The organism is Verrucosispora sp. WMMC514, assembly GCF_027497295.1.
Classification (GTDB): domain Bacteria; phylum Actinomycetota; class Actinomycetes; order Mycobacteriales; family Micromonosporaceae; genus Micromonospora; species Micromonospora palythoicola.
The window spans coordinates 6746869-6804539 of sequence record NZ_CP114906.1 but is presented as its reverse complement, the minus strand read 5'-3'; the positions used below and the strand labels follow the sequence as shown (position 1 = coordinate 6804539).

Here is a 57671-nt window from a genome sequence, read left to right as displayed (position 1 = left end):
AGCGTAGCGAATCTTGAGTCCGGCACGTTCGGCGGCGTCGAGCATGCGCCCCAGTACGCGGCGTTGGTTGGCGTCGACGCGTTCCAGTAGCTGTTCCCAGAAGGTCTTGAGCATTTCCGCGTCGATGTCCTCGACGTCGCCGAGGAAGCCGCGGGCGATGTTGCCGGCTCGCTTGCGTAGGCCAGGGATGGCGATGCCGATCGCGCCGATGCCCCAGCCGGCGCCGTCACGGCGGGCCCGTACGACCAGCTCCCGCCACACCGTGTCGCGGATCTGCGGTGCGGTGTCGCGGTTCAGCAGGAAGGCCTTCAGCTCGTCGAGGGCCATGAGTCGCTGCGGGCAGCCGGGGATGTCGCGTCCGTCGAAGGCGATCGGTACGGGCCGGCGGATGAGGAGATCGAAGGCGCGTTGGTGGGCGTCGAGCGGCGACAGGCGGCTGGAGGTGGACGGCATGAACCTCTCCCGGGGGCTCCGAAGCGCCGTACCGACTGGCACGGCCCGGCTCATCCACTCACACCCACCCAACAGCAATCGGAGTACGCCGATAGACCGTGAGCGGTGGGTGCGGCCGGGTACGGGCATGTTGGGTGCAGGTCGGGGCCTTGATCGCCCGACGGTCCGGCGCAGGTCACGACGTGCCGAAGTTCAATCGCGTGGACAGCGTCGGCTGTTGGCGCAGCTCAAGGCCCTGTTGGCTGCTGTTGGCCAAATTTCTGGCCAACAGCAGCAGCGGCAGGGTTTCTTGCTGCCTCGCCGGGTGCAGACGGCCGACCCGATAGAGCGAGCGCCCGGCGCTCGGTGTCTGCCAGCTAGCGGTGTCGCCGGCAGAGCCGACCCTCCAGATCGCTGAATGTCTAACGCGGGGCGGGGCATCGCCTGTTGGGCGGCTTGTCTCGCGTCGTTGGGTGGTGCCAGGCCGCTGTTGGGCTGAACCAGCCCGGACTCTGGGCAAGATGTTGGGTTGAGCGGCTGACCAACTGGCGGCCGGTTGGCCAACGGTCCTGTCGGCCCGCGTCGCTGTTCGGTGCTGTTGGTCGGGAGAGCCGGGCGGGCCACCGCGAATCCGTGCCCGGTCGCCCTATTGGGAGTCGTGAGCACGGGCCAGCCGGTGGAAGCCACCCGCCGATGACCGAACCCTTCGCAACACCCGCACACTCCGGCGAGCCGCCTCAGCCGCAACGCGGCGAACAAGCGAGTCGCGACGCGCCCCCGCCCGATGGGGTCGCGTACCGCGACTACCTCCGGGTGGACCTCGCTGCCGGTCCGCCGGTTCCGATCTCGATCTGGCGTGCCATCGGCACGGACGGCGACAACGAGGAGCCGATCCACCAGCGGCTGGCGCGGCGGCTCGTCGTCACCTATAGCCGCCGCGGCGCGGCCGTGGTCGACTTCGACGGCGACCCCGGCCTGTGGGAAGCCGCCGCGGCGACCGGCCGCCTGTACCTGCCCGTGACTCAGCCCGCCGACCTCGCCGACATCGACGCCGTCCAGGTGGACCTGGTCGTGCTGCGGTGGCCTCGACCGCACCCTGCGGTCGAGGCTGTGGCGGATCTGTTTCGTGCATTCCGGCTGGTGGTCACCCCTGACGGCTTCGCCGTGCTCATCGTCGACCCGACCCAGGACGGCGGCAGCTACCCCGAACAGACTGGCCGGTTGATCCCCGAAGCCCGCTCCGGCGGCATGCGCTACCTGCGACGCATCATCGTGATCACCGTCCCCACCGCTGTTACCGGCGGCGACACTGCGTCGGAGGACGACACCACCTCCGGGGATACGGCGACCGGACGCCCGGTGCGCGTCGATGTCCTCGTGTTCGTCGTGGCGGGGGGCCGCCGTGACTGACACACAACGCCGCTCCTCGTGCATGTCGGTGCCGCAGCGGTCGGTGTGGCTGCTCGGGCAACGCCCGGTCACCGCCCAACGGCGCGGCAAGTACGTCCACGGCTCGGCGGCGCATCCGCAACGGATGTGGCCGGACCTCGCCGCCGCCGCGATCATCCGGTACAGCCAGCCTGGAGACCTGGTCCTCGACCCCCTGGCCGGTGTCGGCACCACGCTGATTGAAGCGGTGGCGGCGGGTCGCGACACGATCGGGGTCGAGTACGAGCCGGACTGGGTGCGGCTGGCCCAGGCGAACCTGCACCGCGCGAACCGCGCCGGCGGAACCGGGCAGGGCACAGTCCTGGCCGGCGACGCGACCCACCTTCCGGACGTGCTGCCGTCGGCGCTGCGGGGACGTGTCGCGCTGGTGGTGACCTCACCGCCGCACGGACGCCCCCTCCAGGGCCGTGTCGCGAACCGCAGCCGCCGTGTCGACCTCGCCGCCGGCATGACCGCTGTACTCACCGGCTGTCTGCCGCTGCTGCGACCGGACGCCACCGTCGTGGTCACCCTCCGCTGCCACCCCAACCACCCGGCCGTCGAAGCGCCGGACGCGATCCCCGCCGCCGGCGCCGGAGCTGGTCTGACGCTCATCGAGCACACCATCGGCGTGCTCGCCGACGCCCACGACGGCCGATTCGTCCCCACGTCGCCCGCCAGCCCGTCCGCAACGGCCGCCTTGCGGTGGGACGGCTTTCCCTCTCACACGAGCGCCTACGAGGACATCTACGTCTTTCGGCACCAGCCGTCCGCAGACCTGGTGGCACCCGACCAACACGGAGTGCGCCCGTGATGGCCAGCCCGCACCGCCGTCCGGGCCTCCCCCGCGTGCGCCCGATCAGCTACCGGCAGGCCAGAGACTTCCTCGCCACCCACCACCAGCACCTCACCGCACCGCAGGGCCACACGTTCTCCCTCGGCCTGACCAACCACGCCGCCGACCTGCTCGGGGTCGCGGTGGTCGGCCGACCGCTCGCCCGTCACCTCGACGACGGGCTCACCGCCGAGATCACCCGCCTGGCCACCGACGGATCCCGCAACGCCTGCTCCGTCCTGCTGGCCGCCGCCTGGCGCGTCGCCCGACACATGGGCTACCAGCGGATGATCACCTACACCCGCGCCGACGAACCCGGCACCAGCCTCCGCGCCGCCGGCTGGACCGCCGTGGCCGACCTGCCCGCCACCCCCTGCTGGGACCGGCCGAGCCGACCCCGAACGTCGCGCGGCGCCGACAACATCGCCCGGACCCGCTGGCAGGTGGCCACCCCCGACTGGACTCGCGAACCCCGAAGGCGGCGCCGGCCACGACGGCGGGGGGAGGCCGGATGAGCAGCCACCACACCGCACCGTCCGACCGGCTCCTGTACCACCGAGACGAGAAGGTCACCCTCTACACCGGCGACGCCCAGCAGGTCCTCGCGACCCTGCCCGCGGCAAGCGTCGACATCGTGGTCACCAGCCCGCCCTACTACGGACTGCGGGACTACCGCCAGCCCGGCCAGTACGGACTCGAACCCACGCCCCACGACTACGTCAACACGATGGTCAACGTCTTCGGGCACGTCCACCGGGTCCTCAAACCCACCGGCACACTCTGGCTGATCCTCGGCGACTCGTACAGCCTCAACTCCGGCGGCGCACCCCAAAGCGGCACCTACTCCGGCTACCGCAGCCCCGACACCACCCAACCCGGACTCATCCGCCCCCGCACCCAGGACATCCTCCCCGCCAAAAACTTGATCGGCATCCCATGGAGGGTCGCTCTCGCGCTCCAAGACACCCGGCAGTGGATCCTTCGCCAAGCCGTCGTCTGGCACAAACCCAACGCAATCCCAGCAAGCGTACGAGACCGGCCATCCTGCTCCCACGAGTACATCTTCATCCTGGCCCGATCACGCTTCTACTACTTCGACCTCGACGCCATCCGCGTCCCTCTATCGCGGCCCGAGGCGCTGGACGGAACCAGGATCATCGGCGGCCGCCGCAAAGGAACCCAGGGCGGCATCGGGGCCACCGCCCGTCGGAGAGGCGTCACGCCCTACGGCGCGAACCAGCCCAAGTACGTCACCGACCCCGCCGCCCACCGCAGCAACACGGCCCGCAACAACCTCCTCGCCAACGGCCGCACCCACCGCAGCCACCACCCCCGAGGCAAGAACCCGGGATCAGTCTGGTCGATCCCCACCCGTCCCTTCCGGGAAGCGCACTTCGCCCTCTACCCGATCGACATACCCCTACGCGCCATCATCGCCGGCTCTCCGCCCGGCGGCGTCACCCTCGACCCGTTCAGCGGCGCCGGCACCACCGGCCTCGCCGCATTGCAACTCGGTCGTACATACATCGGCATCGACATCAACGCTGACTACCACGACATAGCCCTCGACCGAATCGATACGCCGCGACAGCCCGGCAGGCATCCGTGACCGCCCGCTCTCAGTCCACACACAACGGCACGCGGCCCGATGGCATCACAGACACGAGAACCCTTCCGGCCCGAGGGTCGTTGAAGGGGGAGGCCGTGACTGGACCGGACGGTGCGCCGCTGGACAGAGGTCTCGTACTGCACGAACCACTGCCGCATGCGCGGAACGCTGTTGGCGTAGGTCGGTTCGTGCAGGCATCCGCCGGCGAATACCTACAACCGTCACCGGCGATGCCGATTCCAGCGCTCGTGGACACTGCGCGCGGAACTGACGTCCGCTGCGTCGTCACGCCAGTCGACCGCGATGGGCGGCTTGCCGATCGGTCCGTACTTGCGTTCATGGGTTGGCCCGCAGGGCAGGCGGTGGCGTTCGTGAATGAACCTGGCCTGATTGTCGTCGCCCGCACCAGTGGCAGCGGCCGAGTCGACCGGCGTGGCCATCTGCGGCTTCCGCTCTCCGTGCGCCGCAGATGTGGGATCCTCGCCGGAGACCGGGTGCTGGTCACCGCGAACCGGCAGCGCAACGAACTGCTGGTGATTCCGATGGCCGCAGTGGACGCCATGGTTGTCCGCTACCGCCAGCCAGAGGACAGCCAGGCGCGACGATGACCACGCCGATGGATCATCGCCACGCACAGCTGGAGACACTGCGGAGTCTGCTCAAGCAACTGGGTATCACCCCTGAACAACTGCTCACCGAGACGACGGCAGCGTCGGTCGTGGTGCCGACGTTCGAGGAGTACGTCGGCCAAGTTGCCGAGGCGGTCTCACCCGGTACCCGCCGGGTCTACGGCTCGTACTGGCGACGTGTCTGCCACCACTGGGGCAAACGGCGAATTACCGAGCCGACGCCCCTAGAGATCAAACGGCTGGCCGAGGGCATCCGCAGCGATGTGGTCGTGCGCCGCAACACGCGCGGTGGCCGTACCGCGGCCGAACACCTCATCGCCGCCATGCGCTGCATCTACCGGCACGCGGTCATGGACGGGCTGATCCGGGAAGCCGACAACCCCGCCGCCAAGGTGGCCAAACCCCGCCGGCTGGCCAGCACCCGCCGCGCTCTCCCCGAGGCACAACTGGCCGCGATCATCCACATCGCCACAACCACCGGCAACGACCCGCACCTGGACGGCCTGCTGATCCGACTGCATCTGGAAACCGCCTGCCGACGCGGCGGCGCTCTGGCGCTGCGTCCACGAGACCTGGATCCAGACCAGTGTCTCATCTATCTACGCGAAAAGGGCGGCGCCTCCCGCTGGCAACCGGTCTCACCGACCCTGATGCAGCACCTGCTGGCACACCACGCCGAACGTGGCGATGATGACCGCAACGGAAGTCTGCTGCGCTACCGAAACGGCCGACCGTTGACCTACCGCCGTTACGACCATCTGTGGCAGCGCATCGGCGCTCACCTGCCCTGGGTTGCGGCGCAGCAGGTCAGCACCCACTGGCTGCGCCACACCACCCTTACCTGGGTCGAACGCACCTTCAGCTACGCGGTAGCCCGCGCCTACGCCGGACACGCCGGCAGCAACGACGCCAGCACAACAATGACCTACGTACGGGCAGAAATCCAAGAAATCGCCACCGCTCTCGCCGGACTCACCGGGGAGTCGCACCCTCTGGCCATCTCCGGCACCAGCATCCACGATTCGCCAAGGGTCCGCCTCGCCACCTTGACAAGCCCACCTGGCGACATTGAGTAACGGGTCGCGGTGATATCCCAGGTCGCGGTGCGATGATCGGGCCTGTTGGCATAGAAATGCCTACCACCAACGCTGCGGTCATCATGATCCATGGGGACGGCCCCGAGCAGGCCAAACAACGAACTTCGCCTCCACCACCGTCGCCTCAGGACAGGGCCCGTTGTCGGCCTACAAGTTCGAGTACAGAGGTAGGTGCGACCGAAATTGCCCTCGGAAACGTGGAGGGCTCTGTAGCGCGGCTTGAGCCCGCGGTCACCCGCAGCGGCGACGTCGCCGGGGTGATCTTTCACAGCGACTGCGGTAGGGCACCTCCGCGGAGTTCGCCGAGGCATGCGCCCGGTGGCGAGTACGCCAGTCGATGGGGCGAGTCGGGTCGTGCCTCGACAACGCCGTCGCCGAGGCCACCTTCTCCACATCTCGAGTACGTGCACCGTCGGCCGTTCTGCACCCGCGCCGAGGCCCGAATCAAGATCGCTAACTGGCTTACCGACTTCTACAACTGGCGTCGCCGGCACTCCGTCTGCGACGGCCGCTCACCCATCGACTACGAACGATCAACGGCGCGAGCTCTGGAGCTTGAACCGAATAACGGAGCCCTACGCGTTTCCAGGGGATGGACAACTGGGCACCTGTGGTGTCCGAGCGGGGACGTGGTGGGATGACGGCGGCTGGGTTCAGCCCCAGATCATGACGTCGGTGCTGACGGGCGAAATCGGGGAGCTTGGTAGCAGTCCTGTCACGTCGATGTTGTAGGCGCCGGGTGGGAGGTCCTGGATTGTGCTGGTGATGGTCCCGCTGGTTGGCTTGGGTGTGCGGGAGTCGATCATGTGGCCGGCTTCGTCGGTGATGGTGATACGGATGGGTTGTCGACTGCGGTCTACTGTGGTGGCTTTGATGTGAAGGTCTTCGCCGGCGAAGATGAGTTCCGGTACGTCGACCTGCAGTTCAACGGCGTCTGGGGCTCGTATGATGACTGGGCGTGCGGTGAGGATGCCGTCGAGCTCATCGAGCGCTGCAGTGTTGCGTTGCAGGTTTCCGTGCCTGTCGGCGATACGGCGCAGCAGTGGGCTGTCCATGGGGACGTCCGATCGGCAGGCGGCAACAATGGGCACGGTGGCGTCGCCGTAGAGGTCTTCATGCCGGTAGGTGTTGACGAGTTCAACGCGGCCGTTGGTGAGGTGGCCGATGGTTGCGGTGGGTTGGTGGATACCGACGATAGCGTGGGTTGTGGTGAGGCTGGCTGGGCGGGCAGTTTCAGCGTCGATGAGTTGGGTGTGGAAGCACATCCCGTCGTTGACCTTGTCGCGGTCGAGTTCGGGAATGCTGGCTTCGGTGGTCTTGGCGAGGTCGGTGCCGTGTTCGATGCAGGCGTATTCGGGGAGAAGTTGGTACATCGACGGCAGGCTGCGAATGAGGTCGGTCAGATCGATGCTGAGCCGTCCGAGGCCCTTGTGGGCGCCGTTCACGAGTTGTTCGAGGGCTTTGACGGCGCCGCGGTAGGGGGTGCCGAGGGTGATGAGTTTGCGGGTGATCTCGGCACCGCCGCACTGTTCGACGTACCAGCGGGCGACGAGGCCGCCCATGGAATGGCAAACAAAGCTGACCTGGGCGTCGGCGTAGGGGCCGCCTTGGGCGCGCCAGCGTTCCAGGGCGGGTTCGATGATGCTGGCGAGGCGTTGCCCGTTGTAGCGGTTGGATAGTCGCCAGTCGTAGGCGACGGGGAGCATGTTGCCGGGTGGGGCGTCGGGGTGGTTGACCGGTTCGCGGTAGCCGAGGGAGCGGAGCCGGGCCAGGAGCCGGTCGTAGCCTTTGACCGGGGTCCAGATGCCTGGCAGGACGTGCAGGTCTGGCATGAGGCCAGCGGGTTGGACCCCGTCGTCGGGATGGTTGTCGCCGATGTCGTCGGGTAGCCGCAGCTGATGGATGGAGCGGCCGAAGGTGGCGATCGCTCGGAGAGCCGAGCCGGCCGATGGCGCCCAGACAAGGTGGTTGTGGTGGAGCAGGGTGCTGCCGAGGATGCCGGGTAGGACGACGATGAGGTCGGTCGGGGTGGTCATGATGTTGCTCCGGGCGGGTCGGCGGGTGGCTCGGTGAGCGGGGGGATCAGGGGTAGGACTGCGGGGTGGTGCTGTCCGATGTCCGCGAGCCGGGTGATCCACGCGACGGTCTGGTCGGGGTCGAGCCGGCGCGCGTGGGTCAGGATGGTCAGCGCTTGGTCGAGGTCGCCTGCGGTGGCGGTGGCGACGGCGAGGTAGAAGCCGGCGGTGGCCGCGTCGGATGCGGTGCTGGCGGTGGTCGAGGCCAGGACGGCGGCGGGGGCGAGGGCGGTGCTGTCTGGCTGGTGGGCGAGGCGGTTGAGCAGGTCGGGGAATCGGTCGGGACGGGCCAGGGCATGCAGCGCGGGTTCGGCGTCGCCGGTTTCGGCCAGGGTGAGTAGTGCGCTCGCGCGGGTGGCCGCGCCGGTTTGGTCGTGCTGGGCGAGTCCGGCCACGGTGGTGCGCACAGTGTCGGTGAGCAGGTCGTCGCGCCGGTCGGCCAGCAGTGCGGCTTGGGCGGCGGGGTCGGCATCGGCGAATTCGTGAGCGAGGACGGTCAGCAGCAGCGGCCGGTACGCCGCATCCACGCCTTCGATCCGCGCGGTGGTGCGCAGCGTGCTGTAGCGCTCGGCGTGTTGCTGGTCGAGTGGTAGGAGCGCGTCGGTGACGGCGGCGTCGGCGGCGGGTGTCAACAGCTCGGGATGGGCGGCAAGGTGGTCGCGTTCGTCGGTGTACGTTGCGGTGTCGATCCACGCTTGGGCGGTGGCGAGGAGGCCGGCGTCAACGATCAGCCACCCGGGCAGCGTGCCGTTCTGTGCGGTCCAAGCGGTGTCGAACCGGTCGGGGTCGGCCGCGCGGTGCCGGCGTGCCTGCTCGTGCACAGCGGCGATCAGAGGCCGGTCGTTCCCGGCCAGCGTTAGGGCCGTCGTCAACCATCCCACGGCGGCCGGGTCCGGTGGTTCCGCCATGCTCGCCCGGGTCAGCAGCAGGTAGGCGGCCTGCGGTGGCGTGACGGCGGCGAGGACGCTTTGCCATGCGGCTTCCGCCGCCGCGGGGGCGTCTGCCTCCATGTAGCGGTTGCCGAGGTTGTTCAAGGCGCCGGCCAGGTTGGGCAGGAAGGCGGGGTTGGCTGCAGCTTGCTCGCGGCGCAGAGTGACGGCTTCCTCGGTGGGGGCGACCGCGTCGGCGTGACGCCCGACCTCGCTGTAGCGGACGCCGAGGTTGTTCAACGCGCCGGCCAGGTTGGGCAGGAAGGCGGGGTTGGCTGCAGCTTGCTCGCGGCGCAGAGTGACGGCTTCCTCGGTGGGGGCGACCGCGTCGGCGTGGCGCCCGACCTCGCTGTAGCGGACGCCGAGGTTGTTCAACGCGCCGGCCAGGTTGGGCAGGAAGGCGGGGTTGGCCGCGGACAGCTCATGGTAGAGGGTGACGGCTTCCTCGGTGGGGGCGACCGCGTCGGCGTGGCGCCCGACCTCGCTGTAGCGGTTGCCGAGGTTGTTCAACGCGGCGGCCAGGTCGGGCAGGAAGGCGGGGTTGGCTGCAGCTTGCTCGCGGCGCAGAGTGACGGCTTCCTCGGTGGGGGCGACCGCGTCGGCGCGGCGCCCGACCTCGCTGTAGCGGACGCCGAGGTTGTTCAACGCGGCGGCCAGGTCGGGCAGGAAGGCGGGGTTGGCCGCGGACAGCTCATGGTAGAGGGTGACGGCTTTCTCGGTGGGGGCGACCGCGTCGGCGTGGCGCCCGACGCCGCTGTAGCGGTTGCCGAGGTTGTTCAACGCCGTGGCCAGGTCGGGCAGGAAGGCGGGGTTGGCCGCGGACAGCTCATGGTAGAGGGTGACGGCTTTCTCGGTGGGGGCGACCGCGTCGGCGTGGCGCCCGACCTCGCTGTAGCGGTTGCCGAGGTTGTTCAACGCCGTGGCCAGGTCGGGCAGGAAGGCGGGGTTGGCCGCGGACAGCTCATGGTAGAGGGTGACGGCTTTCTCGGTGGGGGCGACCGCGTCGGCGTGGCGCCCGACCTCGCTGTAGCGGTTGCCGAGGTTGTTCAACGTGCCGGCCAGGTTGGGCAGGAAGGCGGGGTTGGCCGCGGACAGCTCACGGTAGAGGGTGACGGCTTCCTCGGTGGGCGCGACCGCGTCGGCGTGACGCCCGACGCCGCTGTAGCGGACGCCGAGGTTGTTCAACGCCGTGGCCAGGTCGGGCAGGAAGGCGGGGTTGGCCGCGGACAGCTCACGGTAGAGGGTGACGGCTTCCTCGGTGGGCGCGACCGCGTCGGCGTGACGCCCGACGCCGCTGTAGCGGACGCCGAGGTTGTTCAACGCCGTGGCCAGGTCGGGCAGGAAGGCGGGGTTGGCTGCAGCTTGCTCGCGGCGCAGCTTGACGGCTTCCTCGGTGGGCGCGACCGCGTCGGCGCGGCGCCCGACGCCGCTGTAGCGGATGCCGAGGTTGTTCAACGCGCCGGCCAGGTTGGGCAGGAAGGCGGGGTTGGCCGCGGACAGCTCACGGCGCAGCTTGACGGCTTCCTCGGTGGGCGCGACCGCGTCGGCGCGGCGCCCGACCTCGCTGTAGCAGTTGCCGAGGTTGTTCAACGCCGTGGCCAGGTCGGGCAGGAAGGCGGGGTTGGCTGCAGCTTGCTCGCGGCGCAGCTTGACGGCTTCCTCGGTGGGCGCGACCGCGTCGGCGCGGCGCCCGACCTCGCTGTAGTGGACGCCGAGGTTGTTCAACGCGCCGGCCAGGTTGAGCAGGAAGGCGGGGTTGGCCGCGGACAGCTCACGGTAGAGGGTGACGGCTTCCTCGGTGGGGGCGACCGCGTCGTGTCGGTGTCCCCACCGTCGGAGCTGGTCTGCGACGGTCAAGGCGGCCATCGCCACATCCGGTGTCAGCGCTGGGTCGACCTCGGCCAGGTCACGCAGCAGGTCCAGTCCGGCCGGGCCGGCATCGGCGGCGTGGCGCCACTGGTAGCGCCATAGGTATCCCGGAGTCTGTGCGGGCACGCCAGCGTCGAGCAGGCTGCGGTACCTGCCCGTCAGCGCCACCGCCACCGGCAGTGCCTGCGGGTCAAATGTCGTCTGGTGGGTTGCCCGGTATGGCGGGCGGAGGTGGTCGGCGAGGCTTTGATGTGCCAGCCGGTACACTGCGACACCAGCTTCGCCGTCCTGCACGATGTAGCGGCCGAGCTGGTGCAGCAGCCAGGTCAGGTCGTCGCGGTCGAATCCAGCCGGCGGCCGGTTGCCCGCGTTCGCGATGGTCAGCCATTCTTCCTCGGGCAGGCCGGCACCATACCCGCGCGTCAGCGCGGACAACAGGGTTCGTGCCAACGCGGTCTGGTCGTGCTGAGGTTGCCAATGCTGGGGCGTGTCGATGCCGGCGATGTCGTTGTGGAACGCTTCCTCGGTGGATCCGGCAACCTTTTCCCGCCAGCCGTCCTCAGAGGTGTCGACCGGCCTGGCTCGTAGCTGGTCGGTGACGAGTCGGGCGAGTAGGAACGGTCGGCTGCCGACCGCCGGCGGTCCAGCGCTTGTGCCCGCGACGTGTTCGGCTACGAGTATTGGGTCCATGCGGGGGTTGATGCCGGACAGCCGGGCGTGGATGTAGTCGCGAAGGTCATCGCGGGTGCGCTGCTGGGCGTCGGCGGTGTCAAGATCCAGGCCCGGGCCGTCGGGAGCGAGGGTGGCCACCAGCCTGGGCCCGTCTCCGATGCGGGGCAGGTCGCGGGTGGACACCACGACGACCGCATACGGGGACAGGCGCAGCAGCAGCTCCTCGGCCAGCGGGAACGCCTCACCGCGGGCCTCGTCGACCCCATCGACGACCACCACTGGCGGTGGCGTACCCGCCTCGACTGCCCGCTGCAGGTGTCCGACCAGCTCCGCGGCGTTGCGGCGCTCCTCCTGCGCCACCAGCACCCCTTGGCGGACCAGCTGTCCCGCGATCAGATGGGCTGTCAGGTCCGCGGTCAGCCCGCGGGCGTGCACGTGCGCGTGCACAGAGCTTTCACCGGGGTCATGGTGGCTCCACTGGTGTCCGTCGGACAACAGCCGTTCCCGCTCCTGTGGGTTGGACAGGCTCACCACCCGGCCCACGATCGCGGACTTGCCGGTACCCGCCGACCCGGTCACCACGTACACGCCAGGCTGGCCGGCCCGTACCCAGGCCACCACCTGGTTGACCTCCACCGTGCGGCCGGTAAACCAGGACCGCTCGTCCACTCGCTGTCCACCTCGCGCGGCGAGCAGCAGATGCTCGACTACCTGCTCCGGCGCGCCAGGGTCGTATCGCGGGTTGCGGAACATCCACCATGCGCTGCCGCGGCCCTGAAACTGGGGTGTCTGGCGGTCGCTGTTCCACTCCTTGACCACCGCGTCGCACAGGTCGTCACCACGAATGAACTCGTTGTGCACCGACCAGCGCAGCTGTAAGGCCGGCAGTTCCGGACCGACGTGCAACAGCTCCCGCAACCGCTTGCCTAACAGACCATCCTGGGCTGTCTCTGCCGCCTGACACGAGGTGAGCACACCGACCCACACATGCTGCCCCTCGGGTGGGACCTGCTGTAGCACCTCGACGGCGACGGTGGCCGCATTAAGCGCCTCTCCAGAGAAGCAGGTGTCGAGGATGAACAGCAGCTGGTTGGCACCGGACACCGCGCAGTAGCCAGCGACGTCGGTCATGGCGATGCCCGCCGCGGGGCTGCGTCCACTGTCGCGCGCCAACAACCTCAACCCGTTGCTAGCAGCGAGTCCGTGTCCGCTCCACAGCAGCACCAGTGGATCCCCGTCGGACACGGCGCCCTCCAGCGCCTGCAATAGTCGACGGGCGGTACCCTCGTCCGGGTCGGACACCACCTCGCAGGTGAAGCTGTCCACCAACAGATGCCGCAGTTCGTCCACGTCCCCGACCGCCCGCGGCAGGTCACGGTGACGACCCTGGTCGTACGAGCCGATTCCGATGCCAACGAAACGCCCCACCAGATCCGGTGCCCTCCCCGCGGTGACCAACAATCCGCGCTCGACCATATACACAACCGCCACCCGCTGAAATGACGGAAACCTGTCACCCGATATCGCCACGCACCATTACCCCTGCCAGCACTGAACCATCGCAATGACCAGCGGTGGACGCTTGCTGGGCTTGGCAGGCAAGTCTCCACAGAACTCGGGGCGGTTCATCTTGCGTTGGACCCACGGCTGGTAGGTCTCAAGCGGGAGGGCAAGGCATTCATCCCGGATGGCATCCCACCGTGCCCGGACCTCGGCCCGAAGGGAACTACCGCTGGTCTACGAACATGAGAAAACTATCAGGCACCAACGTCGGGTGGTGTGGCTACGACGCTGCTCCGCGTGAGCCAAACTATTGTGTGCCAATCCTCGAACCTCCGCTTGTAGGCGCAGTGCCCGGCGGCGTGGTCGGAGTCGCCGGCCTGCCGGCGAACGCCGGGATCGTCCGGGCAGGCGGCGTTCGACCTCGAACAGGTTGGTGGTGGCCACCGAGCGGAGCAGAGCGACGAGGACGCTGGCGCCGTGGCCAACGGTTGCCGAGCCAGTATGCCGGCGCCCGGAAGCGGTAGAACGACTGGTCTCCCTCGCCACAGGCGAGGGAGACCGCAGGTGATCATTGTCTAGGGTTCCGCAGCGAGAGGATGCTCCTCACTAGTCAGATCGGCCACGGCAATCGCGACCTCCTGCAGTGTTGCCCGTACGTATGTGGCCGTAGAGCCGTTCCCGGCGCCTTCCGTGTGTCCGGCGTAAGCGCGGGCCACGGCGTGACCATGGGTACGTTCTACCCAGGTGAGGGTCGTGTGCCGTAGCCAGTGGGTGCTGATCTGCTGGGTGTGCACCCAGCGCAGATGCTGTCCGATCCGCGACCACAGGTGGTCGTAGCGCCGATAGGTCAGCGGCCGACCGTCGCGGTAGCGCAGCAGGTTGCTGTTTCGGTCTCCGTCGCCTCTCTCGGCGTGATGCGCCAGCAGGTGCCGCATCAGCGTTGGGGAGATCGGCTGCCAGCGAGATGCGCCGCCTTTCTCTCGCAGGAAGATCAGACATTGGTCGGTGTCCAGATCTCGCGGGCGCAGCGCCAGGGCCCCGCCGCGACGGCAGGCCGTCTCGGTGTGCAACCGGATCAGCAAGCTGTCCAGAGCTGGGTCGTCTCCGGTGCTGGCCGCCACCTTGTTGATCTCCGCCAAGCGGGCGTCGCCGATCGCTCGTCGCGTGCTGGGCAGCCTGCGCGGCTTGTCCACCTTCAACGCCGGGTTGTCAGCCGCGTCAAGGTACCCATCGGCTACGGCTCGCCGGTACAGGCAGCGCAGCGCGGACACCAGATGTTCTGCGGCGGATCGTCCGCCGCGGTTGTTGCGTCGTGTCACCACGTTGGCCTGCACCTGGGTGCGCAACTGCTCAATCTCGGAGGGAAGGGGCTCGTCGATGCGTCGGTCACCCCATGCTTGCACCACCCGTGTCCAGTAGGAGCCGTATGCCCGGCGGGTGCCGGGTGACACGGCTGTGGCGACGATCGGCACGTATTCGGCAAATGTCGGGGCGGGGGGACGGGTCGGCTGTACCCCCAATAGATCGGCGGGGGAGATGCCCATTCGCTCTAGCATCAAGCGGGCGGCCTCCAACTCCGGCCGCCCAGCGGCGGTCTGGCTCACGCCGTCTCTCCCCTCTTCATAGCCGAGTGCGTGCCAGCCAGCAGCCGGTCGAGCACCGCAAGGGGATGCGCCGCCAGTACATCTGCGGAAAGCTGGGCGACCAGCAGAACGCGATCTCCGGCCTTGAGCCGGCACCAGCGTCGCACCGTCAACGGCAGGAGCATGTAGCCGCGGTCGTCGATGCGGTGGACACCATCGGCGGCCGCGCAGACCAGGATGACTCCGGACTGTTCGCGAATGTCCAGGCGGGTTTCCGGTGCCCAACCGAGCGCTCGGACGATGCTGCGGTCGGCGATCCGGCCGCTTTTGTCCACCGCGCTCAACGCGTAGGCGGTGTCCGCTGTTCGGGCGTACTCGGAACTCAAGGCTGGCAGGGGAAGCGGCCGTCTGGCTCTACCCAGTGGCCCTGGGCCGGTGCCGGTGTTCCCGGGAATCACCCTGGGAACCACGGGCGGCACGGACGAGGCGCTCATCGCCACCACCCCCGCCCTTGCCCGGCAGGTGTCTGCAGTGACGTCGGATGGTGGATGGGGTGTTCATAGTGGTTTGAACACAGGTACGGGTTGTTGCGCACCGGTGCGGACCGTGGGGGTTCAAGTCCCCCCTCGGACACGAAACAAATCCCAACGGTGTTCGCCAAGATCAATCTCGGCGTGCACCGTTTGTGTTTCTGCGGAGTACGTCAGCCTCAGCCGTAGGCTTCGGTACAGGTCGAGCTTGTCTTCGGGGTCTGCCTCCTTCAGCGCCGCAGCGATGTTGCCCAGCTTGGCGATCAGCGAGGCGATGTCCTCGGCGGTCATTGAGTCGATGGCGTCGGACTCGCGTGCAGCGGGGCGGCTTGCCAGCGCCTTGTCGCGCTGCTGTTCAGCTTCGGCGATCCAGCCCGCCACGACCGCCGGGCTGGCTCCTTCGTCGAGAGCCTGTCTGTAGCGGGCGATCTTCTTGTCGAACTCCGCGGTGATGTCGCCAGCGGCCGGTTGCCGTGGAATCGCCGGCCGGACCTCTGCGCCGAGTTGGCGAGCCAGCAGCTCGACCGTCTGATCGCGTTGTGAGGGGTCGAAAGCGGAGGCGATCCAGTGGTCTCACCACGGCTTGATGTGAGAGGCGACGAGCATCCGCGGGGCCTGTCGGTCGTCGACGGTCACTGACAGGCCGCAGAACACGCAGCGGTGTGCGTGATTGCGTAGTACGTCGCGGGCGAAGCGATGTTGCCCGACACGCGCTGCGGCGATCAGGAGCAGTTCGGTCACCTGGTCGGTGACGCCGGGGTGCTCCGTCTGGACAGCGTCGGCGATCTCGCTGGTCCTCAGTTCGTCCTGGCCGAGCAGAATCAGCGGCGCGTCGTCGTGCTCCAGGTACAGAAAGTCGGGTAGGTCCTCGGCCGTGACGCCGATGTCGCGGGCCGCTCGCACGATGATCCGATACACGGATGCCAGCTCGTCCTGACCGCCGAGCAGGCGGGCGGCGACCTCTACCTCGTGTCGGGCGCCGTTGCGGCGGCTGCCATCGAGATTGGCCATCTTTGCCAGGATGCTGCTGTTGGGACGTTTGAACAGCTGGGCCAGGCTGGGGACCGGCTCCTTGAGGTTCCCCCGATAGCTCGGAGACTTTCGATCATGGTCTGATAGGCCCTGACCAGGAGGTTTTCTGTGCCCGCCCCTCGTAAGTACCCGGACGAGTTGCGCCAGCGTGCGGTGCGGCTCTACCGGGAGTCCGACCCCAAACCGGTGATCAAGCGCTTGGCCGAGCAACTCGGTGTGCATCCCGAGGCGCTGCGTAACTGGATCCGCCAGGACCAGGCTGATCACGGTGAGCGCTTCGACCAGCCCACCACCGCCGAGGCCGAGGAACTGCGCCGGCTCCGCAAGGAGGTCGCTGAGCTGCGCCGAGCCAATGAGATCCTCAAGGCCGCGTCCGCTTTTTTCGCATCGGAACTCGACCCGACCCGGCGACGGTCATGACGCTCGTGAGCGAGCTGCGCGACCGCTTCGGGGTCGAGCCCGTCCTCCGGGTCCTGAACATCGCCCCGTCGACCTACTACGGGTGGCTGGCCCGCGAGGCCACTCCCGGCCCGCGGGAGGTCGAAGACCGCGGGCTGCTGTCGGAGATCGTCGACATCCACGACCGGTCCGGGCAGACGTATGGCAGCCCGCGCGTGCATGCCACCCTCGCCCGCCGGGGCATCCGCGTGGGCCGCAAGCGCATCGAGCGGCTGATGCGTGAACACGACCGGCAAGGAGCCTTCCTGCGTAAGGGCTGGCGGGGCGGGTCCACGAAGCAGAACCCGAAGGCCGATCCGGCACCGGACCTGGTCAACCGGAACTTCACCACCGACGCCCCGAACCGGCTGTGGGTGGCCGACGCGACCCGAATCACCTGCGGTGATGGTGTGCTCTGGCTGGCCGCGGTCCGCGACGCGTTCTCCAACCGGATCGTGGGCTGGAAAACCTCCGACCGGTGCAACACCGACCTCGTCCTCGGCGCCCTCGAGTACGGGATCTGGTCACGCGACGTGCGTGACGGTCAGTTGATCCATCACAGCGACCGCGGATCGACCTACACCGCGATCAAATTCTCCGAACGCCTGGCAGACAACGGGATCCTGCCCTCGATGGGCTCCGTCGGGGACTCCTACGACAACGCCCTGATGGAAAACTTCTTCAGCACCCTGAAAATCGAACTGGTCTACCGCACCTCGTGGCGTACCCGAGACGAAGCGGAGAACGCGATCTTCGCCTACATCGACGGGTGGTACAACCGCGAACGCATCCAGAAGGACCTCGGCTGGCTGTCACCCGACGAGTACGAAGCCGCCTGGTACACAAAGAACATCGATACACCGAACCCCGTGAACACCACCCACGAACAGGCTCTAGCCTGCTAAAACGCCCTCCGCGTTATCGGGGGAACCTCACCTCGGCACGGTGCGCCGTTGACCCGCCATAGCGGCGGCGGTCGACCAGCAGGCTCGCGGCCAGGCACAGCAGCGTCTCCACCGGGGTGAAGGCGACCTGCCGGCGGCCCTCGGCGGCCCATGGGCGTACGACGATCGAGCGCCATTGGGCACGGGCCGCGGACGGGGTGATCGCGAGATAGTCCGCCGCCGTAGGCATGCACCCTCCCGCAAGCCCGAGTCATCAGCCCTCAGCGTAGATCGCCGGCGTGCGAATCGGATCTCTACTTTGGCTGCGCCCCGGGGGGACGGACCCGTGTGTGGTGCTCCGATGGCGCGAGCTGACCGGCTCCGGTGAGCTGGTTCAACATGTAGCCCCGAGCCCGACCTTCGCTGTCGGCATCCCGGTGCTGGAAGTTCGTACTGGCTCGGCCAGTGCGAGCGGGAGGAGGCGGCATGGCTGTGGCGGGTAGTTCGATGGCGGTGTATCGCTGCGAGTGGTGTTGCCGGGTAGGTTGCTGGGTTCGGAGTCGGTTCTCGGTTGGGGGTGGTTGATTCGTGTCGAGTGTGGAGGAGATCGCTGGCGAGTTGCGGGCGGTGACTGCGGGTCTGGAGCGGGCGCAGAGTCTTACCGCGGCGGCTGATCATCAGGTTCAGCAGGTCGCTGCCCGGGCTGTGGGTGCGGGGTTCGCGGCGGTCGCGGCGGGGATGGCGCGGGTTCGTGCCTCGATTTCCGCTGTTCAGGCGGGGCTGGGTGGGGCCGCTGGGACGGTGGGTGAGGCGGCTACCGCTGCCGCGAGTGTGCCTCGGGAGGCTGCCACTCCGCAGGAGACCATCTCTGGGTTGGCGCAGGTGCAGCAGGCGATCGCCGGTGCCCGTGAAGCCACAGCTGCGACGATCGGTCATGTCGATCAGGCCCGGCAACTCGTCGGTACGGTGCTGCGGGGCGGGCAGCCGGGCCCGCTTCTGCAGTCTCTCGACGGCGTCAAGCAGGTCCTGGTGCTCGTGGTGCAGCGCTGCGGGGCCGTGCAACAGGCTGCGGAAGCGGCCGTCGGGCAGGCGCGAGGGTTGGGGTCGTCGGGAAACTGATCGGGGCTGGTCCTCCCACACCGGCCAGCCCTACGCCGACGGCCCGCGGCGACGCGCCTCGCGTCGTGTCCGAGCAGCAACAGGACGACCTTCCGGCGTGGGGGAGAAGAGCCACGGGGGTCGAGAACGGCACGCCGACGGGTCCGCGTACCCGAGTCGGCGCCAGGATCGACGACAGCACCCGACGTGCTTTGGAATTGGAGAACGAGTGCGCCGACACCGTCGCCGGCAAGGGTTACCGGGTGCATCAGAACCCCACGGGACAGCAGGTCGGCGACGCCCGTGACCGGACCGGTGACCGTGGTAACCCGGACAAGGACCCGGACTATCTGATCGAAGGGCACGTCTTCGACTGCTACTCGCCGCAGGCCCGAACGTCGGTGCGCAACGTGTGGAGCCAGGTCCGGGAGAAGATCGACGATGAGCAGACCCAGCGGGTGGTGCTCAACCTCAAGGATTGGGAAGGTGACGTGGTGGCGTTACGGCGTCAGTTCGACCAGTGGCCGATCGACGGGTTGAAGGAACTGGCGGTGGTCACCCGTGACGGTACGATCCGTCAGATCGTCCGGCGAGACTGAGAGGGCGCCCCTGATGGCCGTGGAGTTCCGTCTGGTCCTGGCCGGTGACCCGCCCGTCGCCGAGGTAGCTGCCCTGACTGCTGCCGACCCCGGCGAAGTCCCACGCCCCACCTCGAACCCTGCCCTGCTCTCCGCCCGCCTGTACGACCAACGCGGCTACGCCATCACCGTCCGCGCCGGAACGAACGGCTACTGGGAAGCCGAAGCCGACGGCGAGGCCCGCTGGGAATGGGAACCCGCGACGTACGTGTCCGTCACCTTCTCCATGCGCGCCGACGACATCGCCGAGAAGGGGATCCCCAACATGGTGGCGGCGGTCAAGCGGGTCCTCGCCGGTCGTGACGAGGACGCGGCGCTGGTGCAGGAAGGCAACTACCTTCTGCTGACCCGCACCGACGGCGTCATCCGCACCCACCGCCCGGACTGGTGGCACCACTACCACCTCGACCGGTCCTTCACCGGCTGACCTTCACCGCGCCGTGGGACGCGGACGTCCGCAGATAAATGCCGTCCAAGCGTCGCTCGGCCTGGTGGTCAATGCTGCTGTTGGCCTTCGGGGTATCGCTGGTCTAGTACGGCAGCCGCCGTTTGAGATCTTGCTGTTGAGGTGGGGTGGACGCGAGGCGGCCACCGCGTGATCGTCTGTACGTTGTGGACATAACTTCAGATCTGGCGGTGGCCGCAGGCCACAGCGTAGACCCCGCCGCGTGGGAGCGGGTCATGGCCGGGGTGCTCGGCTGCTTCGCGGGCCGGTTCGGGCGGGTGGAGCCGCGGCGGGCGGCGGGAGAGTTCGTCTCTGGTCTGCTATCTGACCTTGAAGTCAAGACATGTTGGCAGTTGGCGGAGCAGGCCGGGCACGTCCGGCCGGACGCGATGCAGCGGTTGTTGTACCGGGCGGTGTGGGACGCCGACGCCGTTCGTGATGACCTGCGGGCTCTGGTCGCGGGCCGGTTCGGTGACCCGGACGCGGTCCTGGTTCCGGACGAGACGGGAGACCTGAAGAAGGGCAGCCACACCGTCGGGGTGCAGCGGCAGTACACGGGCACGGCCGGGCGGATCGAGAACAGCCAGGTCGGGGTGTTCCTCGCCTACGCAAGCCGGCACGGGCACACTCTGATCGATCGACGGGTGTATCTGCCGGTGTCGTGGACCGACGACCGTGACCGCTGCGCCGCCGCGGGGGTGCCCGACGAGGTCGGGTTCGCGACCCGGTGCGAGCTGGCCGCCGACATGATCACCGCAGCCCTTGATGCCGGTGTCCCGGCGGGGTGGGCCGCCGCGGACGAGGCATACGGCAACAGCAGCGTGTTTCGTGCCTTGCTGCGCGAACGCGGACTCGGCTATGTCCTCGCGGTGTCCCGCAGTCATCTGGTGCCGCTCGACGGCGGCAAGACCCGCGTCCGCGCCGACCGGGTGGCCGCCGACCTGCCCGCCACCGCATGGCAACGCCGCTCGGCCGGGGCCGGATCCAAGGGCCCACGCTTCTACGACTGGGCCTGGCTCGACGACGTGTGCACCGACGCCGACCCGGACGACGGCGGACGGCACAGCCTCCTGATTCGAAAGAACACGACCACCGGTGAGCTGGCCTTCTACCGCTGCTGGACCCCGAAGCCGGCCACTCTCGCTCAGCTCGTGCGGGTCGCGGGCATCCGCTGGACCGTCGAGGAGAGCTTCCAGGCCGCCAAGGGCCAGGTCGGCCTGGACCAGCACCAGGTCCGCCGCTGGGACTCCTGGCACCGGTTCACCACCCTCGCCCTGGCCGCACTCGCCGTCCTGGCGATCTGCGCCGCCGACGCCGCGACCGACGCTTCCACCGACCACGGCTTGATCAAGCTGACCGTCAACGAGATCCGCCGACTGATCAACGCCTGCATCATCCGCCCGATCACCGACCTCGCCCACCGTTTGCACTGGTCAGGATGGAGACGCCGGCATCAAGCCCGAGCCCGCCGAGCCCACTACACACGCCGACTCAACCTCGAACTCCAGCCATGATCCCAAACGGCGGCTGCCGTATTAGCCGCAGAGGTTTGCCCATCACGGCCCGCTGACGCCAACCTCCGGTTGTATCCCATTGAAGCCCGCCAGGGAGAGCAGGTCACCGTCCATGGAGATGGCTATCCTCCGGATGTGGCGATCGATATCAGTCTTCGCGGCAAGGTGCCGAAGCCGACGCAGAAGCTGGACGACCTCCCGTCTCCACGAGCTGACGCCCGCGGAAAATTCGACCAGGTGACGGTTCCCGAGTCGCTCGTGACGGGAGGCCATGCTGCTGTCGAGATCAGTGCGTCTGCCCGAGATCGCCCTGCGGGTGCTGGGCCCCTGTGTTGCTACGCGACTGCCACGCTGACCATCTCCCGGTCGACGTGAACCGCCCCGGATCTTGCAGAGACTTTGATTAGCCTGAGCAGTCCCGGGCGTTGCCGCAAGTCGGGAGAGGCTCAGGAGGCCTCTGTGTGTCGTCCCGTGGGCGGGGGCGCGAAGGGCGGTCAGGGGCGTTCGATGCGCACGGGATCGCCGCGGACCAGCTCGTCGTGGACGCGCCATCGGGCGGCAACGACCGCCCGCCTGGCCGCCTCGTCACTGGCCGTGAGCCGTTGCCGCAGGAGCCGCAGCGCGATGCTCCGGTTGAGGCCGTAATGCCGCTCGGTGTCGACCACCACGACGGTGCCGGTCGGGCGGTGGGTGGCCCGCGCTGCGGTGCTGGCCTTGTTGCGGTGCTGGCCGCCGGGCCCGCCGGTGCGTACGGCCACCACCTTTACGTCGGCCTCGGTGAACGGGTTGACCGTGGCGTCGACCTCGCAGCGTCGGGAGGCGACGTACCAGTTTTTCCGGCCGTGGCCGGCACGGTAGGGGCTGGGCGCCTGCCAGCACAACGTCCCGGTCCAGGCGGCGGCGACCGTCTCCGCACCTGCACCGGTGAGCCGGATCAGAACCGACCGGTAGGTGCCGGGCCGGTCGCCGGCGACGCTTTCCAGCCGTACGACGCCCACATCGTGCCGGGTGGCGTCGGCGTCCAGTCGGCGCAGCAGCTGAGCCAGCGCCCATGCGCACTCCTGCGGGCCCCGGCCCGCCGACAGCAGCAGGTGCGGGGTCACCGCTGCCCCCGCCGCCGGTGCTCGGCTTGCCGGCGCTCGGGTCGCCGGTCGTTGCGGGCCGCGGCTCCCACGTCCGGCGTCTTGTAGGTGACCAGTGGGACCGTGGTCGCCACCGGGGTTGCCAGCCCGTGGCCGACCAGGTCGGCGATCACCTGCTCGATTCGCTTGTACGCGGTTGGCGCCTCCTCGAACAGCAGCTGCCGATCGCCGCAGACCACCAGCGAACCCACCGGGGTGCGGCGCAGCTCGTCGACCGTGTGCTTGGCTCGGCCCCGGCGCAGCGCGTCGGCCCGGGACATCTTGCGGCCCGCCCCGTGTGCCACCGAGTGGTTGGCCTGCGCGCCCGCGTGCGCGGCCACCAGGTACGACGGGGTGCCGCGGGTGCCGGCGACGAGCACGTCTCGGCTGTCGCCCGGGGCCGCGCCCTTGCGGTGCAGGTAGTGCCCGTCGCGTATCTCGACCAGGTTGTGGCACTGGTCGACGATCGGTGCTGTCGGCTCGGCGCCCAGCGCGATCGCGGTCCGGGCGGCCAGCAGCCGCCGGTTGAGCGAACCCCAGCGCACCGCGTCGTCGTGTCGGGCCAGGTACCCGGCCGGGTCGTCGGCGGGACCGGCGCCTCGCAGCTCAGTGTGCTCACGCAGGATCCGCTCGCCGAGACCGCGCGACCCGCTGTGCACGACGAGAACGGTGTCGCCGGTGGCGAGTTGGAGCCGCGCGGCGTGGCCCGGGTCGAGGATCTCGCCGACGCGGGCCAGCTCGACGAAGTGGTTGCCCCGCCCGACGGTACCGAGACCGTCGAGGTGGCCGGCGGGGACGTTACCGTCCAGCACGGACCAGGCCGGGTCGTCGGCGTCCCGATCCGGGTCGAGCGGGCGGTCCAGGTCGGGGAAGCGGGCGGCGAGCCGCTCCGGCACGACCCGCTTCAGCGCGATCGGGAAGACGGCGATGCCGCAGCCGATGTCCGAGCCGATCAGGTGCGGGTAGAGCACCGTCGAGGTCATGGCGGCGCCGATAGGGGCGCCCTTGCCGGGATGCAGGTCCGGCATGCCGGCGACATGGACCATGCCGTCGAGGGTGGCCACCTGGTGGCACTGGTCGACGGCCTCCGACTCGACCCAGCTGCCCGGGGAGGCGAAGACGGTAACGGTGGCAGGAGTAGGTGCCGGCAGGGACTCCTGCCGGAGAGGCTTAACGGACAAGGACGCTCGCTTCTCGCCAAAGGGGGGATGGACGGCCGCCGATCGCGATGGCGTGGCGGCGACGAAGGTGCTTCCCTCAGAACGTCATGTCACCAGCGTCCCGGAACTCATAGTCGCCGGCAACAGACTTTCGGGTCCGTCCAAGCGAACCACCCCGCCGCCTGAGAACGTCCCCGCCCGGTCCAGCTAGGTAAGCTGACTCTCGGACGAGCGCGATGGCGCCGAAAATGCGCAGACCGGGTCGCTGCCGCGTCGATCCTCGAAGACGAGTCGGGACAGCGGCGTCACCAATCGGCTGACCCGGTTATCTAGACCTGAGTTGCAGTTCGCCACAAACGACGATCATGGATCCCTGGTCAACGTCGCCCCACCGACACAAATCCCATCCGCCGGTGTACAACGCTCCCGCTCTGCTGCCACGCCCGACGGTGGGACGTCTTGCCCGTCGTGGCTTATCCCTGCGGAAGTGCCGTCAACTGGTTACCCCAGCGTGACGTCGAACCGGTGAGACGACTATTGCAGGGCAGTGAGCTGCTGGTATGTGTGGTTCGGATTCTGCCAAGTATGGTCCACCGATAGTCCCTGGCGTGGGGAAAACGTGAGTCCGTGATTGGCAGTGCGCGAACCACCTCGGCTCGATGTGCGGTGGACTGGGGAACGCGTCTCCGCGGTGCGGTCCGCGTATCGGTCGCGTGGTTCAAAGTCGATGCGTCGGCCGTCTGCCTACTACTCGGCCAGCGTTGATCTTGCTGCCATCTTGTTCACGACGGACCCGAGTCCGGGCGTGACACAGGACGTCTGGTCTCGCCCTATCCGGTGTCAGCGGTACTCTCGCCCGAGGTCGGCAACCGGAGCAGAGTCGGTCGCACTGGCGGCTTGCCCCCGCGCTGTGCCAGCGGCAGATGCTAATGCAGTTGCCGCCGCTTTGGCTTTCTTTGCTGCTTGTTGCCGCGCTGTCGGCTCACCGGCCGCGAGGTGCGCCTGTCGAGCCCGCCGGCTACTCGACGTGACCACTCTTCGTACACATGATCTTCCCGACAGTGTCGGTCAAATCCCCCAGATCGGCAGTCGTTGATGTTGACACATCGAAATATGCAGGTCAGGGTGGTGATCATTTCTCACGGGGGGAGGCTGCCGTTTTGCCTAGTTCCATTGTGTCCTTACATGCTTGGAGGCGGCCTCGTCGGTCGCGTTGGCCAGTCGTCGCGTTGACGGTCGCAGTGCTCGGGTCGGGGCTTGGCGTGGTCGATGGGTCCGATGCCGCGTTCGCTGCGCCTTCGTCGCTTTCGGATTGTTCGGTGACGGTGGCTGCGGACGAGGTGGCTGCTGCGGCGCTGGCTGCCGAGTGTGGTGTGCCGGTGGAGGCGTTGAGTGAGCGGACCGAGTTCGAGCAGGTGGTGGTGGAGCCGTCGGGTTCGCAGACGTTAACGGTGGCGGCGGTGCCGCAGCGGGTACGCCGGGGCGATGGTTCATGGGCGGCGATCGATCCGACTCTGTCGGTGTCGGGCGGTGCGGTGATGCCGGCGGCGACGTTGGCGGATGTTCGCTTCTCGCCCGGCGGGTCGGGACCGTTGGCGACGTGGCGGAAGGGCGGTTCGTCGTTCACGGTGTCGTGGCCGTTGGGGGCGCTACCAACGCCGCGGCTGAGCGGTGCGACCGCGGTGTACGACGCGGTGCTTCCTGGGGTGAATCTGCATGTGACGGCGTTGCGGGAGGGCTTCTCGCACGCGGTGGAGATTCTGACTCCGGCCGCGGCGGCGAACCCGGCGGTGCGTCAGATCCGGTACGCGCTCGGTGGAGACCTCCAGGTGGAGTCGGATGCCCGTGGTGGGCTGCGGGTGGTGGATCCGGCGGGGGAGACGGTTGCGGTGACGCACGCCGCGTCGATGTGGGATTCGTCGGCGGATCCGATGGTCGCGGGCGAGGTGATGGCGGCGCGTGGTGTCGGCCAGGCGGAGGCCGAGCCGGCGTCGGGTGCGGAGCCCGGCGTCAACTCTCGTCGCACGGGTGTCGATGTTCAGGTCGATGACGGCGAGTTGACGGTGTTCGCCGATGAGGCGATGTTGGATGACCCGTCGGTGACGTGGCCGGTGTTCGTGGATCCGCCGTTCAACGGGTTGCGGTCGAAGTGGGCGTACGCCAACGACGACAACAAGAACTGGGACGTGGGCAACCGGGCGTGGGTGGGTCGTAACGACTACGACGGGGTGTTGTACCGGTCGTTCTTCGACTTCAACGTCTCGACGCTGCGCGGTACGCAGATCCTGTCGGCGAAGGTGACCATGAAGCTGGACCACTCGTATTCGTGTGATCCGACGTGGGTGCACCTGTACCGGACGTCAGCGATCACGGTGTCCAGCGGGGCCCGGATGTCGTGGTCGACGCGGCCGTTGCCGTCGTCGTACTGGTTGGACTCGTGGGAGGGCATCGCCAACGAGGCCGGTGGCTGCACCTCGATCCAGCCGGACGCGGACGCGGTCTTCGAGGGCTCCACCCTGAAGGACGATGTGCAGGATCGGGCGACGGCGAACGCCACGACCTACACGGTCGGGTTGTGCGCCTGTAACAGCGACGGCGACCACGAGTCGACCCAGAGCCGGTGGAAGAAGTTCTTCACCGGCCACACGTATCTGGTCGCGACGTACGACAAGAAGCCCAACCCGCCGGCCCCGCAGCCGTTCAGAACGACGACGGACTGCTACAAGGCGTGCACGTCGCCGGCAGTGGTGCGCACCACGACCCCGACGTTGCTTGCAGACATATCGGACCCGTACAACGGAAACCTCCGGACCACCTTCGAGGTCCGCACCTCTGCCTCGGCGTCGGCGACGCTGGTGGCCAGTAACGCGTCGGCGCCGACGACGGACACGGCACCGGACACTGCGGAATGGCGGGTGCCGTCCGGGCTGGCCAACGGATCGACCTACTACTGGCGGGCCCGGTCCAAGGACGAGAACAACCTGACGGGTGACTGGTCGGGGTGGCAGACGCTGAGCGTGGACACTGCACCACCGGCGGTGTCATCGGTGTCCTCGACGCAGTACCCCCTGCGGGAGTGGGGCACCGTCGTGGGCACCGCGGGTACCTTCGCGGTCAGTGGCGGCTCGGATGTCGCGGACTTCACCTGGTGGGTGGACAGCGGCGCGGCGACCACGGTCGTCGCGTCGGGCACCAATCCGAAGACGATGTCGGTGACGCACACTCCGGCCACGGACATGGTGCACACGCTGAACGTGGTGGCCAAGGACATAGCCGGCAACATCAGCCCGACGCACCTGCACCAGTTCTGGGTGTCACCGGTGCCGAACAAGTTCGCCCGCTGGAAGTTCGACGAGGCGTCGGGGACGACGGCTGCGGACTCGGGCTCTGGTGGAAGTGCCCTGTCGCCGGGAACCTTGTCGGGTTCGGCGTCGTTTGGGCCGGGCTACCTCGGCAACGCCGCATCGTTCACCGGGACCGGTGGTCAGATCACCACCACCGGGCCGGTGCTGGACACCACCAAGAGCTTCACGGTGATGGCCTGGGTCCGCGCCTCTGACCTGGCGGCCCACGACTATCAGGTTGCGTTGAGCCAGGACGGTACGACGGCCAGCCGGTTCCAGTTGATGTACAACAAGGACGCCAACGGCGGCGCGGGCGGCTGGTGCTTCGCCATGCGCCCCACGGATGGTGGCAACTCGACGAGCGCCTGCACGGACGGAACGTCCTGGGGGCTACCGTCCGTGGGCACGTGGGTACACCTCGCCGGGGTGTACGACGCGGCCACCCACAAGATCCGTGCGTTCGTGATGGGCGACCCACTCAACTGCGGCGGTGAGACCGCCGAAGCATCCTTTACCGGCACGTGGTCGGCGACCGGATCGTTCGCGATCGGCCGTGGTCTGTCGTCGGGCGCGGCCGCGAACCGTTGGCGCGGCGAAATCGATGACGTCCACGCGTTCCAGCGGACCCTTTCCGACATGGAAATCTGCCAGCAAGCCGCCCAGTAACCCATCCGACCCGGACTCCGGGCGGCCCGAGCCACCGTCAGTGGTCTGGCTCGACTGCCATGGCGGCAAGGCTGCCAGGATTCCCGAACTCACGTGCCGTCAGCTCGTCACGTTCCACCTCCGGTTCCGTCGCTAAAAGCATGCATGGGGAGCAGCGCCATGAGGGTTGAAGTCGATGGTCCGCCGCAGCGGACGAAAGCAAGGCCCGGCGTCGGGCGCCGGATGCGCTGGATGTCCGCACCGTTGGCGGTGGTCCTGGCGGTCACGATGATCGATCAGCCGTCGGCTGTCGAGGCAGCGCCGAAGTGGGAACCGCCAAAGCCGAAGGATGTTGCCGGACTGCGGGTGACCGACGCGAAGCCGGAGGCCGCACGAGTGACGGCCTTCCCGGAGTCGCGTGCGGTGCAGGGCCCACGGCCCGTGACCTGGCCGTGGTCGGGTACGGCGACGGCCCGCCCAACTGTGGCGGGTGCGCATCGGGCTGGCGAGCTGCCGGTGACCGTGTCCGCAGTGGAGTCAAAAGGGTTCGGCGCGCGGGGTGTGGCCGGGCCGGAAGCGGTGACGGTGCGGGTGTTCGACCGAGCGGCAACGGCGCGGGCAGGCGTGCAGGGTGTGCTGCTGAGTCTCGGTCGCTCGGATGGCATACCGGGCAATGGTCGGGTGTCGGTCGGGGTCAACTATTCGGGGTACGCGCATGCGTTCGGTGGTGACTGGGCGTCGCGGCTGCGGCTGACGCAGCGGCCCGCGTGTGCGGCAACCACGCCGCAGCTACCGGAATGCCAGACGTCGACGCCGGTGCCGACGGTGAACGACCCGCAGGCGTCGACGTTGTCGGCTCAGGTGGGCCTGTCGGGTAAGGCGGCGACGCTGCTGGCGGTGCAGGCGGAGTCGGGTGGCGACAACGGTGACTACAAGGCGACCGACCTCTCACCGGCCGCTGCCTGGGATGTGTCGGCCCAAACAGGTGATTTCTCCTGGTCGTACGAGATGCGGATGCCCCCAGGATTGGGCGGTCCCGAACCGTCGGTGAGCCTGGCGTACTCGTCGGGCAGTGTGGACGTTGACCGCGATGTCGAATAACCAGGGTGGCTGGGTCGGTGATGGTTGGGCGTCGTGGCCGGGCTTTATCGAGCGGCGCTACGCCTCCTGCGCGGACGACAACCCGAGCCACAAGACCGGCGACCTGTGCTGGTTCAACGACAACGCCACGCTGTCAATGAACGGTCGGGCCGGTGAGCTGATTCGGGACGGCTCGGTCTGGCGGTTGAAAGACGACGACGGCACCAGGATCGAGCGGCTCACCGGCTCGGCCCGTGACAACGGGGACAACGACAACGAGTACTGGAAGCTCACCACCACCGACGGGGTGCAGTACTTCTTCGGCTACCACCGGCTGCCGGGCTGGTCCTCGGAAAAGCCGGTGACGAACTCGACCTGGACCGCGCCTGTGTACGGCAACAACTCCGGTGAGCCGTGCTACGACTCGACGTTCGCCGACGCCCGTTGTACCCAGGGGTGGCGGTGGAACCTGGACTATGTGGTCGACCCGAACAGCAACTCCCTGGCGTACTTCTACAAGAAGGAGACCGGCGCGTACGGCCGCAACATGACGCCGACGCAGCGGACCACGTACGACCGGGGTGGCTACCTGGACCGCATCGAGTACGGGATGCGCAAGGGTGCGGAGTACGACGCGGCGGCGCCGCTGCGGGTGCTGTTCGAGACCAACGAGCGGTGTCTGTCGAACTGCTGGACGGGTACGGCGTGGACGTCGGATCCGAAGCCGGCCTCGTGGCCGGACACTCCGTGGGACCAGTACTGCAAGGAGTCGCCGTGCGTGGAGCAGAACGCACCGACGTTCTGGTCGGCGCGGCGGCTGACGAAGGTGACCGCTCAGCTGCGTAACGGCACGTCGTCGTATCGGGATGTGGAGTCCTGGGCGTTGCGGCAGGAGTTCATCAACGCCGGTACCGGTGAGAGCACGCCGATGTGGCTGCGTGGGGTCACCCGGACCGGGCACGTCACCACCGCCGGTGGCGTCGTCGTCTCCGACCCGGAGATCACGTTCAACCCGGGGGCGGAGCCGTTGGCCAACCGGGTGGACGGGCCGTCGGACCAGCGCACCGAGCTGAACCGGTGGCGGATCAAGCAGATCCGCACCGAGTCCGGCGGGGACATCCTGGTCACCTACTCGGGGCACGACTGCACCCGCGGCAGCCTGCCGACGCCGCATTCGAACACCAAGCGGTGCGTGCCGGCGTACTTCTCCTGGCCGGGCAGTGGTGACCCGACGCTGGACTGGTTCCACAAGTACGTGGTCACCCGTATCGACCAGGACGACCTGGTCACCGACCAGCCGAACCAGACCACGTTCTACGACTACCTGGACTCCCCGGCCTGGGCGTACAACACCGACGAGTTGACCAAGGACAAGCACCGCACCTGGGGTGACTGGCGTGGTTACGGCCGGGTCCGGGTGCGTCAGGGCGACCCGACCAACGGGGTGCAGACCGCCGTGGAGTATCGCTACCTGCGTGGCATGCACGGCGACAAGCAGCCCAGCGGCACCCGCAACGTGCAGGTGTCGGACACCTGGGGCGGATCCATCACCGACCATGAGGCGCTGCAGGGCTTCGTCCGGCAGGAGATCACCTACAACGGGGTCAGTAGCAGCGGCGTCATCGGAGCCGAGGTGTCCTCCACGGTGAACGAGCCGGTGCGGGTGGGACCGACCGCTACCCGGGAACGTAACGGGGTCACCACCAACGCGTGGCGAGTGAACACGGCCTCGACCCGTAGTCGCACTGCGCTGGCCGCTGGCGGGTTCCGTACCACCAAAACCGCTACCGTTTTCAATCCGGACGGTTTCCCCGCGGAGGTGGACGATTTCGGCGACGAGTCAGCCACGGGGGACGAGACGTGCACCCGGATCAGCTATGCCCGTAACGCGACCGCGTGGATGCTCGACCGGGCCAGCCAGACCGAAGTGCTCTCCGGCACCTGTGCCGCCGCGACGACGCCGGCGAACCCGACCACGGTCCTGAAGCGGAGCCGTACCTTCTACGACAGCTACACCAACGACTCGTCGTTCGGCGCCGCCCCGACCCAAGGCAACGTGGTCCGCACCGAGGACCTGGACCGCTTCAACGGCTCCACCCCGGTATACCTCCGCACCGCAACAAACACCTACGACGACAACGGCCGGATCGCCTCGACCACCGACGCCCGGGGCTACACCACAACCACCAGCTACACCACGAGCAACGGTGGACTGGTGACCCAGACCGTGGTGACCAACGCCCTCAGCCAGGCCACGACCACCGATCGGGAATCGGCGTGGGACCTGCCGACGAAGGTCACCGACCCGAACGGGGCGGTGGCCGAGCAGACCTACGACGGGCTGGGCAGGGTCACCAACGTGTGGCAGCCAGGACGGAACAAGGCTAACCAGACGCCGAGCATGAAGATTAGCTACCTGGTACGCAACAGCGGTGGGCCGACCGCGGTCACGACCGAGACGCTGTTGGTCACTGGCAGCAGCTACCGCAAGTCGGTTCAACTCTTCGACGGCTTCCTCCGGGCCCGGCAGACCCAGACCCAGGCCACCGGCGGCGGAAGGCTGCTGACCGAGACGTTCCACAACGCCCGCGGTGAGGTGGAGTGGACATCCGCCCCGTACTACGACACCACCAACGCCTCACCGTCAACGACACTCGGCACACCGCAGGGACAAATCCCATCCATCACCCAGAACGTGTACGACGGGGCTGGCCGGCAGACGGAGAAAATCCTCATAGCGCTCGGGGCGAGCAAGTGGAGCACCACGACTAGTGCCGTGACCACGAACGTTCACGGTGTTGGTTGACACGCCGCGCGGCCTGTCGGGCGGGCGGCGTTGTGCGGGTCAGGCTGTGGCGGTGGCAGATCTTGTACGCGTGCGGCGGCTGAGTGACCAGGAAGGTCAGCAGCTGCTCAGAATCACCCGCCGGGGAACCGGTTCTCCGATCCGACTACGGCGGGCGATGGTCGTGCTCGCCTCGGCCGGTGGGAACACGGTGCCGGCGATCGCCCGCTTGGTCCAAGCCGATGAGGACACGATCCGGCAGATCATTCACCGGTTCAACGAGATGGGGATGGCCAGCCTGGACCCTCAGTGGGCGGGTGGCCGTCCCCGCCAGATCAGTAGCGACGAAGAGCAGTTCATCGTCGAGACGGCCAACACCCGCCCCGAGAAGCTGGGGCGGCCGTTCACCCGGTGGAGCATCCGCAAGCTCGCCGACCACCTGCGCCTGCATGCCACCCGCCGGGTCCGGATCGGGCGGGAACGGTTGCGGCAGATCCTGCGCCGGCACCGGATCACCTTCCAGCGGACCAAGACGTGGAAGGAGTCCACCGACCCGCAGCGCGATGCCAAACTCGCCCGGATCGAGTACGTCAGCACCCACTTCCCACAACGGGTGTTCGCCTTCGACGAGTTCGGACCCCTCGTGATCCGCCCCCAGCCCGGCGCCGGGTGGGCACCCGCAGGCCATCCGCACCGGCTGCCCGCGAACTACCACAAGCTGCACGGCGTCCGGCAGTTCCACGGCTGCTACTCCGTCGGCGACGACCAGCTCTGGGGTGTCGTCCGGCGCCGCAAGAGCGCCGCGAACACCCTGGCCGCACTCACGTCGATCCGCGCCGCCCGCCCGGACGGGGCACCGATCTACGTCATCCTGGACAACCTGTCCGCGCACAAAGGCCGCAAGATCCGGGCATGGGCGGCCCGCAACAAGGTCGAGCTCTGCTTCACCCCGACCTACGCCTCCTGGGCCAACCCGATCGAAGCCCAGTTCGGGCCGCTACGCACCTTCGTCATCGCCGGCTCCAACCACCCGAACCACCCGGCGCTGACTCGAAAGCTGCAGACCTACCTGCGCTGGCGCAACGCCAACGCCCGCCACCCCGACGTCCTGGCCGCCCAACGCCGCGAACGAGCCCGCATCCGCAGCGAACGCCAACAACGCTGGGGCCAACCCGCCGCCCTCGCAGCCTGACCCAACACCGCGAACCTTCGTGGTCAAGGCACTAGCTACGGCGGGGATCGTACCCACACCACCCCACCCCTCGGTGCCACCGCCACCACTACGGTTCTTGATGCCAAGGGGCAGGTAACGAGGCTGCGCCAGTACAAGGACCGGGCCGACGTAGGATCGACGGATCCGGCCAAGTATGACGAGACTAAGTACACCTACACTCTGCTCGGACAACAGAAAACCGTGCAGGACCCGGCCGGCAACACCTGGTCCTACGGCTACGACCTGCGCGGCAGGGAAATCCAGACGATGGACCCGGACAAGGGGACGACGACCTCCACGTATGACGCGGCGGGCAACGTGGTGACCACCACATCGCCGTCAGGCACGGGAACCGGCACCGTGACTCTTGCTCATACCTATGACGAGTTGGGCCGTAAGACCACCTTGCGCGATGGCAGCCCGACCGGCGCGAAGCGGGCCGAGTGGGTCTACGACAGCCTGCCGAACGGCAAGGGCAAGCTCACCTCCGCGACCCGCTACGTCGGCGGGCAGGCATGGATCAACCGGACGGACGCCTTCGACGCGTACGGCCGCCCGACGTCCGCGTCTGTGGTGGTGCCGTCGTCGGAGTCGCAGCTGTGTGCGGCGGCGGCACCCAACCCCTGCACTTACACCACGACCACCAGCTACCGGGTCAACGGCAAGGTCCACCAGATCAACCTCCCGGCTGCGGCGGACCTGCCGTCGGAGCGGCTGATCGTCGGTTACAACGACGTCGACGACTCCGGCGGTCTGCTCTCCGCGGCGCAGATCTACGTCGGAGCGGTCACCTACAACAAACTGGGTCAACTGACCGGGCGGGAGTTCGGCGCCTACGGCTACCGGGTCGCGGTCACCTCCGACTTCGACGAGCCCACCCGTCGACTCAAGGCCACCAACGTGGTACCCGAGCTGAAACCGGAAGCAGCGAACTGGACCTATGACCACGACCCCGCCGGGAACGTCACTCAGATCAAGGAACAGGCGCAGGGGCAGACTGCGGACACGCAGTGCTACAACCACGACTATCTGCGGCGGCTGACCCGGGCCTGGACACCCAATTCGGGCGACTGCCAGGCGAACCCCACCGTGGCCGGGCTCGGCGGCCCGGCGCCGTACTGGCACTCCTGGACATTCGACGTCACCGGCAACCGGCTAACCGAGACCCGGCACGCGACCAACACCACCTACACCTACACCCACCCGCAGGCAGGTTCGGCGCGGCCGCACACAGTCACCAACGTCACCGCCACCGGCGGCGCTACGTGGAGCCGGAACTACAGCTACGACAACGCCGGCAACACCATCACCCGGCCCACCACCAGCGGCGCCACCCAAACCCTGTCCTGGAGCCCCGAGGCACGGGTCGACAGCATCACCGAAGGCGCCAGCACCACCAGCTTCCGCTACGACGCCGACGGCAACCGCCTGACCCGAACCGACTCCACCGGCAAAACCCTCTACCTACCCGGCGGCCTAGAAGTCCGCTACGCAAACTCCACCACCGCCAAGACCGCCACCCGCTACTACAGCCACGCCGGCACCACGGTTGCCGTACGGACCAGCAGCAGCCTCCATTGGATCGTCGCCGACCACCACGGCACCGCCGAAGTGACCGTCAACGCCACCACCCTCGCGGTCGCCAAGCGCCGCACCTTGCCGTACGGCGACACCCGCGGAAACGGCACCGGAACCTGGCCAGCTGCCATGGACAAAGGCTTCGTCGGCGGCACCAGTGATCCCACCGGCCTGACTCACATAGGCGCGCGAGAGTACGATCCGTTCATCGGCCGCTTCATCAGCATCGACCCCATCATGGATCTCACAGACCCGCAGCAGATGCACGGATACGCGTACGCCAACAATTCCCCAGCCACATACAGTGATCCCAGCGGTCTCTACTTCGAAGAGAACAACGACGGTCAGGGCCGCCGCGGCTACGTCACCAAGACTTCTTCCGGAAAGAGCAACGTGAAGGTCACCGGGAAACCGGTAACGCCGAGCAAGCCGAAGAACGGCGGATGGCGTCAGTTGCTGCCCAACCTTCGGTTGCCGGGAGTCGATCAGATCGTGAGATTCACGCCGCTGGTCAAGGAAATAGCGGCGAAGGCGGGAATGTCGCCGGCTCCTGTCCTTGCCATCCTCCTCAGGGAAAGCAATCTGCGGACAATTGGGGGCAAATTCGCTAAGATGATGGAGGGGACGCAAATCCTATTGGACCGGCTTGGTAAATATCCAGGGACGCCTTCAATTGGGCTGGTTCAAATGCAGGAAGGAACCTTCCAGGAGACTAAGGATAGGCATCCGGCGGTATTCTCCGGGAGATCCTGGAATGAATTGGTTCTCGACGACGAGCTCGCGCTCACGGCGCTGACTTATCACCTGAAGGATCTCACCGTGACCGCCAAACTCCTAACCAACAATTCTCCACTATCGATCGATGAACTCGCCGCCGTAGGGTATAATCAGGGGGAAGGTGGCATGCGGGACATTGCGAAATCGGGACAGCTGAATCCCGATGCTCGCACCTACCTCTACGGTCGGACGACGCCGGGATACGTGTTCCACAGAGGCGTAGCGGAATACGCGATGACCGAGTTGAGGGTCCCGTTCGACCCGAGGTGGGGAGAGATGTGAGTCGTGTGGACGGGTGGTCGAGACTCGCTGGCGTCTGCCACGGCCGTGTGGACACGGCTCCTTCTTTCGCGCGGCTGGTGGCCGGCTTGCTGCTGACCGTTCTCGTGCTGGGTGGATGCGGGGTCATCAGTCGCCCTGCCTGGCAGTCCGAGGTCATGGAGTGTGCATCGACTGCAACAATCACCGATTATCAGGAAATTCACCAGGGCTGGGAGAAGTCGCAGTTCGAAGTGGCGTACGTCGGCCCGCCGAGTGACGATCCGATGGGGCTCGTGCAGGCCCCAGGGATGCGGCTTGAGAAGGCTGACGGGTCGATTGGCCGAGACGTGCTTTTGGCGGAGGGGAGCATCCGTGGTGAGAATTCCCGTTGCTTGGTCTACCTGTCGAGGCTAGATATCGGTCCCGCCCGCAGCGAATATCTGAACATCGATGAAAATGTGGCTGCTGAGATTGCTCGGGGAGAGCGGGAGGTGCTGGAGCTGAGCTTCATTCGGTACCGCGAGTGAGTGACCGTGCGAACAACGCGGGAGGAGACAATTGTCTCCTCCCGCGTCCCGGTTGCCACTCCGCAGCGATGAACTGACTAACCGACACTGCTCTCGCTGTGGACACTAATCCTTGCCTACCGCATGGGACGGGTCGCGATCGGGTAGGCGCACGTCGCTCTCGTACCGATGGTGCCCGACAGGGGAGCGGGGGGCGCGGGGGGCCCTGGCGACGTGCTGTCGGCGTCCCCCATGGAAGCATCCTGATAGCCCCCGTTTACCCTCCGAAAACACTGGCCGAACGTTGACGGACAGTAGCAAGAAGAGATCACCTCCTGGCCGTGTATATGCAAGCTCAATGCCGACTTTTGACGGCTCTTCGAAGTTAAGCGGGGTTGAGGTGTCCGCGGTGGCGTCGGGTGGTCGCGGTGCGGGTGCGTAGGCGCTGGTTTTCGGGGTTGCGGAAGCCGTAGGCGTCGCGAGCGACGGTCTTGATGACGCGGTTGGTGCCTTCCGATCCGGCGTTGGTGATTCCGGTGCGTAGGAATGCGTGGATCTGCGGCCACCAGGTTTCGATCGTGGTGGCGAGCCGGTGCAGCTCGGGCAGGTCGGTGGCGGCGCAGCGGGTGTAGAAGCGGTGCAGCAGTCGGTGGACGTGTTCCCGGTCGGGCTTGGTGCGGGCGGTCGCGAGCAGGTCGAGCAGGTCTTCCTTGGCGTTCCACGCGGCGAGGATCGGGGCGCCGATCTTGGCGGGCAGTGCCTCAAGGGTGTCGACGAGGCGGTCGACGTGCTTGCCGGGCATGCGAGCAGCGGACCGGGTCAGCCGGTTACGCATCCGCCATTCCGGGTCGGTGCCGCGGCCGCGACGCCCGCGCTGAGTGAGCGTGACCCGGCGGCGGACCTCGGTGACGGCCCGGTTGGCCAACTGCACGACGTGGAAATGGTCGACGACCAGCAGCGCGTGCGGCAGAACCTGCCGGATCGCGGCCTTGAACACGGTGCACATGTCGATCGCCACCGCTTGGATCTGCTCGCGCCAGGCCGGTCGGCGAGCGGTGAGCCAGCCGGTGACCGCGCGGGTTCGGGGTTCGAGTTCCTGAGCGCGTGCCAGCGTGCAAGTCCCTGATTTAGCAGGCATCTCATGAACTGGCGGGGCGGTGAACGGGGGTCATGGCAGCTGTCATCAGGGTAACTGCGGACGAAAGTCGATCACGACATCATCGTCTGGGCCAAGCCATGGTGGGTTCACGGTATCGATCACCCCACTGAGGTTCCCCCGATAACGCGGAGGGCGTTTTAGCAGGCTAGAGCCTGTTCGTGGGTGGTGTTCACGGGGTTCGGTGTATCGATGTTCTTTGTGTACCAGGCGGCTTCGTACTCGTCGGGTGACAGCCAGCCGAGGTCCTTCTGGATGCGTTCGCGGTTGTACCACCCGTCGATGTAGGCGAAGATCGCGTTCTCCGCTTCGTCTCGGGTACGCCACGAGGTGCGGTAGACCAGTTCGATTTTCAGGGTGCTGAAGAAGTTTTCCATCAGGGCGTTGTCGTAGGAGTCCCCGACGGAGCCCATCGAGGGCAGGATCCCGTTGTCTGCCAGGCGTTCGGAGAATTTGATCGCGGTGTAGGTCGATCCGCGGTCGCTGTGATGGATCAACTGACCGTCACGCACGTCGCGTGACCAGATCCCGTACTCGAGGGCGCCGAGGACGAGGTCGGTGTTGCACCGGTCGGAGGTTTTCCAGCCCACGATCCGGTTGGAGAACGCGTCGCGGACCGCGGCCAGCCAGAGCACACCATCACCGCAGGTGATTCGGGTCGCGTCGGCCACCCACAGCCGGTTCGGGGCGTCGGTGGTGAAGTTCCGGTTGACCAGGTCCGGTGCCGGATCGGCCTTCGGGTTCTGCTTCGTGGACCCGCCCCGCCAGCCCTTACGCAGGAAGGCTCCTTGCCGGTCGTGTTCACGCATCAGCCGCTCGATGCGCTTGCGGCCCACGCGGATGCCCCGGCGGGCGAGGGTGGCATGCACGCGCGGGCTGCCATACGTCTGCCCGGACCGGTCGTGGATGTCGACGATCTCCGACAGCAGCCCGCGGTCTTCGACCTCCCGCGGGCCGGGAGTGGCCTCGCGGGCCAGCCACCCGTAGTAGGTCGACGGGGCGATGTTCAGGACCCGGAGGACGGGCTCGACCCCGAAGCGGTCGCGCAGCTCGCTCACGAGCGTCATGACCGTCGCCGGGTCGGGTCGAGTTCCGATGCGAAAAAAGCGGACGCGGCCTTGAGGATCTCATTGGCTCGGCGCAGCTCAGCGACCTCCTTGCGGAGCCGGCGCAGTTCCTCGGCCTCGGCGGTGGTGGGCTGGTCGAAGCGCTCACCGTGATCAGCCTGGTCCTGGCGGATCCAGTTACGCAGCGCCTCGGGATGCACACCGAGTTGCTCGGCCAAGCGCTTGATCACCGGTTTGGGGTCGGACTCCCGGTAGAGCCGCACCGCACGCTGGCGCAACTCGTCCGGGTACTTACGAGGGGCGGGCACAGAAAACCTCCTGGTCAGGGCCTATCAGACCATGATCGAAAGTCTCCGAGCTATCGGGGGAACCTCAGGCCCGCTCCGACGGGGGTCGTTGTCGGAGCGGGCCATGAGAACTGGGTTCGCACTTCGCCGTCGGTGGAATGCTGTGCTCGCCACTGACGGTGTCCAGGCGTGACCAGGCAATCACGTGGGCGGGCGAGGGTCTGCTACGGGGACCCGTAGAGACCCTCGCGAACCGCACTGTCGATGACCCAGGCGGGTCGGCGCGCTGAGGATCTCAGGAGAGTCGCTACTGCTGCCGACGTCGGCGCCTCACTTCACGGGCATTTTCATTCTGAACAGTTCCTCTGCATTTCGGAACGCAATCTTTTCCTTGTCTTCGCGTGGCAAATCGACTCCGCGGAACCAATCGGTCTGCTCCTTTATGTCCGCGAACGGGTAGTCGGTTGCGAACATCACTCGATCCACGCTTATGTACTTCAGCAGGAGATTGAGCAGTTCGGTCTGGGGGAATGCGCTGGTTGTGATCCAGAAGTTGTCCTGGAAGTATTGCTCGAAGGGCTTCTTGAGCGAGTTTTCGGTCGGCTCGCCCATGTCATTGGCGATCCGCTCGTAGTAGAAGGGAAGGCCTTCGCCCATGTGGCCGATGATGATCTTCAGTTTGGGGAATCTGTCGAAAACTCCGTACGTGATCATTCGAATGCACTGGGTCAGTACCTCTTGGTGCCAGCCATATCCAGACCCGCTGAAAATGTAGGGTTGGTACTCCTTCGTGTATTCAGGTCGGGTGGTGCTGTAAAGGATCTCGAAGATCTCGTCAGCTGGATAGCCGGGATGTAGGTAGATCGGCACATCAAGAGCAACGGCACGTGCCAGCACGGGCTCGAAATCGGGATGATCGAGGTACTTCTTCGTGATATGTCCGTTGGTCAGTGCACCCAGGAAGCCATCTTCCCGAACCGAGCGTTCCAGCTCGTCCGCCGCCGCCTCGGGGCTCTGCAAGGGCAAGGTGGCGAAAGCCTTGAAGCGGCCCGGATATTTGGCGATTGGCCCGTCTACAAGTTGCCGGTTGAGGCGATAGGCAAGGTCGATGCCCCTTTTTCCGGGGACATTTTGTACGGACGGTGTATGAGCGGAGAGGATTTGAACGTCGAGTCCCCCCGCGTCCATGTCGCCGATGCGGCGTTGGCCTAGATCCGAAAGACCAATTTCCTCAAGGAACGCTATGTGATCCTCATTGATGGAGTTCAGCTTGAACAACGTGGGAGTCGAAAATGTCTCCTCGGTGCCGATGAAGGGCAGGTCCCGGTCTCGCTGGTAAATTTCCGCGGTCTTGTCCGCGTTCTGGTCCGGAGTCTTGTCATCGCTCGCTGCCGAGACAATCGCATGCGTGGACACGCCGGCGCCGATGCCGAGTGCCGTGGCGGCGGCCAGGAAGGTGCGGCGTCCCATTGGCTTCATGTCAGTCTCTCTTCAGGTGTTTGGGTGGTGTGGTATCCGTACGGCACCCGTCTGCGCGATGCTTCGGATCGAGCCTTCGTCGAACAGGTCTCCACCCGAGCCGTGCCCCCCGCTGCGACCTCGGCCGCTCCCGCCGAGGCACTGCCGGCCGGGACCAGGGGTTTTCGCGTCCTGCCCGGGGTCGAGGAACCGGTCGCTCGCGTGCGTGCTGTACGGGCCGGCCGCAGCGGGCCCCGCATTGTCGTGGGGGTGCGACCCGCAGGCGGCGACCGGGTATGCCGTCGCCAGAGCCATGGTGGCCGCCCCGAACCTCAATCGCCCGGGCGGCGCTTTTCCTGACGGCGCTGCATCCACTGTCATCACTAGCCCCTGTCGGCGGGTTACCTCGCTTATCTGACGCCGACTTCGTACCTGGTGAATCTGAGACGAACGTTAATGTTCTCAGGCCGGTTGTCCGAGCCAGGTGCCCGGCGCACGCTGTGCGGGTACAGGTCGCGGTGCACCAGTGGGTCGCCCTGTGCCGCGTTCAGCCCATGTTGCTCGATCGCGGCCAGTCGATCGAGGTGGTGCGCTGCCCACGTCGAGGCGGTGTGCAGCCGGGCGATGCTGGACGGATCGAGGGCGATGCCGGACCAGCCCGCCGAGTCGCGGGTGGTCGCGCGGCGGAACCTGGGCCGGCTCGGCGGGACGCTGCGTAGCGGCGCGGCTGGCGGCGTGAGCAAACGAGTTGAGCGCGGCCAGGCAGACGTCGGACGCCTGGGTCTTGGTGTCGCGGTGCAGGAGCTTTCCGCGTACGCGATGCCGTTGCCGGCCGATGGTCAGCTCACCGGCGTCGAGGTCGACGTCGGTCCAGGTGAGGCCGAGGGCATCTCCTGTCGCGGGCCGGTGACGAGGACCAGGGCGTACGGCCCGGACGTGGGTGAGGCTGGCCCGCAGCACGCCGAACCAGCGCCGACGGTCCTCAACGGATGGGCCGCTGACCTGCTGGAGTGCCGTTCCCTCAGTGCAACGGGTTTGGCGTGGAACGTATTCACGCAGGCACTCGATGGACGGGCGCGCCAACTGCGTCGAACAGCATGAAACTTCAGGTCAACAGGCATGAACCACCTGGAAGCGGCTGCTCGTTGTGTTGGCTTTCGTGGGTGACCTCTTTTGCCGTCCGGAGATCCGGACGGTGTCGAGTACAAAGTCCACCATGGATGTCGTAGGGGGCTTCGAGAGGTCTCTTGCCATCCGCTCTACACCGGTGTAGGACATGTAGTGCGCTGGTGTGAATGTGGACCGTCGTGGCTGTCGGGAAGGTTTCGGTGGCCGATCTCGATGGTGAGGCGCGTGCCTTCGATGCGGGAGGCCTTGACGCTCTGAGAGGGGCAGCAACGCGATGTCACACAGCAGTGGCCCCCGAACGACCAGCCTTGTCGCAGCCGCGGCTCTGGTGGTGGTGTCAGTCATCGCGGCCGCCCCGGCGGCTGCCGCGACCGACACGTGGCATTCGAACGACGACGTCTATCACTACTTCAAGGTGCCGCAGTCGCAGGCCAGCAGCATTGTCGGCGGAACGCCGGCAACGCTCGAACTGGAGGCGAACATCGGCCCGAGCGGCACCTGGTCGGCGCTCGCGCTCGACCCGAGCGGCTCGGACTACGCCGCGAACGTCGGTCCGCTCGATCCCGGGCTGTACTACTACCAGTACACCGCGACGATGCAGGACAGGTCGAAGGTGTCCTTCCGGCAGCCCGGCAGCCCGGTGGCGGTGACGTCGAAGCCAAACTGGAACACCTTCTTCGTGCCCGGTGAGTCGGTCGCGTGGATGGACGACATCGCCGCGGGCGGGACTGTGGAGGAACTGTCCTACCCGAGCGCGACAGCGGCGGAGGACCGTACCGCCCTGGTGTGGACGCCGCCCGGCTACGACTCCGCCCGGGCCGAGGCGTACCCGGTCCTGTACCTGCTGAGCAGCGAGGGTCAGACTGCTCGTGAGTGGCTGGAACTTGGCCGGGCGAAGCAGGTCCTCGACAACCTGGTCGCCGGCGGGGACGCCAAGCCGATGGTGGTCGTGATGGCCGACGCCAATTCCGCCGACCCCCGCGCCGAGCTGCTCGACGCCATCGTCCCGGCGGCACGGGCCGGCTACAACATCTCGTCTCGGCCCAAGGGTCAGGCGCTGGCCGGTGTCGCCACGGGTGCCGAGCAGGCGATCAGCATCCTCCGCAGCGATCCCGGCACATTCGCCTACGTCGGATCCTTCTCCGGCTCTGCCGACGGCCCGATCACCAGAGCGGAGGCCAAGGCGATCAACAAGGGCACCAAACTGCTCCGGGCATACGTCGGCAACACACTCGATCCGTCGTACAACGACAACTACGACCTGCTGGTGGACCTGAAGAAGTCCGGAGTGAGGTTCGAGTTCGACGGCGTCAACCCTGACGACGGCGCCACCTGGGACGCGTGGCGGGAGAACCTGCGAGACTTCGCCGCTCGGCTCTTCGGACAGAAGGTCCTCCGCCACGGCGCCAGCAAGGGACACCGCGCGCTGGCCCGGCCGTACGAGCCCCCCGCGGCCGGCTCGATCACCACCCCGCACATCGACCCGCACGGCATCGTCACGTTCGAGACCGGCACCCAGTGGGCTGGTGCCAAGGACGTCACGATCTGGGGCAACTGGGCTCCGAATGGCCAATGGTTCCGGATCCCGATGGACAAGCAGCCCGACGGCCGTTGGCGAATCACGGTTGGACCGCTCGACGGCTACCACTACTACCGGTACGTGGTCGACGGCGTCGACACGAAGGACCCGGCCGACACCGTCAACACCCACGTGATGGAGTCGCAGCTCTTCGTGCCGGGTAAGTCCGATGCGATGCTGGCCGATGTCCCCGAGAGCAGGGGCGGCACGGTCTCACTGATGACCTACGACGGAAGCCAGGGCACAGAGCGCTACGCGTACGTCTGGACGCCGCCAGGCTACGATGCTGACCGCGAAGCCGCCTACCCCGTGCTGTACCTGTACCACGGCGGGGGCCAGAATTACGGCAGCTGGCTCGAAACCGGGCGTGCCAAGCAGATTCTCGACAACAGCTACCTCAACGGGACAATGGCGCCGATGGTTGTGGTCATGCCCGACCAGAACGGCGTCGACTTCTGGACCGACCTCAGCCAGCACGTGATGCCGACCGCGGCGGAAAAGTACAACATCTCGACTGATCCGGATGAGCAGGCGCTCGCCGGTCTGTCCTGGGGAGGCATGAACACCCTCGGCACCTGGCTCGGCCACCCGGGCGAGTTCGCCTACGTCGGTGTCTTCTCGGGATTCCTGTTCTCCTACCCCAGCGGCGTCGACGTCCAGGCGGTCAACGAAGGCACCAAGCTGGCACGGCTGTACTCCGGTGACATCGACTTCACGTACACGTTCACCCAGAACACGATGCAGTGGCTGACCTCCCAGGGCATCGAATACGAGTACGCCGGCACCTGGGTCGGACCGCATGGCTTCGACATCTGGATGGCGAATCTGATCGACTTCGTACCGCGGATCTTCGCGCCCGAGTACCGGTTCGGCGGGGTGCGGCCACCGCTGGCCGGCGACGGCTCCGACATCGTCAAAGCCGGACGCGCCGTGCCGGTCAAGTTCACCCTGACCGGCGCAGACGGCGAGACGGTCACCGACGCGCGGCCGCGCGTCTACCTCGTGAGGAAGACCGACGGCGTGGCTGGCAACCGCGTTCCGGCCACGCCTGTCCAGAAGAGGGCGGACAACACCGCACGCTACAGCGCGGCAAGAAACCAGTACACCTTCCACTGGGACACCAGCGGGCTCGTCCCCGGTTCCTACGAGTTGCAGATCGACCCGGTCCGCGGCCGGGTTCACGCCATCGCCCTGACCATCAAGTGACCTTGCGTCGCGCGGCCGGCGCGCCCCGGATCGGGCGGGCCGGCCGCTGCGTCCCGGGGTCGTGAATGGTGCAGTCTTATACCCTGGCCGACGAATCGACGAGCGGCGGGAGGGGCTGTGGCGCGCAAGACCAACAGGTCGGCGACGATGCGCGACGTCGCCCGACTCGCCGGGGTATCGGTCAAGACGGTGTCCAACATCCTCAACGGCTATCAGTACGTGCGGCCGGAAACCCGTGAGCGGGTGGACGACGCGATCCGTGAGCTGGACTACCACGTGAATGTGTCGGCGCGGAACCTGAGCCGGGGCCGGACCGGGGCGATCGCTCTGGTGCTGCCGTCGCTGCGCGTTGTGTACTTCGCCGAACTCGCGGACGCTGTCATGCGAGAGGCATCCAGGCGGGGCCTGACCGTCTTCATCGAGCAGACCAACGCCGAGCGCGACCGCGAGTTGCGGGTACTGGACGGCAGCTACCGGTCACGCTTCGACGGCGTGCTGTACTCCCCGCTCGCGCTGGGCCAGAAAGACCTCCCGCTGTTCGACGTCGACTTTCCCCTCGTGCTCCTGGGCGAGCGGGTGTTCGATGGCGGCCTCGACCACGTCACGATGAGCAACATCGAGGGAGCACGTGCGGCGACCGAGCACGTCCTGGGCCGGGGTGCGACCACGGTAGTTCCCCTGGGAGTCAAGGACGACCCATCGCCGAGCAGCGGAACGCTGCGGTTCCAGGGTTTCCGGGACGCCCTCCAGTCACGAGGTTTCGACGTCGATCCACGCGCGATCATCGGTGTACCCGACTATTTCCACTCCACCGGCGCCACGACGATCGCTCGCATCCTGGACAGCGGCGTCAAGCCCGACGCGGTCGTGGCGTTCGCCGACACACTCGCGCTGGGTGCGCTCGCCGCCTTTCAGGACCGCGGCCTACGGGTTCCCGAGGACGTCCTGCTGATCGGCTTCGACAACATCGACGAAGCGAACTACTCCCGACCTCCGCTGAGCACCATCGACCCCGGACGCGACGTGATCGCACACCAGGCAGTCGCCCTGCTGGAAGAGCGGATCCAGCTCCAGTTCGACGGTGTGCCGCGAGAGGAACAGCCGGCGCCCCGGAGGGTAGTGGTCGAATTCGAACTGATCCAGAGACAGTCGACGCTGCGCTGAGGCCGCCCTGCCAGCGGTAGCGCAATTGCTACGACGGCGCCCGTCGGCGTACTGCTGTGACTGGCACTTCGCCCTGCTGCAGCGGCGCGTCACCGCCGGTCGCGCTCCTGCGCTCGGACGAAGATCACGACGACGCGAGCGTCTTCGTCGAACTCAAGGCGGACAGCTTCCTCGTTTCGCTGGGTCTGCCGCGGCTGCCGAGGGTTGGCTGAGCGGACCGACCCCCCAGCGTGGCGCTGAGCGTCGGTCACCGACGCTCAGGAGCGACGACCAGCCAACGCGCAGGGCGCGGCGCCGCGACTTCCGCGACCACTGCGAGAAATCGGACAGCCCACGGTGCGCGCACCGGCTATGGACTGTCCGGGGCGGGGCGACGGCCGTAGACTGACCCGGCTGTCCGGCATCCACTGGTATCTTGGGTTAGTTTGGGAAATTTGCTCCGTCTCCAGCCGCCGCGTTCGGAGCCGGTCAGGATCACTAGCGTGCGATTGTCCTATAGAGGAATCGATGGAAACCACGGTCGATGATTATCTGTCTCACCAATTGGATGTGAGCAAGATCAGCCTCGCCGAACTCCGGGAGGCGAGCCATGGCGCGTTCGTGCACTGCCTGGAGCGGATTCTCGACGAGCTGGACCGACCGCAGGACCCCGTCGCTGGTTTCACCTCCGCGATCTGAACCCCGTCGTGGTCACCGGCGCGCCACCGTCACTTCCCTCGCCGTCCGAATGGCCGCTCGGCGAGTCACCGCTCGACATCGCACCGGCCGGTTGGCGGCCCACCCCGTTCCACGACTTCGTCGTCAAGCTGCACAGTCGGTGCGACCTCGCCTGCGACTACTGCTACATGTACGAGCTGGCCGACCGTTCCTGGCGGGGCCGGAAGGCCTTCATGTCCGACGAGGTCGTCGACCTGGCGACCCGGCGCATCGCCGAACACGCCCGCGACCATCGCCTGTCGACGATCCGGGTCATCCTGCACGGCGGCGAGCCGCTGCTCGCCCCGCCCGCCACGTTGCAGCGGGTGGTGAGCACGCTGCGTGCGGCGCTGTCGCCCGGGACGGCGGCACAGTTCACCGTGCAGACCAACGGCACCCGCCTGACCGAGCAACGCCTGCGCCTGCTGAGCGCCGCCGGCCTGCGGGTCGGGGTCAGCGTGGACGGTGGCCGGGTGGCCAACGACCGGCACCGCCGGCATCTCGGCGGCCGGAGCAGCTTCCCCGCCGTCGACCGCGCGCTGCGGCTGTTGCGCGAGCAGCCCGATCTGTTCGCCGGCATCCTTAGCGTCATCGACCTGCGCAACGATCCGGTCGAGACCTACGAGACGCTGCTGGCGTACCAGCCCCCGGCCCTGGACTTCCTGCTGCCGCACGGCAACTGGAGCGAGCCACCGCCGGGTCGTCCGCCCGACGCAAGCACCCGGTACGGAGAGTGGCTCGTCGCTGTTTTCGACCGGTGGTACGACGCGCCCCGGCGGGAGACCCGCCTCCGCCTCTTCGAAGAGATCGCCGTGGGCGTACTGGGCGGCCACAGCAGGTCGGAGCAGATCGGACTGAGCCCCGTCGGGGTGATCGTCATCGACGTCGACGGGTCGCTCGAACAGGTCGACACGCTGCGCTCCGCCTACGAGGGCGCCCCGGCCACCGGCCTCAACCTGGCCGATCACCCGTTGGACGCCGCCCTGCGGCACCCGGCCGTCATCGCCCGACAGATCGGCGTGAAGGCACTCGCTCCGGCGTGTCTTGATTGTTCGGTTCATCCGGTCTGTGGTGGAGGGTACTATCCGCACCGATACCGTAAGGGCTCAGGATTCCGCAATCCCTCGGTCTTCTGCGCCGACCTGCGATATCTGATCGACCACATCGCCGGCCGCGTACAGGCCGATGTCGCCCAAGTGATGAGGCAACGCGCGTGACCGACGTGATCCGACTTCCCGCCCAGTCCTTCAGCCAGCTCGCCGCGGGTCACGGCGACGCCGAGACGATCGCCCGGCTCCGCCGCGGCCAGCTCAGCCGGCGGCTGTTCCTGCTGCGGGCACTGCTGGACGCCGACCCGTCCCCGGACACCGGGGCCTCGCTGGAGCTGCTCGTCCGCGCCCAGGCCCACCGGCCGGAGGCCGTCGACGAGGTACTGCTCGCGCCGCACGTCGGCTCCTGGCTGACGGTCACACTCCGGCACCTGCGGGCCGGCCCCGCCACGGTGCCGCCCCGCAGTCGCCGCTCCAGCGCCACCGACGGCACCGTCGCGGCCTCCCGCGACATCGGCCGGCTGGGCGAGATCGCCGTGGCCGCGGCGGCCCGGGCCGGGCTGGACTTCACGATCGAGCTGTCCAGCACCGACGGCCAGGTCATGCTGCCGACGTACGGACGCGCCGAGTCGGGGACCGGCAGCGTCACCGTCACCGCCGAGGACGGCCGGCTGCGGATCGGCCCGGTCCTGGTACCCACCGACCCGTCGGCGGACGCGCCAGGGTGGTCCGGCCTGCGCACGATCGCGGCCCAGGCCGCCGGCTGCACGCTGCGGCTGATCGTCGACGACCTCGACCCGTGCCGCGACATCCATCAACTCCGGGCGGCGGGCCGGCTCACCGACCTCGAGCTGGCCGGGTGGCAGGCGGCCCTCGACGAGGCGTGGCCGGTGCTCGTGCGGTGGCACCCCGGCTACGCCGAGGGGATCGCCGCGGGACTCACCACGATCGTCCCGCTGGTCGCCCCCGAGGAGAGTTACGGCGTCAACGCGACCGCCATGGAGTCGTTCGGCGCCGTGTCCCTGACCCCACCCACCGATCCACTCGCCCTGGCGGCGGCGCTGGTACACGAGTGGCAGCACGCCAAACTCGGGGCGCTGCTCGACCTGATTCCGCTGCATCACGCCGATCCGGAACCCCGGCACTACGCGCCGTGGCGCGACGATCCCCGGCCGCTCGGCGGGCTGTTGCACGGTGTCTACGCCTTCTTCGGGGTCACCGACTTCTGGCGGGTGCAACGGCACGTCCAGCGCGACGCCGCCGCCCGGTTCGCCGACTTCGAATTCGCCCGCTGGCGCTCCATGGTCTGGCAGACCACCCAGCTGCTGCACGGGGTCCCGAACCTGACCGCGGAGGGCCGGCGGTTCCTCGCCATGCTGACCGAACGGCAGCGCCGCTGGCTCGCGGAACCCGTCTCCCCGGCTGCGGCCTCGCTGGCCCGGCAGGTCACTGCCGAACACCGGCTCGGCTGGCGCCTACGCAACCGGATGCCCGATCCGCACCGGGTGCGCCTGCTGGCGGACGACTGGCTGGCCGGGGCAGCGCCCTCACCCGGGCCGATCTCCGCCGTGCTGACCCACGAAGTCGGTTGGACCTCGACCCACAACGTCCGATTCGACCTGGCCGGACTCCAGATGGCAGATCCGGAGGGCTTCGACCAGCTCTGCACCGACCCGACCCAGGTGACCACGCAGGTACCACAGGCGTCCGCCGGCGACATCGCGCAGATCCTCGGCGACCACGCGACCGCCCGCGCCGCCTACCTCCGCCAGATCCTCGACCAGCCGGACGAGCCACGGTCCTGGGTCGGTCTGGCGATCCTCACCGAGCTGAGCGGCGACGGCGCGGACGGGGAGACCGCCGCGCTGCACCAGATGCCGGAACTCGTCGCCGCGCTGCACCGCGAGATCCGGCGTCGCGGCGCCGACGCACCGGACCCGCTCCGGCTGACCCGCTGGCTGCGCCCCCTCGTGGACGAGGCGCCCGAGGCGGTCAGCCCGGCGGCGGGCGCCCCGCTCGCCGCCCGGGCCTAGCCGCCGTCCTCCCGAACCCGCCAGTGCTCACGTCGGAGGCGGGTCGATCGGGATCGACACCCGATGGCTGGCCAGCAGTTCGGCCGCGTCCGGGTGGTCCAGGCCGACGGTCCGCTCGTACCCGGCGATGGCCGCGTCGCGCAGCTCCCGGGCGGCCGGCCGGTCGCCGAGCGCCGACAGCTCGATCGAGAGGTTCGCGGCGCAGATCAACGTCTCCGGGTGATCCTGGCCGTTCACCTGCCGGGCCGCCGTCAGGGTCTCCCGCAGTAGCGAAGCCGCTCCGGCATGGTTTCGGCTGGCAGCGAGATCGTTGGCGAGGTTGATCATCGCACAGAGGGTGTACGGGTGCTCCATCCCGAGCCCGGCACGGAGTCCGGCGACCGCCCGCTCGTCGAGCCGGCGCCCTTCGGTGTAGTCCCCGAGTAGGCGGAACACGATCGCCAGGTTCGTCATGCAGACGTACGTGAAGGGGTGTTCGTCGCCCAGGACCCGCTGGTAGCCGGTCAGCGTCTCCTCGCCCAGCACCCGGGCCTCGGCCAGGGCCCGGGCCCGCGCCACCCGCTCCTGCTCGGTGCGGGGCAGGATGTTGAACAGCGTCATCGCCGCCGAGATCGTGTCGGCGTGGTTCTCCCGGAACCGGCGCAGGCACAGCGAGTACACCTCGCGAGCCACCGTCAGCGCCTCGCTGTAGAGACCGGTCTTGCGCAGCGTGACCGCGTGCAGCCGGGTCGCCCGCAGCACGTTCGAATGGTCCGGCCGCAGGCTTCCCCGGTGCAGCGGCAGCCACTGCCGCTGCAACCGCAGCGCCTCGTGGTAGCGGCCCAGCCCGTCCAGATCCCGGGAGAGTAGGGTGGCCGTGAACAGGGTGTACGGGTTCGTGTCGCCTAGCACCCGCCGGTAGCGCGCCCAGTTGTCCTCGTCCGTGCGCCGCGCCCGCTCGAAGTCGCCGAGCAACCGGTAATCGACGGCGAGGTTGTTCGCACAGCGCAGGGTGTCCGGAGCGTCCTCACCGAACACCCTGCGGTGCGCCTCGAGCAGCCCCTCGTCCAGTTCGCGGGCCCGCTGCCACTCGCCGAACAGCCTCAGGTCCGCCCCGAAACTGTTGGCCAGCGCCAATGTGTGTTCGTGGTCGGGCCCGAGCGTGTCGCGGGCGATCTCGTACGTCCGTTCGTTCAACCGCCTCGCCTCCTGCGGATTGCCGGTGGAGCGCAGCGCGTTGGCGAGGAACCGGGCGGTGATGATGGTCTGCTCGTTGGCCGCCCCCAGCTTCTCCAGCCACCGGCGGTACGCGATCGAGCCGAGCTCGCGGCTGCTTTCGTAGTCGCCGCTGACGTAGAGGTAGCGGATCTGGTCGAGCACCACCTTGCGGATGTCGTCGGATTCGCCGTCGATCGCCCCGGAGGCCAGCACGTGCGGGTTGAGTTCCGCGTGCCGGGGCCAGATCTCCTGGTCCTCGGTCGGATCACCGGGGTTCGCGGCGGCGAGGAGCTTCTGCACGGCGGTGCGGTAGGTCTCCCGGTCGGCCGGGGTGAGCCGGTCCCGCAGGATCGCCTGCACCAGGCGGTGGATCTGGATGCTGTTGCGGGTCGCGTCCACCTTCGCCAGGCCGTACTTGCCGATGTCTCGCACCGCCCGGCGCAACTGGATGTCGTCCCGGACGGTGGCGTCGAGCAGGCTGGGCAGCCCGGCGTAACGCCCCATCGGCAGCAGTCTGATCGAGATGGGCTCCGAACCGAGGAAGGCGCACAGCTCCAGCAACTGCAACGCGGCGGGGGTCTGCTCGGCCAGCTGGTCGAATGCCAGCCCCCAGGTGATCACCACCGGCGTCGAGTACGACGCGGGTGAACTCTCCCGCAGCAACAGGCCGACCCGTTTTTCCAACTGGCCGAGGTACTCGTCGATCGGGGTGCCGGTCGCCAGCATCCAGGCCGCCGCCTGCTCCAGGGCCAGCGGCAGGTCCCCCAGCTGCTCCGCCAGCCGGTCGGTGTCCCCGTCGTCCAGCTCCGGCAGCCGCCGCCGGATCAGCTCGATACTCTCCTCCCGGGTGAAGACATCCACCTCGATGCTGTCCGCCACCCCGGCCCAGTTGTGGTTGCGGGAGGTGATGAGCACATGCCCGCCGGGGTTGCTGAGGAACGGCATCAGGTCCTCGGCCCGGGTCGCGTTGTCGAAGACCAGCAGCCACCGGCCGTACGGTCGTCCGGTGCGCAATGCGTCGTACACGGTCTCCAGGGCCTGCGACACGTCGACGTCGTCGCTGACCAGATCGAGCTTGCGGGCCAGGGCGACGAGCGACTCCCGGATCCGGGTCGGCTGTTCGGCCGGAACCCACCAGATCAGGTCGTAGTCGCTGGCGTACTTGTAGACGTACTCCACGGCGAGCTGGCTCTTGCCGACTCCGCCGAGGCCGTGCACGGTGTGCGGCAGCACCGCGGTGACGTTGTCGGTCAACCGCTGGCGCAGCACGTTGAGCAGTTCTTCCCGCCCGGTGAAGTCCGGGTTGCGGGGCGGCACGTTCCCGAACACCGCCGGCTGCTCCCCGACACTGGAACGGCCCCGATCTCCTGGAGCGGTCGGTGCGGTCATGTCGTCCCCCTCTTCGGGTGTCGCCGCGATCGGTAGTCGCCGGTCGGTCCGCTGCATTGGCGTGGCTGGCGGGCCGAGGGCGGCCGGAGCCAGCCGCCGCGCGAGTTCCGAGTACCGGCCTCCCAGGCTGCGCAGCACGGTGTAGGCCACCTCTGCGAACGGGCGGCCCAGTCGGGTCGCCAGCCGGCTCGAGACCTGTCCGGCGAGCAGCGCCGGAAAGTCCAGAGCCGCGCCCATGTGCTCGTTGACGTAGCGGGAAACGACGTCGAGGATCCGCAGCGCCTCACCGACCCGTAGTCCGGAGAGTAGTTCCTGCCGTACGCCGGGAAGGAACTCGTAGCGGGCCTGTTCGACCGGCGTGTCCTCGGTCCAGCCCGCCGCGTGGCGCAGCAGCCCGCTCAGGTAGACCTCGGCGAGGTCCTGCGGCTGTGAGCGTGGCAGCATGAGGCGTTGCACCAGGCGCATCACCGGCAGTGTCAGCGGTGCGGCGGCAAGGAACTCGGCGAGTTGACGGGCCTCGTCTGAGGCCACCGCCCGGAACCGGGCGACCCGCTGGGCCGGCGTCAGGTCCAGCAGCTCCGACGGCGGTGGCTCCCGCAGCGGGTCAACGAGCAGCGGACGAGGGTCGGTGGTCAGCAGCGCGACCGCCGCGACCGGGCCGAGGGTGCGGCCACTGACCAGGGCGGCCCCGGCGGCGAACCATCGCGGTGCCAGTTCCAGCACCGGTATCGCGACTGCACCGCGCGGAAGGTGATCCGGCACCTCGTCACGCAGGCGGGGATGCAGTTGCGCCGCCGGTGCCCCAGGCCGGGTCGGCCGGACCAGCACGGGGTACAGCGTCGGGCGGCAGCGGTGCCACAGCCGCTGTGGCAGCGGCTGGACCACGGCGACCGGGCCGGAGCGGCCCCAGATCGCGAGCCACCGTCGTAGCTCGGGAGCGTCCCAGATGGCGCCGATGCAGTCGCTCACCACCATCGTCAACTGCCGGCCCTCCGGGTCGACCAGCTCGCGCGGGTCCCGTGCGGTGCTGCCGCCGCCGGAGGTCAAAATCGGCCGGTGGCCCTTGGCGTCCGGCCGCACGTACCACACCTGGATGCGCCGGAACGTGTGCACCCGCATCCGCTCGACGAGGGTCCGGATCTCGGTCGCCGTCGCCTCCCAGACCACCATCGACGGGCTGCCGTCGACCAGCAGTACGAGATCCAGCCACGGCTCGGTGACCGGGGTGAGGCACGGTTGGAGCATCCGGGCCTCAGCCGACCGGCGGGCCGTCTCTGCCTCGTCGAGCCGCACGGCGTGCCGGGCGGGCACGGGCCGGCGCAGCGGGGCCAGCGCCCGGGCGATCTCCCGGGCGTGCGGCAGGGCGGGCACCCCGGGAGTGCGTACCGGCAGCGAGGACGGGTCGCGAGGCCCGTTGGCGGGCGGCGGCAGGTAGAGCCTGGCGGACGGCTCCGTCTCGGACACCGCGGGCGTCTCCGGCCGGGCGGGCTGCCGGGCCGGGGAGGTGGACGGCGGCGACGCCGGTGACTCGGGTGGCGCCCCCGGTGGTGCGTCGCTCGCCGTCGCGGCCGGCCCGGCTCGGGGCGGTCCCGGCTGGCGGGGCAGGAAGCGGGCCAGCCAGATCGCCTCGGCGTACTCCTCGGCCGTCAGGGCCGAGGGAGCGCCGCCGAGGGCGGTGACCAGCCGATCGATCATAGGGTGCCGGCCGCTTCGAGGTCCCGGATCAGGTTCGCCCGCAGCCGGGCGCGGGTCGACTCGGGCGGTCGCACCCCGGAGGTGACCAGGAAGATCGCGTTCAGCAGCTGGTCCGTGGCCACCGCACCCCGGTCGCGCATGTCGAGGAAGTGCGTGATCAGGTCGGCGCTGGCGGCCACCGCCTCCTCGCCGAGCATCGAGGTGATGATCTGGGCCAGGGCCTGCTCGTCCGGGGGCTGGATGTCCAGTCGCAGACAGCGGCGCAGGAAGGCGGATGGGAACTCCCGCTCGGCGTTGCTGGTGATGACGACGACCGGGAAGGCGGCGCAGCGGACCTGGCCGCGCCGTACCGGTGCCCGCAGGGTGCCGTCGCTGGTCATCACCTCCGCCAGGCTCTGGTCCTCCGGCAGCCGGGCCAGTTCCGGGATCTCGAACCGGCCCTCCTCGAAGACGTTGAGCAGGTCGTTGGGGAGCCCCAGGTCGCTCTTGTCCAGCTCGTCGATCAACACCACCCGTGGACGTGCCCAGGGCAGGAGTGCCGTGCCCAGCGGGCCGAGCGTCAGGTAGCGGCCGATGTCCGGTATCTCCTCGGTCCGCCCGGTGGACTGGAAGAGGTTCGTCTCCTGGAGTCGGCCGATCGCGTCATAGCGGTAGAGGCCGTCGTCCACTGTGGAGCGGCTGGTCACCGGCCAATAGAGCACCGGCCCGAGGCCCAGCTCGTACGCGACGCTGTAGGCGAGGGTGGACTTTCCAGTGCCCGGCTTGCCCGTCACCAGGAGCGGGCGGCGCAGGTAGAGCGCGGCGTTCACCATCTCGATCGCCTCGTCGGTGATCTGGTAGCCACGGGCCCGCTCGGCGCCCTGCCGGTCCTCCGGCAGCGCGGAGGTGATCAGTGGCCCGCCGCCGAACCGCCGCCACCGGGGCGGCTCGGGGAGCCGTTCGATGCCGTTGTGCGGCCGTCCGGTGCCGAGGTAGATCCGCCAGTCCTCGCCGTCGCCCGTGGCAAAGTCCTCCGGCTGCGGTGGTGATTCCAACACGCTGTCGCCCCTTCCTAGACCGGCGCGCTGAGGGCGTCGGCCGGTGGCACCCGGTCGATCTCGTCCCACAGCAGGGTGAGGTGGAGACCGAGGTGTTCGGGGGAGCCGCCCTCGCTGCCCGCGTCGCGACGCAGCTCCCAGACCAGCTCGCGCAGGTTTGCGACGCTACGCGCCATGAGCACCTCGGGGATGTACGAATCGAACCGTGACGCCGCCGCGCGGTCGCGACACCAGAGGACGACCGGCAGTCCGGCGGTGACCGCGGCGCCGATCGCCGCCTGGATGTGCCGTTCGGCGCCGCTGACGAACAGCACGAGACAGACCGGGTAGTCGTCGTTGCCGAGCAGTCGGGCGTGCAGGTGCTGCGCGACATACGGCTCGGTGAGCCGCTCGAAGGCGACCGCCCGGGCCTGCACGGCGGAACCCTGCTCGCGCAGCCGCCGGTGCCGCGTCCGCCAGCGGGGACGCATCAGGGAGTTGCGCATCCGGGTGAGGTCGCGGACGACCACCGGGTAGTGCACGCCGAGTGCCGTGTAGAGCCCCGGAGCCGCCACCTGCCACCGGTCGAACTCGTAGTCGAGCAGGGGACGGGGCACGATGAACTCGACAGTCAGTTGACCGATCTCGGCGGTACTGCGACTGGCCAGTTCGGTGAGCGCCTCATCGATCTTGAGCTGGATCTGCTCCAGTCGGAACCGATCCTCCGGCCCGTCCGGCATGCGTTCCCAGTGCCACGGCAGCCGGCCGGGATCGCCCGGGGTCACCAACCAGGCCTCGAACAGGTACCGGGAGGCGTCGATGCCGTCCATGTCCAGCAGCACCACGAAGTAGGAGCGGTACTGGTCGCCGTCCGAGGGTCTGGGACCGCCCGTCGACCTGGGCGGCGGCGGGGACGCCGCCGGACCGGGTGGAACCCCCATCCGCCGGGCGACCGCGTCGGCGAGGCGGCCGGCGATCCGGCGGGCCGGTAGGGCGACCCGGCCCGCCAGGTCGTCCAAAAAGGCGACCAGCGGCGGGCGTACGTCAGGGTCGGAGACCGCGTCCTCCAGCTCCCGGAGTACGGCCGCCAGGTCGGTGACCGGTGGGCGCACCCGCGGACCGAGCCGCGCCACCGCGCCGCGGCAAAGGTCCAGCAGCACCCGCGGATCGAGGCCGTCGGCCAGTTCGACGATCTGGCCGCGTTCGTCGGCGGTGAGGATCTCCGGCGGCAGGTGGATGGCGACGAGTGCGCGGAAACGGTCCAGTTCCGGGCTCTCACCGTCCACCGCCGCAACCGCCTCGGGCAACAGCCGGAGCGCCCCCGGTACCTCCTCGCAGGCCGCGACGAGTCCCCAGAGGTCGGCGAAGGGCACGTCGGAGCGGCGGAAGACCGGCTCGCCCTCGATCAGGTGGCCGAGTTGCCGGATGTACCGGTCGCGGTGGGTGCGTACCTCGGCACCGGTGAGCGCGAGCATCGCGTCGACCAGCCGGCGGTGGTCGTGGGATTCGAGGGTCACCGGCGCCGCCACCCGAGCGCACTTCGGCAACGCCGAAGGACACCGCTATCGACCATGTCTCCTCCGATGCGATGCCGAGAACCACCCATTGCGGCGGGTCTACAGATAGTACGGAGGCAACCGCCCACGGTAGAAGCCTCCGCACGGGGGAAATCAATTAGCTTAAATTGAACGCATCGGACGGATCGGTGGAATACCGACCGCCGCCAGCGGTGCGGGCCGGTCCGTCGCCCGCAGCGCCTCATGACCGGTGTGAATGGCGTTGCGGATGTCCGCCACCACCGCTCCGCCCCCGTCCGGCACCGGTGCGCGTAACGCGTCCCGTACGCCGAGCTGGCGGGCGTGCAGCAGGGAGATCAGCTCGTCTCGGCGTACCTCCACGGTCCGCTGGACCTCCCGCAGCCGCGCCAGCGGTGACCGCCGTACTCCCTCGGGCCCGCCGTCGCCGGCCGGACCGCCGGACCAGGCCGGATCGGTGGCGCGCAGCCGGGTGCGGGCGACGTGGAGCCGGCGGATCTGCGCCTCGCCGCAGGCGATGGCCTCCTGGACGGCCGGTCCGATCTCCATGCCCGCGGCCTCGCACTCCACCGCAATCTCCGGGTCGAGCAGGAACGCGCGGGTCAGCGCCGCACCGTCACCGGCCCACGCCGCGGAGAGCACCAGCAGCGGCGGGCACAGCGGCAACGCGTCGACGGAGTCGGTCAGCACCTGCGCCGCGCGCTGGTCGCCGCCCGCCCGCAGCGTGACGACCGCGAGCAGCAGCGCCCCGGCGGTCAGCGCGGCCGTCGGCGCCGGGTGGTCTGGCGCGGCCTCCCGCAGCCCTCCGGCGGCCGCCGCGAACGCGTGGCCTGCGGCCCGCCAGCGTCCGCCGATCGCGTGGCTGATCCCGAGTCCCCACCAGGCACCGGCCGTCCCGTCGCCGCGCACCGCCGCCCCGAACTGGGTGGTCGCCTCGTCCCAGCCGCCCGCCCGCAGGGCCAGCCAACCCTTACGGTCGGCCAAACCCCGCAGCATCCGCTCCACCGGTTCGGGCAACCCCGCCTCCCAGTGCAGGCGCTCCGCCGCCCAGGGGACGGGCCGCTGGCGGGGCGGGACCGGACCGTCCGACCGGTCGGCACCGCGCGCGTCCCGAACCTCCACCCCGGCCGGCGGCAGGGGCGCGGTCCGGCCGGCCGCCGTGGCCAGGGCTGGGCCCCGGGCGCTCCGGGCGACGTAGAGGTCGCCCTCGCCGTACATCCAGCGGCGGGGCGTCTGCCCGCCGGCCACCGCGACCGAGTCCCTGACGTACCGGTAGAGCTCGTCGGCGGATACCAGTCCGTCACCGTCCAAGTCGGCGTCACCGGTGCGCAGTCCCTCGATCACCGCGCCGGCGAAGACGGAGTGCCGTGGGTTGTCGGTCAGCGGCAGTGGCTCGCCGGCCGGCTCCCAGGCGTACTCGTGGGCGGTGGTGGCGGTCAGGACGGCGCGGCCGGTGCCCTCGCCCGGGAACAGGTCCCCGCCGCGGACGCCCGCGTCGCCCTGGTGGGTCAACACCCGCGACACCGCCCCGCTGAAGCAGCAGTCCAGCAGCAGGACCATCCGCTGACAGGCCGAGCGGTTGAGCAGTCGGTTGATCAGTTCCGTGGGAAGCGCGGTGGCCGGCAGGTCGTCGACGTCCGTGTCGGCCAGAGCGAGGTAGAGCAGCCCGTCGATGTCGCGTCGACCGTGGCAGGCGAAGAAGATCAGCAGGTGGTCCGACCGGCCGGCCGACCGCAGCAGTCGGGCGATCTCCAGCCGGGCCTCGTGCTCGGTCGGGTTGACCAGCAGTCGTACGTCGTAGGCACCGACCGTCGGGTCACCGAGCAGCCGGGCCAGCACCTGGACGTCGTGCGCCGGAGACCGGAGGCGGGACAGCTTGGGATCCTCGTACTCGTCACAGGCGATCAACAGGGCGCGTCTGCGCGTCACCGGGGAAGTTTCCGGTCGAGCCAGGTCTGGGCGATGCGGCGCTGGTCGGCGGCGGAGACTCCGGTGAGTTCGAGTTCGCTGCCGTCCGGCTCGACGATCCGCACGCCGCGTCCCTGGCGCTGGCCGGCCCAGGCGACGAGGAGTTCCAGCACCGCGATGATCGACGGGAGAGCGGGTTCGATGGCCAGCGCGACGGCACCGATCATCTCGATCTCGCCGGCACGGGTGCCGTCCGGCGCGACCTCGGTCGGTGCGGGCAACCGTTCCCCGTACGGCGCCAGTTCCAGGGCCAGCTGCCGGGCACCGAGTTCCAGCTCGCCAGGTCCGTCCTCCGGGCCCCCGAACAGGAGCGCGGCGATCGGCAGCCCGCTGTGGTC

At 68.4% G+C, this 57671-nt stretch carries 43 protein-coding genes and 2 other annotated features (2 of these 45 only partly in view); of the genes, 24 read left to right on the top strand and 19 right to left on the bottom strand.

Going from position 1 to position 57671, the window contains the following annotated elements; all coding sequences use genetic code 11:
• On the bottom strand, positions 1 to 453 hold the 5' portion of the coding sequence (locus tag O7597_RS31400) for a hypothetical protein (RefSeq protein ID WP_281581616.1). 342 nt of this gene lie to the left of the window's left edge; 453 of the gene's 795 nt are visible here — the first part of the coding sequence; the start codon lies at positions 451 to 453; the stop codon falls past the left edge of the window.
• 672 nt (positions 454 to 1125) lie between these two features.
• Here O7597_RS31400 and O7597_RS31395 point away from each other — a divergent pair.
• From O7597_RS31395 to O7597_RS31370, 6 genes are all read left to right on the top strand, one after another.
• A complete protein-coding gene (locus tag O7597_RS31395; protein WP_281581615.1) occupies positions 1126 to 1842 on the top strand; it encodes a hypothetical protein in 717 nt (238 codons plus the stop codon).
• Positions 1835 to 2674 (top strand): DNA methyltransferase, encoded by an 840-nt coding sequence (locus O7597_RS31390; RefSeq protein WP_281581614.1) that lies wholly within the window; start codon positions 1835 to 1837, stop codon positions 2672 to 2674. The genes O7597_RS31395 and O7597_RS31390 overlap by 8 nt, the downstream gene beginning before the upstream one ends.
• A complete protein-coding gene (locus O7597_RS31385; RefSeq protein WP_281581613.1) occupies positions 2674 to 3210 on the top strand; it encodes an XF1762 family protein in 537 nt (178 codons plus the stop codon). Before O7597_RS31390 ends, O7597_RS31385 begins: the two co-directional genes overlap by 1 nt.
• The gene (locus O7597_RS31380; protein ID WP_281581612.1) at positions 3207 to 4304 is read left to right on the top strand and encodes a site-specific DNA-methyltransferase; all 1098 of its coding nucleotides are present in this window, start codon (positions 3207 to 3209) and stop codon (positions 4302 to 4304) included. The genes O7597_RS31385 and O7597_RS31380 overlap by 4 nt, the downstream gene beginning before the upstream one ends.
• A gap of 188 nt (positions 4305 to 4492) precedes the next feature.
• A complete protein-coding gene (locus tag O7597_RS31375; RefSeq protein ID WP_281581611.1) occupies positions 4493 to 4912 on the top strand; it encodes a hypothetical protein in 420 nt (139 codons plus the stop codon).
• An 8-nt stretch (positions 4913 to 4920) separates the two neighbouring features.
• Positions 4921 to 6009, top strand: coding sequence for a site-specific integrase (locus tag O7597_RS31370; protein ID WP_281581610.1), 1089 nt, complete (start codon positions 4921 to 4923; stop codon positions 6007 to 6009).
• A 674-nt stretch (positions 6010 to 6683) separates the two neighbouring features.
• Here O7597_RS31370 and O7597_RS31365 read toward each other — a convergent pair.
• The 6 genes from O7597_RS31365 to O7597_RS31340 all read right to left on the bottom strand — a co-directional run bounded on the left by O7597_RS31365 (position 6684) and on the right by O7597_RS31340 (position 16202).
• Entirely contained in the window at positions 6684 to 8066 is a 1383-nt protein-coding gene (locus O7597_RS31365; RefSeq protein ID WP_281581609.1) for a hypothetical protein, read from the bottom strand.
• On the bottom strand, positions 8063 to 13051 hold the full coding sequence (locus O7597_RS31360; protein WP_281581608.1) for a tetratricopeptide repeat protein: 4989 nt from the start codon (positions 13049 to 13051) through the stop codon (positions 8063 to 8065). Before O7597_RS31360 ends, O7597_RS31365 begins: the two co-directional genes overlap by 4 nt.
• Before the next feature lie 602 nt (positions 13052 to 13653).
• The gene (locus O7597_RS31355; protein WP_281581607.1) at positions 13654 to 14682 is read right to left on the bottom strand and encodes a site-specific integrase; all 1029 of its coding nucleotides are present in this window, start codon (positions 14680 to 14682) and stop codon (positions 13654 to 13656) included.
• Positions 14679 to 15005 (bottom strand): AbrB/MazE/SpoVT family DNA-binding domain-containing protein, encoded by a 327-nt coding sequence (locus tag O7597_RS31350; protein WP_281581606.1) that lies wholly within the window; start codon positions 15003 to 15005, stop codon positions 14679 to 14681. The genes O7597_RS31355 and O7597_RS31350 overlap by 4 nt, the downstream gene beginning before the upstream one ends.
• A gap of 270 nt (positions 15006 to 15275) precedes the next feature.
• A complete protein-coding gene (locus tag O7597_RS31345; protein ID WP_281581605.1) occupies positions 15276 to 15572 on the bottom strand; it encodes a hypothetical protein in 297 nt (98 codons plus the stop codon).
• Positions 15573 to 15764: 192 nt separating this feature from the next.
• Positions 15765 to 16202: a hypothetical protein gene (locus O7597_RS31340; RefSeq protein WP_281581604.1), complete on the bottom strand. Its 438-nt coding sequence runs from the start codon at positions 16200 to 16202 to the stop codon at positions 15765 to 15767.
• 129 nt (positions 16203 to 16331) lie between these two features.
• Between O7597_RS31340 and O7597_RS31335 the strand changes: the two genes are divergently transcribed.
• Together O7597_RS31335 and O7597_RS31330 are read left to right on the top strand one after the other, a co-directional pair.
• Positions 16332 to 16643: a transposase gene (locus tag O7597_RS31335; RefSeq protein WP_269742286.1), complete on the top strand. Its 312-nt coding sequence runs from the start codon at positions 16332 to 16334 to the stop codon at positions 16641 to 16643.
• Positions 16598 to 16711, top strand: a sequence feature (AL1L pseudoknot). (Overlaps the previous gene by 46 nt.)
• Positions 16640 to 17566: an IS3 family transposase gene (locus O7597_RS31330; protein WP_281580763.1), complete on the top strand. Its 927-nt coding sequence runs from the start codon at positions 16640 to 16642 to the stop codon at positions 17564 to 17566. It overlaps the preceding feature by 72 nt. Before O7597_RS31335 ends, O7597_RS31330 begins: the two co-directional genes overlap by 4 nt.
• 13 nt (positions 17567 to 17579) lie before the next feature.
• On the opposite strand, the gene O7597_RS31325 is transcribed toward O7597_RS31330, so the two are convergent.
• Positions 17580 to 17795, bottom strand: a complete 216-nt coding sequence (locus O7597_RS31325; RefSeq protein WP_281581603.1) for a hypothetical protein — start codon at positions 17793 to 17795, stop codon at positions 17580 to 17582.
• 338 nt (positions 17796 to 18133) lie between these two features.
• Between O7597_RS31325 and O7597_RS31320 the strand changes: the two genes are divergently transcribed.
• The 4 genes from O7597_RS31320 to O7597_RS31305 all read left to right on the top strand — a co-directional run bounded on the left by O7597_RS31320 (position 18134) and on the right by O7597_RS31305 (position 21240).
• Complete coding sequence (locus tag O7597_RS31320) at positions 18134 to 18664, top strand: DUF6244 family protein (protein ID WP_281581602.1); 531 nt, start codon at positions 18134 to 18136, stop codon at positions 18662 to 18664.
• A gap of 167 nt (positions 18665 to 18831) precedes the next feature.
• Complete coding sequence (locus O7597_RS31315; protein ID WP_281583345.1) at positions 18832 to 19242, top strand: hypothetical protein; 411 nt, start codon at positions 18832 to 18834, stop codon at positions 19240 to 19242.
• A 13-nt stretch (positions 19243 to 19255) separates the two neighbouring features.
• Positions 19256 to 19708: a SitI3 family protein gene (locus tag O7597_RS31310; RefSeq protein WP_281581601.1), complete on the top strand. Its 453-nt coding sequence runs from the start codon at positions 19256 to 19258 to the stop codon at positions 19706 to 19708.
• A gap of 254 nt (positions 19709 to 19962) precedes the next feature.
• Entirely contained in the window at positions 19963 to 21240 is a 1278-nt protein-coding gene (locus O7597_RS31305) for an IS701 family transposase (RefSeq protein ID WP_281580117.1), read from the top strand.
• Positions 21241 to 21734: 494 nt separating this feature from the next.
• On the opposite strand, the gene prfH is transcribed toward O7597_RS31305, so the two are convergent.
• Positions 21735 to 22343: a peptide chain release factor H gene (gene prfH, locus O7597_RS31300; protein WP_281581600.1), complete on the bottom strand. Its 609-nt coding sequence runs from the start codon at positions 22341 to 22343 to the stop codon at positions 21735 to 21737.
• Entirely contained in the window at positions 22340 to 23542 is a 1203-nt protein-coding gene (locus O7597_RS31295; RefSeq protein WP_281581599.1) for an RNA ligase RtcB family protein, read from the bottom strand. Before O7597_RS31295 ends, prfH begins: the two co-directional genes overlap by 4 nt.
• Positions 23543 to 24750: 1208 nt before the next feature.
• On the opposite strand from O7597_RS31295, the gene O7597_RS31290 reads away from it, so the two are divergent.
• From O7597_RS31290 to O7597_RS31270, 6 genes are all read left to right on the top strand, one after another.
• Positions 24751 to 27531 (top strand): LamG-like jellyroll fold domain-containing protein, encoded by a 2781-nt coding sequence (locus tag O7597_RS31290; RefSeq protein WP_281581598.1) that lies wholly within the window; start codon positions 24751 to 24753, stop codon positions 27529 to 27531.
• 144 nt (positions 27532 to 27675) lie between these two features.
• On the top strand, positions 27676 to 28611 hold the full coding sequence (locus O7597_RS31860) for a hypothetical protein (RefSeq protein ID WP_348650780.1): 936 nt from the start codon (positions 27676 to 27678) through the stop codon (positions 28609 to 28611).
• Entirely contained in the window at positions 28601 to 31396 is a 2796-nt protein-coding gene (locus O7597_RS31285) for a hypothetical protein (protein WP_348650779.1), read from the top strand. The genes O7597_RS31860 and O7597_RS31285 overlap by 11 nt, the downstream gene beginning before the upstream one ends.
• A 52-nt stretch (positions 31397 to 31448) precedes the next feature.
• The gene (locus O7597_RS31280; protein ID WP_281580406.1) at positions 31449 to 32567 is read left to right on the top strand and encodes an IS630 family transposase; all 1119 of its coding nucleotides are present in this window, start codon (positions 31449 to 31451) and stop codon (positions 32565 to 32567) included.
• A 222-nt stretch (positions 32568 to 32789) separates the two neighbouring features.
• Positions 32790 to 35225, top strand: coding sequence for an RHS repeat-associated core domain-containing protein (locus O7597_RS31275; protein ID WP_348650778.1), 2436 nt, complete (start codon positions 32790 to 32792; stop codon positions 35223 to 35225).
• An 86-nt stretch (positions 35226 to 35311) separates the two neighbouring features.
• Positions 35312 to 35731 carry a hypothetical protein gene (locus O7597_RS31270; RefSeq protein ID WP_269742289.1) on the top strand — a complete coding sequence of 140 codons (420 nt, stop codon included), beginning with the start codon at positions 35312 to 35314 and terminating at the stop codon, positions 35729 to 35731.
• Positions 35732 to 36095: 364 nt separating this feature from the next.
• On the opposite strand, the gene O7597_RS31265 is transcribed toward O7597_RS31270, so the two are convergent.
• From O7597_RS31265 to O7597_RS31250, 4 genes are all read right to left on the bottom strand, one after another.
• The gene (locus O7597_RS31265) at positions 36096 to 36848 is read right to left on the bottom strand and encodes a transposase (protein ID WP_269742288.1); all 753 of its coding nucleotides are present in this window, start codon (positions 36846 to 36848) and stop codon (positions 36096 to 36098) included.
• Between the two features lie 158 nt (positions 36849 to 37006).
• Positions 37007 to 37933: an IS3 family transposase gene (locus O7597_RS31260; protein WP_281580763.1), complete on the bottom strand. Its 927-nt coding sequence runs from the start codon at positions 37931 to 37933 to the stop codon at positions 37007 to 37009.
• Positions 37862 to 37975, bottom strand: a sequence feature (AL1L pseudoknot). It overlaps the preceding gene by 72 nt.
• Positions 37930 to 38241 (bottom strand): transposase, encoded by a 312-nt coding sequence (locus O7597_RS31255; RefSeq protein WP_269742286.1) that lies wholly within the window; start codon positions 38239 to 38241, stop codon positions 37930 to 37932. (Overlaps the previous feature by 46 nt.) The genes O7597_RS31260 and O7597_RS31255 overlap by 4 nt, the downstream gene beginning before the upstream one ends.
• 309 nt (positions 38242 to 38550) lie before the next feature.
• Positions 38551 to 39699 carry an amidohydrolase family protein gene (locus tag O7597_RS31250; protein ID WP_281581597.1) on the bottom strand — a complete coding sequence of 383 codons (1149 nt, stop codon included), beginning with the start codon at positions 39697 to 39699 and terminating at the stop codon, positions 38551 to 38553.
• A gap of 624 nt (positions 39700 to 40323) precedes the next feature.
• Between O7597_RS31250 and O7597_RS31245 the strand changes: the two genes are divergently transcribed.
• The 6 genes from O7597_RS31245 to O7597_RS31220 all read left to right on the top strand — a co-directional run bounded on the left by O7597_RS31245 (position 40324) and on the right by O7597_RS31220 (position 48533).
• Entirely contained in the window at positions 40324 to 40779 is a 456-nt protein-coding gene (locus O7597_RS31245) for a hypothetical protein (protein ID WP_281581596.1), read from the top strand.
• Positions 40780 to 41080: 301 nt separating this feature from the next.
• The gene (locus O7597_RS31240) at positions 41081 to 43591 is read left to right on the top strand and encodes an alpha/beta hydrolase-fold protein (protein WP_281581595.1); all 2511 of its coding nucleotides are present in this window, start codon (positions 41081 to 41083) and stop codon (positions 43589 to 43591) included.
• A gap of 117 nt (positions 43592 to 43708) precedes the next feature.
• Complete coding sequence (locus O7597_RS31235; protein WP_281581594.1) at positions 43709 to 44755, top strand: LacI family DNA-binding transcriptional regulator; 1047 nt, start codon at positions 43709 to 43711, stop codon at positions 44753 to 44755.
• Positions 44756 to 45262: 507 nt separating this feature from the next.
• A complete protein-coding gene (gene fxsA, locus O7597_RS31230) occupies positions 45263 to 45433 on the top strand; it encodes an FxSxx-COOH cyclophane-containing RiPP peptide (protein WP_269742281.1) in 171 nt (56 codons plus the stop codon).
• Positions 45434 to 45441: 8 nt separating this feature from the next.
• On the top strand, positions 45442 to 46668 hold the full coding sequence (locus tag O7597_RS31225; RefSeq protein WP_281581593.1) for an FxsB family cyclophane-forming radical SAM/SPASM peptide maturase: 1227 nt from the start codon (positions 45442 to 45444) through the stop codon (positions 46666 to 46668).
• Entirely contained in the window at positions 46665 to 48533 is a 1869-nt protein-coding gene (locus tag O7597_RS31220; RefSeq protein WP_281581592.1) for an HEXXH motif domain-containing protein, read from the top strand. The genes O7597_RS31225 and O7597_RS31220 overlap by 4 nt, the downstream gene beginning before the upstream one ends.
• Before the next feature lie 27 nt (positions 48534 to 48560).
• On the opposite strand, the gene fxsT is transcribed toward O7597_RS31220, so the two are convergent.
• From fxsT to O7597_RS31195, 5 genes are all read right to left on the bottom strand, one after another.
• A complete protein-coding gene (gene fxsT / locus O7597_RS31215) occupies positions 48561 to 52814 on the bottom strand; it encodes an FxSxx-COOH system tetratricopeptide repeat protein (RefSeq protein WP_281581591.1) in 4254 nt (1417 codons plus the stop codon).
• Positions 52811 to 53851, bottom strand: coding sequence for a MoxR family ATPase (locus O7597_RS31210; protein WP_281581590.1), 1041 nt, complete (start codon positions 53849 to 53851; stop codon positions 52811 to 52813). The genes fxsT and O7597_RS31210 overlap by 4 nt, the downstream gene beginning before the upstream one ends.
• A 14-nt stretch (positions 53852 to 53865) precedes the next feature.
• Complete coding sequence (locus O7597_RS31205) at positions 53866 to 55347, bottom strand: hypothetical protein (protein WP_281581589.1); 1482 nt, start codon at positions 55345 to 55347, stop codon at positions 53866 to 53868.
• A 162-nt stretch (positions 55348 to 55509) separates the two neighbouring features.
• Positions 55510 to 57294 carry a caspase family protein gene (locus O7597_RS31200; RefSeq protein WP_269742275.1) on the bottom strand — a complete coding sequence of 595 codons (1785 nt, stop codon included), beginning with the start codon at positions 57292 to 57294 and terminating at the stop codon, positions 55510 to 55512.
• A protein-coding gene (locus O7597_RS31195) for a hypothetical protein (protein WP_281581588.1) crosses the window boundary here: on the bottom strand, positions 57291 to 57671 show its 3' portion. It continues 6 nt past the right edge of the window; only the last 381 of its 387 coding nucleotides appear in the window; its start codon lies beyond the right edge, outside the window; it ends in the stop codon at positions 57291 to 57293. The genes O7597_RS31200 and O7597_RS31195 overlap by 4 nt, the downstream gene beginning before the upstream one ends.

Excerpts from the sequence above, each read along its gene's own strand:
- O7597_RS31860 (WP_348650780.1), top strand. The coding sequence starts at position 27,676 with ATGGGGAGCAGCGCCATGAGGGTTGAAGTCGATGGTCCGCCGCAGCGG.
- O7597_RS31385 (WP_281581613.1), top strand. The coding sequence starts at position 2,674 with ATGGCCAGCCCGCACCGCCGTCCGGGCCTCCCCCGCGTGCGCCCGATC.
- O7597_RS31240 (WP_281581595.1), top strand. The coding sequence starts at position 41,081 with ATGTCACACAGCAGTGGCCCCCGAACGACCAGCCTTGTCGCAGCCGCG.
- O7597_RS31360 (WP_281581608.1), bottom strand. The coding sequence starts at position 13,051 with ATGGTCGAGCGCGGATTGTTGGTCACCGCGGGGAGGGCACCGGATCTG.
- O7597_RS31285 (WP_348650779.1), top strand. The coding sequence starts at position 28,601 with ATGTCGAATAACCAGGGTGGCTGGGTCGGTGATGGTTGGGCGTCGTGG.
- O7597_RS31380 (WP_281581612.1), top strand. The coding sequence starts at position 3,207 with ATGAGCAGCCACCACACCGCACCGTCCGACCGGCTCCTGTACCACCGA.
- fxsA (WP_269742281.1), top strand. The coding sequence starts at position 45,263 with ATGGAAACCACGGTCGATGATTATCTGTCTCACCAATTGGATGTGAGC.
- O7597_RS31305 (WP_281580117.1), top strand. The coding sequence starts at position 19,963 with ATGGCCGGGGTGCTCGGCTGCTTCGCGGGCCGGTTCGGGCGGGTGGAG.
- O7597_RS31260 (WP_281580763.1), bottom strand. The coding sequence starts at position 37,933 with ATGACGCTCGTGAGCGAGCTGCGCGACCGCTTCGGGGTCGAGCCCGTC.
- fxsT (WP_281581591.1), bottom strand. The coding sequence starts at position 52,814 with ATGATCGATCGGCTGGTCACCGCCCTCGGCGGCGCTCCCTCGGCCCTG.
- O7597_RS31365 (WP_281581609.1), bottom strand. The coding sequence starts at position 8,066 with ATGACCACCCCGACCGACCTCATCGTCGTCCTACCCGGCATCCTCGGC.
- O7597_RS31370 (WP_281581610.1), top strand. The coding sequence starts at position 4,921 with ATGGATCATCGCCACGCACAGCTGGAGACACTGCGGAGTCTGCTCAAG.
- O7597_RS31265 (WP_269742288.1), bottom strand. The coding sequence starts at position 36,848 with ATGCCTGCTAAATCAGGGACTTGCACGCTGGCACGCGCTCAGGAACTC.
- O7597_RS31245 (WP_281581596.1), top strand. The coding sequence starts at position 40,324 with ATGCCGGACCAGCCCGCCGAGTCGCGGGTGGTCGCGCGGCGGAACCTG.
- O7597_RS31250 (WP_281581597.1), bottom strand. The coding sequence starts at position 39,699 with ATGAAGCCAATGGGACGCCGCACCTTCCTGGCCGCCGCCACGGCACTC.
- O7597_RS31330 (WP_281580763.1), top strand. The coding sequence starts at position 16,640 with ATGACGCTCGTGAGCGAGCTGCGCGACCGCTTCGGGGTCGAGCCCGTC.
- O7597_RS31325 (WP_281581603.1), bottom strand. The coding sequence starts at position 17,795 with ATGCCTACGGCGGCGGACTATCTCGCGATCACCCCGTCCGCGGCCCGT.
- O7597_RS31310 (WP_281581601.1), top strand. The coding sequence starts at position 19,256 with ATGGCCGTGGAGTTCCGTCTGGTCCTGGCCGGTGACCCGCCCGTCGCC.
- O7597_RS31340 (WP_281581604.1), bottom strand. The coding sequence starts at position 16,202 with ATGGCCAATCTCGATGGCAGCCGCCGCAACGGCGCCCGACACGAGGTA.
- O7597_RS31395 (WP_281581615.1), top strand. The coding sequence starts at position 1,126 with ATGACCGAACCCTTCGCAACACCCGCACACTCCGGCGAGCCGCCTCAG.